The organism is Mycobacterium sp. ENV421, assembly GCF_002887815.1.
Classification (GTDB): domain Bacteria; phylum Actinomycetota; class Actinomycetes; order Mycobacteriales; family Mycobacteriaceae; genus Mycobacterium.
Map to the genome: position 1 here is coordinate 1 of NZ_PDHO01000017.1, position 56,953 is coordinate 56,953.

Below are 56,953 nucleotides of genomic sequence, written 5' to 3' on the forward strand. Positions count from 1 at the left end.
CACACCCTCCTAGAACTGGTCGCGAACTGACTCACAACCAGCCTGGCAAAGAGGGGCGGAGTAACAACGCGCGCTTCACGATTCACGCCGGCGAGGCGTTCGGCCTGCCGTCCATCCACGAGGCGCTGGCCTACTGTGGGGCCGACCGGCTGGGCCACGGTGTGCGCATCGTCGACGACATCGAGGTGGCGCCCGACGGTACGGCGCGGCTGGGACCGCTGGCCGCGATCCTGCGTGACAAGCGCATACCGCTCGAACTGTGCCCGAGTTCCAACGTCCAGACCGGCGCGGTGGCGAGCATTGCCAGCCATCCCTTCGACCTGCTCGCACGGCTGCGGTTTCGGGTCACCGTCAACACCGACAACCGCCTGATGAGCGATACCACGATGAGCCAGGAGATGGCGCGCCTGGTCGATGCGTTCGGCTACGGGTGGAGCGATCTGGAGCGGTTCACCATCAATGCGATGAAATCGGCGTTCATCCACTTCGACGAGCGGCTGGCCATCATCGACGAGGTGATCAAACCGCGCTACGCGGTCCTGATCGGCTGAGGCGCAGTCCCACCCTTTTTGTTTGCTCCGCCCCGGCTTCACAGCGCTCCCACCGCGCGCCGGCAGCTCGGCGGGCGTACGATCCGATTTGCGGACCGGCATCCGCCACGAATTGCGCCGCCACCTCGTGATACGTCTGCGCCTACCAGTGCGATGTAACTTGGTGTGATGTCCAAGCGCGCCGTTTTGAGGGGCGTGTCACCACATAAGCTCCTCACGGGCTTGGGTCGGGTGATCGTTCGCCACCCTCTGCTCGTGATCGCTGCTTGGCTCGTGCTGGCCGGCGCTCTGCTGGCCCTCATCACCCCGCTGGCTGTCGTCGCGGCCCGCAACCCGCCGGATTTCCTGCCCAAAGACGCGCCGGTGCTGCTCTCCGTCAAGAAGATGCAGGACGCCTTCCATGAAGCCGACGCGGGCAATTTCGCCGCGATCATCCTCAGCAACGACAACGGGCTGACCCCGGCCGACGAGGACGCCTACCGGCGGATCGTCGACACGCTCAAGGACGACACCAAGAACGTCTCGTCACTCCAGGATTTCGTGCGCACCCCTGAGCTGAAAGAGGTGATGACCAGCAAGGACGGCAAGGCCTGGAACCTGCCGGTCAGCATGACCGGAACCATGGGCACCCCGGATGGCCAGGAGTCGTATCGCCACGTCATCAACGCCGTCCAGGAGGCGGCGAAGGGCTCGTCGCTGCAGGTCAACGTGGTGGGCGGCGGCGCGACCATCGAGGACATGAACGTCATCGGCGCCCGCGACCAGCACATGATCGAAGTCGCCACGGTGGGCTTGGTGTTCTCGATTCTGCTGTTGGTGTATCGCAGCCTGATCGCGATGCTGATGCCGCTGATCACCATCGGCATATCCCTGGTGGTCGCTCAGCAGGTCGTGGCCGGCCTCGGCGAACTGGGGCTCGGCCTGGGCCCACAGACCATGATGTTGATGGTCGGCATGATCATGGGTGCCGGCATCGACTACGGCGTCTTCCTGTACAGCCGGTATCAGGAACTCACCAAGACCGGGATGGCCTCCGACGACGCCCTGGTCGAAGCCCTGGTGTCCATCGGCGAGGTGATCGCCGGCTCGGCGGGCACCGTGGCGCTGACGTTCCTCGGGATGTCGTTCACCAAACTGGCCATCTTCTCCACCGTCGGGCCCGCGCTGACCGTGACGATCGTGGTGGGCTTCCTGGCCTCGATCACCCTGCTCCCGGCGTTCATCGTGCTGGCCGGTCGGCGGGGATGGATCAAACAGCGGCGCGACATCACCGGCCGCTTCTGGCGCCGCTCCGGTGTGATGGTCGTCCGCCGGCCCGTCGCGTTGCTGGCGACCAGCGTGGTCATCCTGGGGGCGCTGGCCGCCACCACATCGCTGATGAGGTTCAACTACGACGACCGCAAGAACCTGCCGCAGGACTCCGCGAGCAACCGCGCCTACGAGGTGATGGACAAACACTTCCCGATCAGCAGCACGCTGCAGCAGTTCCTGTTCATCCAGTCGCCGAACGATCTGCGCACTCCCAAGGCACTGGCCGACATGGAGCAGATGGCCGCGCGCATCGCGCAGCTGCCGGACATCGATCTGGTGCGCGGAATCACCCGTCCGACCGGGGAGGTGCTCGAGCAGGCCAAGACCACCTACCAGGCCGGTGAAGTCGGCACCAAGCTCGGCGACGCGTCCAACCTGATCCACACTAACGACGACAACCTCAATCTGCTCTCCGGCGGTGCCGGCAAGATGGCCGACGTTCTCGGTCAGATCCGTACCCAGGTGGTGGGATCGATCGCCAGCGTTCGCGGGTTGACCAGCGCGCTGGACGCCATGTCGCAGAAGTACGGCGGGGCCAAGACGCTGGACCAGATCGACAAGACCGCGTCGTTGGTGACCAGCATGCGCTCGCTGGGCGACTCGTTGGGCCTGACCATTCTGCGGGTCACCGGCATCGGCGATTGGGCTGCGCCGATGCTCAACGCGCTCAACGTTTCTCCGGTGTGCGACGCGGATCCCGCCTGTGTCAACTCTCGGTCGGATCTGCAGAAGATCGTCGACGTCGCCAACACCCCGGCCGTCAAGTCCATCGAGGAATTCGCGCGAGAACTCTCCAAGACCGACGGATCGCAACAGCTCGACCAGGCCGTCCACGACCTCAGCCAGAACGTCAAGAAGGTGACCTCCGCCGCGCGCTCACTCGGCGTCGGCCAACCCGGCGGGGTGGAGAAGAAACTCAACGACGCGGTCACCGGCGTCAACACGCTCGCCGACTCGAGCCGTCAACTCGCAGTGGGTGTTCAGACCCTCGTCGACCAGACCCGCAATCTGGGGCAGGGGCTGGACCAGGCGTCGTCGTTCCTGCTGGCGATGAAGCGGGAGGCGGCCGACCCGCCGATGTCGGGGTTCTACATCCCGCCGCAGGTGTTGACGATGGACGAGTTCAAGAAGGCCGCCAAATTGTTCGTCTCCGAGGACGGTCACTCGGCGCGCTACCTGGTCCAGACGGCGCTCAACCCGTTCAGCACCGAGGCGATGGATCAGACCAAGCTGATCGTCAACACCGCGAACGCGGCCACGCCGAACACGCAGCTCGCCGGTTCCGAGATCTCGATGGTGGGCTTCTCCTCGATCAACGCCAACATCCGGGACTTCTACGACTCCGACTTCGTCTACATCCTCTGCATGACCCTGATCGTGGTCTTCCTCATTCTCGTGATGCTGCTGCGCGCGATCGTCGCGCCCCTGTACCTGGTGCTCTCGGTGGTGCTGTCCTACGGCGCGGCGCTGGGCATCGGGGTGGTGCTGTTCCAGTTCATCCTCGGACAGGAATTGGCTTGGGGCGTACCGGGAATCGCGTTCATGGTGCTTGTCGCGGTCGGCGCCGACTACAACCTGCTGTTGATATCCCGCATCCGTGACGAGGCGAAATACGGTGTGCGCTCGGCGGTCATCCGCACTGTCGGCGCAACCGGCGGCGTCATCACCTCGGCGGGCCTGATCTTCGCGGCATCGATGATGGCGCTCACCGTCAGCAGCGTGCTCACCGCCGCGCAGATCGGCTTCGTGATCGGCGTCGGGCTGCTGCTGGACACCTTCCTGGTGCGCACGCTCACGGTGCCGGCCGCCGCCGTGCTGGTCGGTGACGCCAACTGGTGGCCGGCCAAACCGCCGCGCATCAAGTTCGAAGCCGCCAAGCGTGCCGCCGCGAGTGCGGCGGCGACCGCCCCTGTCGCGGTGCTCGACCACGACGAGACGGACGTCCAGGATTTCGACGACACCGAAGGTGAATCCGCCTGGGAGGCGGAAGGCGGAGCGACGCGGGACGACTAGAACCGCGGGGTGGGCACCCAGGGCATGAACCGCGCCGACCAACTCACCAGGTTGTCCGCGACCGCATCTTCGAGCCGATACCGGGTGTTCACCGGGTCATCGGTCCACAGCGACGAAATCACCTGAGCGAGACCGTCTATGCGCAGCAGGTTGAACTCCGAGTCGTCCTCGAGCTTCATCTCGCGCAGCGCCGCCTGGTACGGAAGGTCGATGTGCAGCGGCTTTTCCAGCCCATCGATGGCGAACCCGGAGATGCCGTTGTCGTCCTCGACGCGACGGAGGCTGGCGCCCTTGGGATCTGGGATCGGGTGGCCCATCGGGTCGCCGGTCAGCGTGGTCGTGCTGCCGGTGACGGAGAACGACCCCTCGGACTGCCGGTACGGCTCGTGGACCTCGCCGACCTTTCCGCCGCGGAATCGGTACTCGATGTCCACGCCGCCCGGGACGCGCCGGCTTCGGGCCGACGTCGGCGGCAGCAGTCCCAGCCATGACCGGACCAATGCCAACGCGTGATAGCGATAACCCATCTGCGACATGGCGACTCGGCTCACCTCGCCGAGTGCACCCGACCGGATCGCCTCGCCGACCAGTCGGTACTGCGGCATGTTCATGAAGTCTTCACCGACCCGGATCGGTGACCACCGGCGGAACTGGCCGAGCCGGGCGAGATCGTCGAGACGCCCGACGCCGGGCGTGTCGATGACCAATGCGGCACCGGGAGCCAGGTGGGCCAACGACTTCAGCACGGCGACGTTGTTGGTCACCGTCACCGACACCAGCGCGAGGTCGATGTCGCCGGGGCGCAACGTCCGGGGATCGTCGATAGCCGGCACGCCCCAGCGTTCGGCCGCGCGGGACGCGTTCGCGTAGGTGCGGGAGTGGACCCCGACGACCTCGATGTGGGAGTCGAGCAGGCTCAACGCCGGAAGGAAAGCGTTACGAACGCGGTATCCGGAACCGACGACCAGCGCCCGCAGCCGGCTACTGGGCTGCGTCACACAACGCCCGCGGCGGCCAGTGCACGGAAACCGACGGTCTGAGCGCGAATGTAGGCCGCCTGGGCTCGGGACAGCTCGTTGCGCGTCGTCGGCGGCAGCGGGGTGCCGGCCGGGATCTCACCGCGGTCGGTCAGCGGGGTGGTGCTGCCCACCCGGTTCTCGTCGATCAGGGCCAGCAGTGCTGGATCGCTCAGGTACGCACGGGCGTCGGTGAACTCGGGCAGCCCGATCCGGTCGTTCGGCAGGCCGGCGGGCTGGAACGAGATCTTCAGCACGCGGCGGCGCACCGAACCGCGGTTCGGCGACGCGCGATGGAAGTAGGAGCGGTTCCACATCGCGGCGGTGCCGATCGGGCCGACCAGCTGTACCGCGTCACCGCCGGCGCGCATGCCGTTGTTGGGGCGGTGCGGATAGAACTCGAACGCGCCGTCGTCGGCACCGACCGGCGACAGCAGGATGAAAATGCTGATGAAAGACGGGAAGTCGGGGGTATAGGACCGAATCGTCTCGGTGTCACGGTGCCAGCCCAGCGGTTTGTCCCGGTGGATGTGCGGCCGGCCCTGGTTGGCGGCGATCTCATAGCTGTGGCAGTGGTACAGCAGGGCCGACGGGTGGATCCCGGCGATCAGCTGACGCGCCGGCTCGCTGAACAGTTCGGCGAAGATCCCGGTTTCGGCCAGGGCGTCGGCACTCGCGTACGACCGTCGCTCACCGTCGGTTCCAGCAAAGATCGGATCGAGGCGACGATTCCAGTCCTCGACCATCTCGACGGGCCACAGTCCGGTGACATCGGCGATGCCCTCGTTTGCCAGCAGGTCCGTCACAGTCCGTGTCGACGTCACCAGTGATACCTCCCTCAGCGAAATCCGCGCCCCCACGCTACAGGGTATCGGCGCTGGCTGCGAGGGGTCGGGCCGCCGCTACTGCGTGGCGAAGACGAACAGCCGGTGCTGGTATCCGTCGACGTTTGCCCAGTTCTCCTCGTGCACGCTGATGTAGCCGCGGTCCCGGAACAGCGTGCGGATGTCTTCTTCCAGGTAGCTGTTCAGCCAGCCGCGGCTGATCCGGTCGACCGCTCCGAGCTTGGTGCGACGGAACTGGTCATTGCTGTCCGGGCAGCCGTAGGAAATCACGACCCGCGGCACGAAAGCCGACAGCCAGTCGAGCACCGACGGCACGTCGCGCAGATACTCCAGGACCCCCATGATCACCGCGACGTCGTAGGTGTCCTTGCCCAAGTTGGGCAGTGGGCGTTCGTTCAGATCGCACACCAGCGTTCCCGGGCCCCGATCGACGAGATCGGACGGCGTGTAGGTGCACGACGGATCCAGGTGCTTCTCGAGAGTTCGGGTGCCCGCACCGAATTCGATCACCCGACTGCCTGCCGGAATCAGTTCGGCGGCCCGCTTTGTACGGGGTTCCCAGTCCGAGTAGAGGTTCCGCGTGTCGGCCCATCGCTTGTAGTCGGTCTTCTGCCGCAGTGCGGCGATGATCCCCAACTTCGGGATGTGGACGCGGCTCACTGGATGTTCACCCCAACTGTTGTCGTGCCGTGACAGGTTTTCCGAAGGTTAGCACCCCACTGCACGGTGCCCGGATGTGGTTTGCGGGCGAACCGACGCCGAAGTAAATTATCGGGCGGTCAAATTCCGCAGGTGCGCACGCTGATGCCCATGTCGGCGTTGCGCACGCCAGGAGCCGGGTGCCCAATATGGCGTTTGCTGATAGAGTCTTGCAGGCCTGGTCGGGGGGCGTGGGCGAAAAAACAAGGGGAGTGACCCGTATGCGACTAGCGGCTCGCAGCGCGGCGGTGGCGGCGGCCACCCTGGCAGCATTCTTGTCCTTGGTTCTGCTGTCGACATCGACAGCGGCCCTCAAGCTTCTCGCAAGCGGCGCAACGGTTCTCGTGATGGGCGGAACCGGGCACTCGTTGTCGCCGGACGAGGACTCCGATCAGTTCGTCCAGGACTACCTGGCCGGCGCGATCGGCAACTACGTCGCTCCCGCATCGACGCTGGGCACCGGCGTCCCCGGCAGTCCGTACAACACGGTCGCCGTCATCACCCCGGAACAGTCGACGCCCAACAACGGCACGCTGACGTTCGATCAGTCGGTGGCGCTGGGCAGGCAGAATCTCGACAACTGCATCAAGGCGACGTCATCGTGCAGTTACAACGACCAGGTGGGGTCCGTCGCGCCGGCTCCGGGCGACACCTTCGTCGTCTACGGCTTCTCGCAGAGCTCGACGATCTCGACTCTCGAGAAGCGGGCGTTGGCAGCCGAATACGCACCCGGTGAGGGCCCCGACGTCAGCTTCGTGCTGACCGCCAACGGCAACCGCCCGAACGGTGGATTCCTCGCCCGCGGGCCCGAAGGCGTCACGATCCCGGTGGGCTTGCCGTTCGGCGGGTCGACGTTCAACGGATCGACCCCGACCGACACCCAGTACGACACGACCGACATCGCCGCGCAGTACGACGGCTGGTCGGACTTCCCGGTCAACCCGCTGAACCTGCTGGCCGTCGCCAACGCGATGATGGGCGTCGACTATCTGCATCTCGGCGGCACCTACGACAACACCACGCTCACCGATCCGGGCGTGATCGATCAGGGCCAGTACGGCGACACGCACTACTACCTGATCTCCACCCCGGTGCTTCCGCTGCTGATGCCGCTGGAGAAGCTCGGGCCGCTGGGCCACGCGTTCGCCGACACGCTGGACGCTCCGCTGCGGGTGATCATCGAGTCCTCGTATGACCGCACCACCAGCCCGGGCGTGCCGACGTCATGGAACGTCACGTACTTCCCGAACCCGGTGAAATTCGCCCGCAATCTGCTGGTCTCGATCCCCACCGGCTGGGACAACGGCATCCAGGACCTCACCGGCAAGCGCCCGTTCGGCACGACCCGGCCCGGGCCCTACGGAGTCGGCGGTCCCGACGTCACCTACACCGCCCCGGATACCACCTCGGATTCGTCGAGTGCGGCGGCAAGCACTGAGACGACCGCCGTGGCCGCCTCGGAACCGGCCGTGAAGAAAGCGACGGCGGGCGTCAAGCCGCACACCACGACGGGGACGAAGACCGCAGCCGCGGCCGGAGGTAAGGCCACGTCGTCCAAGGACACGTCGTCGTCGAAGTCGACGACCAAATCCTCGACGTCCTCGCAGTCGTCGCAGTCCACGCACAACAACGGAGTCGGCGGCTCCAAGCGCGCGAAGGCGAGCGCCGGCTCCAGCAGCTAGCTACTCGCGGCGCAGCCGCGACTCGACGAAGCGCTCGATCTCGTCCCACTCCTTGACCGCGGCCGTGTACGGGCCGGCAGGCCGGGAGTTCTCCTCGGGATCAAGCACGTAGTCGACGAGCTTGCCCAGCAGCCGGTCTTCGGCCAGCAGCGTGTCGACGGTGTCCTCCTCGGAGTACTCGCCGACGTCGCGCACCAACTCGACCGCGAGCTCCAGCTGGTCGTGGTCTATCGCGTCGGGGCCGTCGGCGATGTCGTCCGACAGCCCGGTCAGCACGTAGATGTTGTCCTCGGTGACGTCGACCCGGAGCGAACCGTCGGTGGCCGCGGTCCGGATGTCGTCGTAGGTGGTCAAGTCCGACAGGTCATGGTCGTGCTCGTCGGCGAGGTAGCGGGCCAGCGCACGCTCGGAGGTGAAGACGCTGATTCGGCCGTTGCGACCCAGGAAGATCGGCCGGTCATCGAAGTAGCAGCGCAGCGTGTAGAACGTGCCCGAGCTGGCCTGGATGCGCACCGGGTCGATGCCGACCTCGGCCCAGAAGTTCTCCTGGCTGCCGAGCACGACGCCGTCCTGCGGTGCCCGCTCGTCGGTCTCCTCCGCGACCGCGTCGGCGTCGTCGTCGGAATCTTCGGCCGACTCGTCGATCTCCTCCTCGTAGGGCTCCTCGAGCTCGTCGGCGGCCAGCTTGACGGCCCGCTCGTCGACCTCGGGCACGGTGATGACCTCGTCGATCGCTGAGAGCACGCTGTCCCAGCCGCGGGCGACGATGTCACCGACGACGCGCCAGCGCTTGAGCCCCGGCTTGCCGCTGAACTGCTCGTAGCCGCCCGAGAGCAAGCCGAGGTTGGGGTTGCCGTTGAAGAACCGCGTCACGGCGGGCAGCTCACACACCGAACCGATCGAGGACACGACGGCCATCGTGTTGGCCAGTGCGGTCACCGATTCTTCGGTGGGCTTCTCCGCCAACAGCTCCTCGACGACCACGAGGTCGACTTCGCGGTCCGGCACCGGCGTGAGCCTATGGGCGTTGGCCTGGGTCAGGTCCTCCCACGCGGGGTGATCGGTGAGGTCGTTGTCGGTGTTCGTGCGCACGAACGCGGCCAGGTCCGCCACTGACTCGAAGGCGAACAGGTCGTCGTCCTTGCCGAGGAACGCCTCCCACTCGTCACCGCCGTCGCGCCAGCGGGGCGCCCACAGCGTGTACAGGTCACCAGCGGTCACGCCCACGCGCACCGGAACGAGCTCAGCCATGCCGCACAGCCTAACGACGCTTGCTGGCGGGTAGCCTGCCCCCCGTGGGGAGGGTGCGCCGCGCACTGGCGATTATGGCGACGGTCGGGGTGTCTGTCGCCGGCATCCTGGCCGTCACGGGGTACTTCTTGTTCACTCGCCCACACGCGGACCCGCTATCCAAAGCCGACGCGATCGTCGTACTCGGCGGCGACGACGACGGCCGCTGGGAGTACGGCCTGAATCTGGCCAGGCAGGGTTACTCCAGCACGGTGCTGCTGTCCAACGCCTACTCGGACCGGCCGGCCGTGCTGTCCGACTTCCGGCAGGCGTGTGCGGCCAGTACCGGCAGCATCACCGTTCTGTGTTTCATCCCCGACCCGTTCACCACTCGCGGCGAGGCAATGTATGTGGCTCGGCTTGCCGAGCAACACAACTGGAGCCACGTGATCGTGGTGTCGTGGAACTACCACATGGTGCGCGCCCGCTACGTTTTTCATCAGTGCTTCCACGGCGACGTGATCATGCGTCCGGTGCCGCGGTCCTATGACTTCACACCGTGGCAATGGGCGACCGTGTACGCCTACCAGTACGGCGCGTTGGTCAAGGCGTTCGGTGTTGGCTGCGATTCGGCCTGAGACCTCATACAGTCTCTGCGCATGGATGTCTGCGTCATCGATCACCCGCTGGCCAGAGCACGGCTGACCACCCTGCGTGATGAGCGCACCGACAACGCGGCTTTCCGCTCCGCGCTGCGCGACCTGACCCACATGCTGGTCTACGAGGCCACCCGCGATGCGGCGTGCGCCGAGATCGCCGTCCGCACTCCCGTCGCCGAAACGTCCGGCTCACGGCTGGCCTCCCCGCCGCTGCTGGTGCCGGTGCTGCGGGCCGGGCTGGGGATGGTCGACCAGGCGCACGCGCTGATCCCCGAAGCGAAGGTGGGTTTCGTCGGGGTGGCCCGAAACGAGACGACGCATCAGCCGACGCCGTACCTTGAGTCGCTGCCGGACGACCTGAGCGCCCAACCGGTCATGGTGCTCGACCCGATGCTGGCGACCGGTGGCTCGATGGCGCACACCATCGGACTGCTGCACCAGCGCGGCGCGCGTGACGTCACCCTGGTGTGCGTGGTGTGCGCGCCGGAAGGCATTGCGGCGGTGGCGAAAGTCGCGCCATCGGCGCGGCTGTTCACCGCGACCATCGACGACGGCCTCAACGACGTCGCCTACATCGTTCCCGGTCTCGGCGATGCCGGTGACCGCCAGTTCGGCCCGCGCTGACTACCAGCTGCGAGCGCTCGCCAGCAGCTGCTGCTGCACGGCGGCCGCGCGCCCACGGGCCGCGGCCAGATCGGCGCCGACGGCTTCGCCGACTTCGGTGTAGCACTTGACTTTCGGCTCGGTCCCCGAGGGGCGGACCACCACCCGCACCGTGGTCTGCTGATCGCCGCCGGTGAGGAACACCGCGTCGCCGTCCGCCGTGGCTGCGACCGCAAAGCCCGCGAGTTCGGCGGGCGGGTCTCGGCGCAGGCGATTCATCATCGCTGCCGCCTCGTCGGCGTCGGCCACCCGCCGCGACAGGGCTGCGGTGGTGTGTACGCCGTGACGCCGGGCCAGCCGGTCGAGGGCATCGGTGATCGACATGCCCTGAGCGGCAACGTGTGCCACCAGATCGCAGGCCAGCACCGCGGCACCGATGCCGTCCTTATCCCGCACCGCAGCCGGGTCGACGCAATGACCGATGGCTTCCTCGTAGGCGTAGACCAGGCTGCACCCGGTCAGCCCGGCGTCGGCACGGGCAAGCCATTTGAACCCGGTCAGCGTCACGACGTGCCGGGCGCCGTATTCGGCGGCGATCTTGCCGAGCAGTGCAGACGACACCACGCTGCTGGCCACCACACTGGTCGCGGCATCCGCGGCGGCAAGGGTCGATAGGATGTAATCGCCCAGCAGCCAACCCGTTTCGTCGCCGGACAGCATGCGCCACCCGTCGGGAGCGGGGATGCCGACGGCGCAACGGTCGGCATCGGGATCCAGCGCGATGGCGATGTCGGCGCCGATATGATCCGCCAGCTGCAGTAGCGCGTCCGCCGCGCCCGGTTCCTCGGGGTTGGGGAAGGCGACCGTGGGAAAGTCCGGATCCGGGGCGAATTGGCTTGCCACCGTGTGCACATCGTCGAACCCGGCCGCATGCAGGGCCTGCAGGGCGAGCTCGCCGCCGACGCCGTGCATGGCCGTCAGCGCCACTCGTGGATTGCCGCTGGTGCCCCGTCGCACGGTTGCTGCACGGGCTACGTACGCGTCGACCAGCGTGTCGCCGGCAGGGGGCACGGGCCGCCGCGGGATCTCGTCGGCCGCCGGTGCTGTGGTGATCGCCGCTTCGATCTCCCGGTCGACGGGGGAGACGATCTGCAGCCCGCCCTCGAAGTAGACCTTGTAGCCGTTGTCGGTCCGCGGATTGTGTGAGGCCGTGATCTGAACCCCGGCGGCAGCGCCACTGTGCCGGACCGCGAACGCGACGACCGGCGTCGGCACCGGATGCTCCCACGTGATCACCGAAAATCCGTGAGCGGCAAACACTTCCGCGGCAGCGCTGGCGAACTGCGCCGACCCGTGCCGGGCGTCTCGGCCCACCACGACCGTGCAACCGCTGAAGCCGCGCTCGGTCAGCACGCGGCTCACCGCCCAGGTGGCGCGCACCACGACGGCGAGGTTCATCGAGTCCGGGCCGCCGCGCACCGGGCCGCGCAGACCCGCGGTGCCGAACGTCAGCGGCCGGGCGAACCGGGCGGCGCGTTCGCCGGGATCCAGGGCGGCCAGCTCGGCGGCCGTGACCGGATCGGGATCGTGGGCGATCCAGTCCTCTTCAGTCACGAGGCGAGCTTGCGCAGGACCGGTGCGGTGAGCATCAACAGATTGAACTCCAGCTCGGAGAGCTGGCTACGCATCATGTCCTGCAGCCACGCGTCGCGCTGGGCCCGGTCGCGCGACAGCAGCTCCAATCCGTCCCCGGTGAGCTCGACGAGCTGTCGGCGGCGGTCGGCGTCGTCCGGACGGCGGGACAGCAGTCCGCGCGACTCGAGCTCGTTGATGCTGTCGGTCAGTGACTGCACCCGAACCTGCAGGCGGGCGGCGATTTCGGCAGGCGTGGTCACCCCCGCGCGGCTCACGTCGCCGAGAAGCTCGAGCTGGCTGAGCGTCAGCCCGTTGTCGGGGCGATGCCTGCGAAGCTGACGGGCCAGCGCCATCATGGCCTCCCGCAGCTCGGTGGCTGCTTCCGACGGTGCGATGCTTACGGTCATATTACAAGTTATACCTTGCTAATTAGTGAGTGATATCGCGTGAAACGCTGGTGGCATCCGACAATATGCAAGGGCATACTTGTCATTATGCGGTGGATGTTGCTGGTGATCGTCACGATCGGGGTCACCGTGCCATTGGACCGCTTCGGTGTGCCGTCCGCCGCGCTGTTCGCCGCCCTGCTGGTCGGCATCGTGCTGGCGATCGCCCGGTTGGCGCCCACGAGCGTGCCGCGCCGCGCGGGCCTGGCCGCCCAGGGTGTGCTCGGGGTCTACATCGGCACCATGGTGCATTCCGACGCGCTGTCGGCCCTTGGGCCGAACTGGCCTGCGGTCCTCGGGGTCGGCGTGATCACGTTGCTTCTCAGCATCGGCGCCGGCGCACTGCTCGGCCTGCACCGTGACATCAGCGCTCTGACCGGCGCGCTGGCCCTGGTCGCCGGGGGAGCGTCGGGACTTGTGGCGATCGCGCGCGAACTCGGCGGCGACGATCGTGTCGTCGCCGTCGTCCAGTATCTGCGCGTCGCGGTGATCACCGCGTCGATGCCCGTCGTCGTCACCCTCGTCTATCACGCCGAGCGCTCCGCCAACGCCGCGCAGGACAGCCAATCCCATTCAGCACCTTGGTATCTCAGCCTGGGGATGATCCTCGCTCTGGTGGTCGTCGGAGCGCTGGCGGGCCGGTTGGCCCGGCTGCCCGGGTCGGGGCTGCTCGGTCCGATGGCGGTGACGATCGTGGCCGAACTCAGTGGGGTGTCCTTCGGGCTGGCCGTACCGGCGGTGCTGGTGTCGGTGTCCTACATGCTGATCGGCTGGCAGGCCGGGGTGGCGTTCACCCGCGAATCGCTGCGGGCGATCGAACGCCTGCTGCCCACCGCGCTCGGATTGATCGTGCTGCTCAATGTCGCCACCGCGGGCCTCGGCGTGGCACTGTCCACGATCAGCGGCGGCAGCCTGCTCGACGGCTATCTGGCCACCAGCCCGGGCGGTATCTACGCCGTATTGGCCACCGCGGTGGAGACCGGCTCCAACGTCACGTTCATCATCGCCGCGCAGGTGCTGCGGGTCTTGCTGATGTTGTTCGCCGCACCGATGCTGGCCCGCGGATTCGTGCGGCTGGCCTACAGGCGCGCCAGCACCGACGCCAGCAGCGAGCCCATCGCGGTGGCCGACGCTCGGCCGGCGGCCAGAACCTCGTCGTGACTGAGCGGCTCGCCGGTCATCCCGGCGGCCAGGTTCGTCACCAGCGACAACCCCAGCACCTCGGCGCCTGCGGCCCGTGCGGCGATGGTCTCGTGCACCGTCGACATCCCGACCAGGTCGGCGCCCAGCGTCCGGAGCATCCGGATCTCGGCCGGCGTCTCGTAGTGCGGACCGGGCACCCCGGCGTACACGCCCTCGGCCAGGCTCGGGTCGACCCCGCGCGCCAGTGCGCGCAGCCGCGGGGAGTATGCGTCCACCAGGTCGACGAACTGCGCCCCGACCAGCGGTGAGCGGGCGGTGAGGTTCAGATGGTCGGCGATCAGCACCGGCTGGCCGACCTGATACTCGGGTCGCAGGCCGCCCGCGGCGTTGGTCAACACCACGACCTGGGCGCCCGCCGCCCGTGCGGTCCGCACGGGATGGACGATCGTGCGCAGGTCATGACCCTCGTAGGCGTGGATGCGGCCCAGCAGCACCAGCACATTGTGCGAACCGACCGGCACCGACAGCACCCGGCCGCGATGGCCCAGCGCCGACGGCGGCGTGAAGCCGGGGATCGTCGACATCGGGATCTCGGCGACGGGCGTCCCCAGCGCCGCGGCCGCCGGCGCCCACCCCGATCCGAGGACCACGGCGACGTCGTGCCGGGGTACGCCGCTGTGCTCGGCGATCACCGCTGCGGCATGCTCGGCGTCTGGACTCACAGCCAGCGAGCCTAGTCGTGAATGCGATACTGCGTTGATGCCCACAGCCACAGCGTCGACCCGCGTCGAAGACGTGGTCGCGGCTCGTGGTGGCGATTTGATCGCGCTCTCGCACGCCATCCACGCCGAGCCCGAACTCGCCTTCGACGAGCACCGCAGCTGCGCCAAGGCGCAGGCGCTGGTGGCCGAGCGCGGGTTCGAGATCACCCCGGCGGCGGGCGGATTGGACACCGCGTTCCGCGCCGATTTCGGGTCGGGACCACTGGTGATCGGGATCTGCGCCGAGTACGACGCGCTGCCCGGCATCGGCCACGCGTGTGGACACAACATCATCGCGGCGTCCGCGGTCGGCACCGCCCTGGCGCTGGCCGAGGTGGCCGACGAACTCGGGCTCACCGTCGCCCTGATCGGCACCCCCGCCGAGGAGTCCGGCGGGGGCAAGGCCCTGCTGATCGAGGCCGGGGTGTTCGACGACGTCGCCGCGGCCGTCATGTTGCATCCGGGGCCGATCGATATCGCCGCGGCGCGCTCGCTGGCGCTCTCCGAGGTGATTGTCACCTACACCGGCCGGGAGTCGCACGCGGCCGTCGCGCCGCATCTGGGCGTCAACGCCGCCGACGCGGTGACCGTCGCGCAGGTGGCGATCGGCTTGCTGCGCCAGCAGATGGCGCCCGGTCAGCTCACCCATGGCATCGTCACCGAGGGCGGGTCGGCCACGAACATCATCCCCGGCCGGGCCCGGTTGCAGTACACGATGCGGGCTCCCGTCACCGAATCGCTGCAGGAATTGGAGGCCAAGATGCGCGGCTGCTTCGCGGCGGGTGCGGTCGCGACCGGATGCGAACACGAGATTGCCGAAGCCGCGCCGCCGTACGCCGAGCTGACCCCGGATCGCTGGCTGGCCGAGGTGTTCCGCGACGAGATGATCACGATGGGTCGCACACCGGTGCCCGCCGAGGTGGAGGCCGCCATGCCGCTGGGGAGCACCGACATGGGCAATGTGACGCAGCTGCTTCCGGGCATCCACCCGGTGGTCGGCATCGAATCCGGCGGCGCGGTGATCCACCAGCCGGGCTTCACCGTCGCCGCGGCGGGCCCCAGCGGTGACCGTGCCGTCACCGAGGGTGCAATCATGTTGGCGCGCAGCGTCGTTCGGTTGGCGCAGACGACTGCCGAGCGCGATCGGGTGCTGGAGCTGCGGGATCGTCGGGGGGGGCGGGCATGAGTATCGCGGATACGACCGAGTCCTGGTTGGCCAGCCATTTCGACGATCTGGTGCAGTGGCGCCGCCACATCCACCGGTACCCCGAACTCGGTCGCCAGGAGTTCGCCACCACGCAGTTCGTCGCCGACCGGCTGGTCGAGGCCGGGCTCAACCCCAAGGTGCTGCCCGGCGGGACCGGACTGACCTGCGACTTCGGGCCCGAGCATGCGCCGCGGATCGCGTTGCGCGCGGATATGGACGCGCTGCCGATGGCCGAGCGGACCGGCGCGCCGTACAGCTCGACCATGCCGAACATCGCGCACGCGTGCGGGCACGACGCGCACACCGCGATGCTGATCGGCGCCGCGACCGCGCTGGCGTCGGTGCCCGAACTGCCGGTAGGTGTCCGACTGATCTTCCAGGCCGCCGAGGAGCTGATGCCGGGCGGCGCGATCGACGCGATCGCCGCCGGTGCGCTGGTGGGCGTTTCGCGAATCTTCGCGCTGCACTGCGATCCCCGCCTCGCCGTGGGCCGCGTCGCGGTCATCCCGGGACCGATCACGTCGGCGGCGGACTCGATCGAGATCACCCTGACGTCGCCGGGCGGCCACACGTCGCGGCCGCACCTGACCTCGGATCTGGTCTACGGGATGGGCACGCTGATCACCGGGCTGCCCGGGGTGCTGTCCCGGCGCGTCGATCCGCGGCATTCGACCGTCATGGTCTGGGGTGCGGCCAATGCCGGTGTCGCGGCCAACGCGATCCCGCAGTCCGGATCGCTCGCGGGCACGGTGCGGACTGCCAGCCGCGAGACCTGGGTCGGCATGGAAAGCCTTGTGCAGGAGATCGTTTCGGGACTGTTGGCTCCGCTGGGCATCGAGCACACGCTGCATTACCATCGCGGCGTGCCGCCGGTGGTCAACGAAGAGCGCTCGACCCAGATCATGACGCACGCCATCGAGGCGGTGGCTCCCGACGCGCTCGCCGACACCCGTCAGTCCGGCGGCGGCGAGGACTTCTCCTGGTATCTGGAGGAGGTGCCCGGCGCGATGGCACGGCTCGGGGTGTGGAGCGGGCGCGGACCGCAGCTGGACCTGCATCAGCCGACGTTCGACCTCGACGAGCGGGCACTTGCAGTAGGGGTTCGAGTTCTGGTCAACATCGTCGAGCAGTCCGCGGGGTATTGATGAAGCTTTTGGTCACTGGCGGCGCGGGCTACGTCGGCAGCGTATGTGCCCAGGTGCTGGTTGAGCAGGGGCACGAGGTCGTCGTCGTCGACGACCTGTCGACGGGCAACGCCGACGCGGTGCCGTCCGGCGCGCGGTTCGTCGAGGCCGACATGGTCGATGTCGCACCGGAACTGCTCGGCGACGGATCGTTTGACGGCGTTCTGCACTTCGCCGCGAAAATCATGGTGGGCGAGTCGGTCGAGGCGCCGGAGCGGTACTGGGACGGCAATGTCATCAAGACGCTGCACTTGCTGGAGGCGATCCGCCTTGCCGGTGTGCCGCGGTTGGTGTTCTCCTCGACGGCGGCCACCTACGGCGAGCCCGAGTCGGTGCCGATCACCGAGGACGCGGCGACCAAGCCGACCAGTGCCTACGGCGCCACGAAGCTGGCTATCGACCATGCGATCACGTCGTACGCCATCGCGCACGGGCTGGCTGCGACCAGCCTGCGTTACTTCAACATCGCCGGGGCGTACGCCGGACTGGGTGAGCGCCACCCGGTCGAGTCGCACCTGATTCCACTGGTGCTGCAGGTCGCCACCGGGCAGCGCCAGGAGATCCTGGTGTTCGGCAACGACTGGCCGACGCCGGATGGCACCTGCATTCGCGACTACATCCATGTTCGCGATCTGGCCGACGCGCACCTGCTGGCGCTGCAGAACTCGAAGCCCGGCGAACATCAGATCTACAACCTGGGCAACGGCACCGGCTTCTCGGTCCGCGAGGTGATCGCCAGCTGTGAGCGGGTAACCGGCGTCTCGATAGCGGCGCGTGATGTCGAGCGCAGGCCCGGCGACCCGGCCGTGCTGATCGCCTCCAGTGAGAAGGCCATCACCGAACTCGGCTGGAAGCCGCAACACTCGTCGATCGACGAGATCGTTTCCGACGCTTGGGACTTCGTGCGGGGCTAGCCGCTGCCATGCCCCGGGCCGACGTTGCTCGCGGGCCGGGTGCGCAGGTCGTGGACGTACTCGTCCGGCGCGCCGGCGATCTCGGCGGCGTCGGCCATCACACCGATGTAGCGCGCCGACGGTAGCCCGCCCTCCCAGGCGTCCAGCACGTAGAGCCAGGCGAGCACGGGATCGGTTGTGGTGTCCGTCGATTCGCATTCGATGCGACATCTGATCTTCTTGTGGAAGCCGAGCTCGGAGCCTTCCCAGCGGTCCAGGTTCGCCTCGTCGGCCGGGGTCATGTCGTAGAGCACCACGAACACCTTGGAGTCGGGGTCCTCGACCAGGGTCGCCAGCGCGCCCTCCCAGCCGATGTCCTCCCCGGCGAAGGTCAGCCGCCAGCCGTGCAGCCAGCCGGTTCCGGCCATCGGCGAGTGCGGCGCACGCTCCAGCATCTGCTCGGGATGCATGTTGGATCCGTAAGCGGCGTAGAGCGGCACGGGGAAAGCCTAGAGCGTCCGCTCGCCGGGAGCGCAGGGACTGGGTCAACTAGCCTTGTCCGGGTGACGACGCGGATCGTGATCATCGGTGGGGGGCCGGCCGGCTACGAGGCGGCACTGGTCGCCGCGGGTCGCGGCCGGGAGGTTGCCGAGGTCACCGTGGTGGACTCCGACGGCATCGGCGGAGCCTGCGTGCTCTTCGACTGCGTGCCGTCCAAGACGTTCATCGCCTCGACCGGGGTTCGCACCGAACTGCGCCGCGCCTCGGGCCTGGGATTCGAAATCGGCATCGACGATGCCAAGATCTCGCTGCCCGACATCAACAACCGCGTCAAGACCCTGGCCCGCTCGCAGTCCGCCGATATCGGCACCCAGTTGCTGCGCGAGAAGGTCAACGTCGTGCAGGGTCACGGTGAGCTGATCGACGCGGTCCCCGGCATGGCACACCACCGGGTCAAGGTCACCACCACCTCCGGCCAGGTCGGGGTGCTCAAGGCCGACGTCGTGCTGATCGCCACCGGCGCCAGCCCCCGCGTGCTGCCCAACGCGGTGCCCGACGGCAAGCGGATTCTGACCTGGCGCCAGCTCTACGACCTGCCCGAGCTGCCCGAACATCTGGTGATCGTCGGCTCCGGCGTCACCGGTGCCGAGTTCTGCAACGCCTACACCGAGCTCGGCGTCGACGTCACCGTCGTCGCCAGCCGTGACCAGATCCTGCCGCACGAGGACAGCGACGCCGCGGCCGTGCTGGAGGAGACCTTCGCCGAGCGCGGCGTGACGCTGGTCAAGAACGCCAGGGCCGACTCGGTGGTCAGCACCGGCACCGGAGTAACCGTCACAATGGCCGACGGCCGGGTCGTCGAGGGCAGCCACGCCCTGATGACCGTCGGATCGGTGCCGAACACGTCGGGCCTGGGCCTGGAGAGGGTCGGCATCGAACTCGGCCCCGGCAACTACATCCCGGTGGACCGGGTGTCGCGGACCTCGGCGGCCGGGATCTACGCCGCCGGCGACTGCACCGGCCTGCTGCTACTGGCGTCGGTCGCGGCCATGCAGGGCCGGATCGCGATGTACCACGCGCTGGGTGAGGGGGTGGCCCCGATCCGGCTGCGGACGGTCGCCTCGGCCACGTTCACCCGACCCGAGATCGCCGCCGTCGGCGTGCCGCAAACCGCGATCGACAGCGGATCGGTGCCGGCCAGGACCCTGATGTTGCCGCTGACGACCAACGCCCGCGCCAAGATGTCGCTGCTCAAGCGCGGCTTCGTCAAGATCTTCTGCCGGCCTGCCACCGGCGTCGTCATCGGCGGTGTGGTGGTCGCGCCGATCGCCTCCGAACTGATCCTGCCGATCGCCCTGGCGGTGCAAAACCGCATCTCGGTGACCGATCTGGCGCAGACGTTATCGGTGTACCCGTCACTGTCCGGGTCGATCGTCGAGGCTGCGCGCCGACTGATGGCCCACGACGATCTCGACTAGCCTGAGGTCATGAGCGACCCGATCCTTCGACCGGGCACCGGTCAGACCTATCTCGGACCAACCGAGCGTGCGCACGCCTGGGAACGGCTGGGCAGCGAACAGTTCGACGTCGTCGTCATCGGTGGCGGTGTGGTCGGTGCGGGCTGCGCACTGGATGCCGCGACCCGCGGGCTCAAAGTGGCGTTGGTCGAGGCGCGCGATTTCGCCTCGGGCACGTCGAGCCGCAGTTCGAAGATGTTCCACGGCGGTCTGCGCTACCTCGAGCAGCTGGAGTTCGGCCTGGTCCGTGAGGCACTGCACGAGCGTGAACTGTCGCTGACCACGCTGGCGCCGCATCTGGTCAAACCGCTGCCGTTTCTGTTCCCGCTGACCAAGAGGGTCTGGGAGCGGCCGTACATCGCGGCGGGCATTTTCCTCTACGACCAGCTCGGCGGAGCGAAATCCGTTCCGGCGCAAAAGCATTTGACGAAGTCCGGTGCGCTGCGACTGGCGCCGGGCCTCAAACGCAGCTCGCTGATCGGCGGGATCCGCTACTACGACACCGTCGTCGACGACGCCCGGCACACCATGACGGTTGCCCGCACCGCCGCGCACTACGGCGCAGTGGTGCGCACCTCGACCCAGGTGGTCTCGCTGCTCCGCGAGGGGGACCGGGTGGTCGGGGTGACGATCCGGGACTCCGAAGACGGTGCGGTCGAAGACGTCCGCGGTCATGTCGTGATCAACGCCACCGGGGTGTGGACCGACGAGATCCAGGCATTGAGCAAGGAGCGCGGCCGGTTTCGGGTGCGGGCATCCAAGGGCGTGCACGTCGTGGTGCCGCGGGACCGGATCGTGTCCGAGGTGGCGATCATCCTGCGTACCGAGAAGTCGGTGCTGTTCGTGATCCCGTGGGGCACCCACTGGATCATCGGCACCACCGACACCGACTGGAACCTCGACCTGGCGCACCCGGCCGCGACGAAGGCCGACATCGACTACATCCTGGGGCACGTCAACACGGTGCTGGCCACGCCGCTCACGCACGACGACATCGACGGGGTGTACGCCGGGCTGCGGCCGCTGCTGGCCGGGGAGAGCGAAGAGACGTCCAAGCTGTCCCGCGAGCACGCGGTCGCGGTGCCATCACCGGGCCTGGTCGCCATCGCGGGCGGCAAGTACACCACGTATCGGGTAATGGCCGAGGACGCGGTGGACGCCGCCGCCGAGTACATCCCGGCGCGGGTGGCGCCGTCGATCACCGAGAAGGTGCCGTTGATGGGCGCGGACGGGTACTTCGCGCTGGTCAACCAGACCCAGAGCGTGGGCGCCGGTTACGGGCTGCATCCGTACCGGGTGCGGCACCTGCTGGACCGGTACGGCTCGCTGATCGGCGATGTGCTGGCGCTGGCCGCCGACAAGCCGGAGTTGCTCGATCCGATCACCGATGCGCCGGTCTATCTGAAGGTGGAGGCCGCCTACGCGGCGGCCGCCGAAGGGGCATTGCACCTGGAGGACATCCTGGCCCGGCGGATGCGGATCTCGATCGAGTATCCGCACCGCGGCGTGGACTGTGCCCGCGAGGTCGCCGAGGTGGTCGCCCCGATACTCGGCTGGAGTCAGGACGATATCGACCGCGAGGTGGACACCTATCTGGCGCGGGTGGAGGCCGAGGTCCTTTCGCAGGCTCAGCCCGACGACGAGTCCGCCGATGCCCTGCGGGTGTCGGCACCCGAGGCCCGGGCCGAGATCCTCGAGCCGGTGCCCTTGAATTGACCGGGCCTTGAGGCGACCCGCTCCCTTGCCGGTGCGCGACGGACTCGGGCCGGCGCGGCTGCGGTTGCAGGGCGGCAATGTGGCCGACGAATTCGTCCGCCGGTTCGGGCCGGACGGGCTGGCGAAGGTGCGCGACGGCGAGGTGGTCGACGCCTCCGGCGCGGTGATCTCGTTGTCGACGGTGTTACCGCCCGGCGCGCACGTGTACCTGTATCGGGAGCTGCCCGACGAGGTGGTGGTGCCGTTCGACATTCCGGTGCTCTACCGCGATGACGACATTGTGGTGGTCGACAAGCCGCACTTCCTGGCCACCATGCCGCGTGGCGGGCATGTCGCGCAGACGGCGTTGGTGCGGCTGCGTCGTTCGCTCGATCTGCCCGAGTTGAGTCCGGCGCATCGGCTGGACCGGCTGACCGCCGGGGTGTTGCTGTTCACCGTGCGGCGCGAGGTTCGCGGGGCGTATCAGACGTTGTTCGCGCGTGGCGAGGTGTCGAAGACGTACGTGGCGCGCTCCTCGGCGCCAGTGCGTGTGGATCTCCCGGTGATGCTGCGCAGCCGAATCGTCAAGCGGCGCGGTGTGTTACAAGCCGTGGAGGAGCCGGGCGAGCCGAATGCCGAGACGTTGGTGGAGGCGCTGGAGGACGGTTGGTATCGGCTGAGCCCGCGGACCGGGCGCACGCATCAGTTGCGGGTACACATGGCGTCGCTGGGTCTGCCGATCGACAACGACCCGCTCTACCCGCGGATCCTCGAGGTGGCGGCCGACGATTTCTCCGCCCCGCTGCAGCTGGTGGCGCAGCGGCTGGAATTCGTCGATCCGCTGTCCGGCGAGCCGAGGTCTTTCGTGAGCTCAGCGGGCGTGCGCTGAAGGGACCAATGCCCTCGGGGTGGTGACCTTCGGTCCCTGGTGGTTCGCTGTGAACCGCGCGACGCTCGAGGTATGGACGACGATCATGAGTTGGTGCTGGTAGCCGCATACCCTGACGTCGAGCGGGCCGCCACCGACTTCCATGAGCTGGAGAAGCGGATCAAAAACGGCTTGGAATTGCGAGCTGCGGCCTTGGTCACGAAGGACGCCGAAGGACAGCCGCACGTCTTGGAGGCGCACAATCGGCACGGCCGGGTGGCCCTCGGTATGGGCGCCGGGCTGGGGATCCTGTTCGGCCTGTTCCTGCCACCAGTAGGCCTCGCCGTCGTGGTGGGGGGCGCGGCAGGCGCTCTGGTGGGCGCGTTCGCCGAGCATGAGCTGCGCATCGGGTTGCAACGTGAAGTGGGTGGCGCGCTCGATGCCGGTACCGGGGTGGTGGTAGCGCTGGTCTATCCCAACGGCCGCGGACCGGTTGAGTCGACGCTGTACCGCGCCGCCGAGATAAGGTCGATCCGGATGGACCGCGCCACGATCAACAGCCTCGACGAACTGGTCGCCGACGAGATCGCGAAAATCACTCACCCGCCGTCCGACCCCGTCACCGCTGGCACGACGGACACCAGTACGTGATGCGGTCGTCGTCGGAGGACTCCGCGCGGCGGATCGGGGTGCCGCAGCGGCGGCACGGCTCACCGGCCCGACCGTAGACCCAGAGGTCCTGGCCGCCTCGGCGGTTTCCGGTGGTGGTGCGATTCACCCGTGTTCGGTTCGCCCACAACATGTCTCGCGCTCGGGTGACCACCCGCAGCGGGTCGGAGAGGCTGCTGACGGGACTGGTGGGGAGTCGGCCGAACACGAAGCAGAGTTCGTTGGCGTACACGTTGCCGACGCCTGCGAGGTTGCGCTGATCCAGCAGTGCCGGTGCGATGGGACGGTCGGGGTCTTCGGCCAGGTTCGCTGCCGCCACTTTGGGATCCCAGTCGTCGCCGAGCAGGTCAGGGCCCAGGTGGGCGACGGCATCTTCGTCGCGTTCGCGGTCGAGGACCTCCAGGATGCCCAAGTCGATGCCCAGCGCTTGAATGTCGCCGGCTTCCAGGGCGATTCGGATCTTGTAGGCGTTGCGGATGGGTTTACCCGTCGGGCCGACCCGCCATGCGCCGTCCATCTTCAGGTGCGAGTGGATGCTGGCCGGGCCCACCCGGATGAACAGGTGCTTGCCGCGGCTGATCACCTCGTCGACGGTGTGGCCGGCGAGGTCCACGGTGGCGTAGCGCGGCACGCGGATATCGCAACGGGTCAGCGTCTTACCGACCAGCGCCTCGCGCAGGTTGGCCGCGGTGCGGAAGACGGTGTCGCCTTCGGGCATGGTTCCAGCCTAGAAGGGCGGGGGATGGGCGGCGGCTCTCGCCTCGTTGAGTCCGCGTTCCCAGCGGATCCGATCGGCCCGATCCTGGGCGCGGGTCCGGCGGCGGGCCGGCATCATCACACCGCGTCCGGGCTGAGCTTGCGTCGGAGCCTGGGTCAGCTTCAGCTCTGCAGTCGGCGCGAAGAGCTGCGGAAAGAACAGCGCGCCGCCAGGTTTCGTGGTGTAGGTACGGCCCGACGGTGAGGTCCAGATGACCGTGCCGTCGGGCAGCTGACGGTCTGCCCAGCCGCCAGCACCAGCGTAGAAAGTCTTCAACAGATGATGCAGCCGGCACAGTAATTTCAGGTTCGACGGGTGCGTCGGACCAAACGGGTACGGCACGGTGTGATCGATGTCCGTCATCGAGGCCGGACGGTCGCACCCGGGGAATCGGCACGTCAGATCCCGGCAGCGGATGAACTCCGCCAGGGCGGTCGACGGTCGATACCGTGGTTCGGCGCTCAACTCCTTGCCTCCGACGACCGGGCGCAGCTTCGCCCGCTTCGCCAGATTTCGTATGGTCTCGGCCGGAATGCCGCCGTAGCCCGGCAACAGAGCCGGGGTGTCCCCTTCGCCGGTGATCGTCTTGGCGTCGGCCAGCAGGTGAATGACGATTTGCCCCGGTGCGGTGTCGTTGCCCGAGCGAGCTGGGCAATCGTCGCATCCACAATCGCAGAACATCGTCGCGTCGCCGTTTGCCCACGCGCCCAACGCATCTGACCGGCGTTGGCGAGTGGTGCGCGAGTCGTCACGGCACACGGTCGCGGCGAGCTGATTGAGTCGCTGGTCGAATGCCGCCGCGTCCGATGCTCGTACGCGACCATAAATTTCGGCCATTCCGTCTGCGGCGGGAGTGGTTTCGATATGTCGGTCATCGTCGGCTCGTCGTGCGGCGCGCACGGCATGCGGATCAAGTTCTCTGACGAACCAGTCGATCCTCTCTTTGAGTTTCTCCTCAGAGCAGGTGTTCCACCCTGCGGCGTGCTGTGCAAGCCGAGTGTCGACGGCGTCGAGTACGTCCGCATCGTTGATCAGGCCGGTGCGGAAGATTGCGGTGATCACGATGCGATATTCGATTGCGCCCGAGGCGAATAACGCGCCAAGCTTCGGTAGCCGCTCAATGAGCTGCACGCCGTAGTCCATCTGCGACGATGCGCGGCCTTGGCTGATGCCGAGCTCGGCACCCACCTCGGCGGCGACTGCTTCCCAATTGTCGACGCACCACTGGGCGCGCTCAGCTGCCTCGACCGATCGCATCCGGCGCTGACAGAGTAGGCCTGCTGCCAGGATTCGCTCGGCGATCGCGACCCGTTCATTGCGCTGCCCGCGGCGCATCGTCTCGAGGAGATCGGCATCAGTTCGTTCTTCGAACATGTGTTCGAGTATACTCCGGACGGCCGACGCGTTTCAGCTGTTGCAGCCACGCATCTCGATCGTCGCGCCCGGACCGGCGGCGGCCAAGGCAGCCCCGTCTGCCTGGTCTTGAAACAGTGCATTGCCCCCGGTGAAGGACTTCGTATCGGGGCTTACCCCGATCGACAGGCACCCCAGACCGGAAGCTAGCACCACGCAGTCGTTGGTCTGGCCCTTGACGTCACACCACAACTCGGCCGCATCCTCGGCGTCTTGGCGGGTCTCGTAGTTGAGCCGCATCACTTCTTGTCCCGTGGAGATCGAGGCGGCCGCGGCCCCCCAACATCCCGGTCTGCACCTGAACTCGAGATCGGCACTCGCTGCCGGCGCCGTCCACAATGCAGCGACAACCGGTGAGCTACCGATCCCAACAACCTCAGCGCAAGCGCAGCCCGCGGGGTGTGCGGGAGAACCCGGCATCCACCAGTGCGTCGGCGGTGGCTTTCCGGTCGGCGTGTGCACCGGCTTCCAAAACGGGTACACCGTCTAGCTTTTCGACCAGCACACCGCTGATGCGCCCACTGCTGACAAGTTCGGCCAGCGTTCCCGCCGCGGCGCGCTGCGCTTCATCGTCGGTGCTGAAGTTCAACAGCGATCGTCCGCCGCGCTCGAGGAACCACACCAGCGCGCCGTCCACCAGAATGACCAGTGCGCCGGCTTTGCGCCCCGGCCGATGGCTGGCGTCGGCGTCCGGGCGGGCCGGCCACGGCAGTGCCGCGCCGTACGGGTTGGCCGGATCGGCGGCCGCCAGCACGACCGCGCGATAGTCGGGCCGCTCCGGATCCACGCCGTCGAGATAGGTCCGCAGCCGGTCGACCGTCGACGCGACGGCGAACTGCGCTCCGCCGAGCGACTCGACGAAATAGCCGCGCTGGCATCGCCCGGCTTCCTCGAAACCGGTCAGCACCTTGTACATCGTGGCGAACCCGCCTGGCACCCCCTCGGCAGCTGCCGCGCCCTTGGTCAGCACACCGTGGCGGCTCAGCAACAGCTCGGCTGAGAAGTGCGCGCGCACAGTTGAATCCGGCTCGCGAGCCGGCACCGCCGACCACCGACCAGCGACCGTCGAATCCACCGGGCGGGCTTGGACGTGCGCCACCGAGTAGCGGCTCAATCGCGGCGCGCGGCGCTGTCGGTGTGCCGGTGCGGCGGCACGACGCGTGCCGGGCCTACGGCCGCCCGCCAGCATGGCGCGCACCGGCGCGAACGTGTCGCCGGTGACCCAGCCGGCCCAGATCAGATCCCACAGAGCGGCTTTCGCGGTGTCCTCCGAACCGCCGACCAGCTGCCGGAAGAAGAACGCGCCGCGCGCCTCGCCGGGCTCGCCCAGGACCTCGAGGATCGCGCGGTGCGCGTCGGTGAAGTCGATCTCGGCGGGAGTCGCGAGCGTCAGCGGTGCGGTATCCGCGTGGTGGAACGTGATCCAGCCGTCGCTGCCCGATATCGATCCGGCCCCTGACCAGGTGACCTCACCGGAGGCCAGCAGCTCGTCGAGCATCGCCGGCTGGTAGTCGCGCACCCGCGGACCGAACACCAGCGGCTCGACCGCCGATGCGGGGATCGGCACCCCGGCCAGCTGGTCGATGACGCTCGCCAGACCGTCCACGCCGGACGTCGCAGAGCTGCCGACCTGCTGCCACGCGGGCAGGAAGCGGGCATAGGCCGCCGTGCTGACCGGTTCGACCTGCGCCCGCAGCGCCGCCAGTGAGCGGCGCCGCAGAATGCGCAGCACCTCGGCGTCACACCACTGGTCAGCGTCTGGCGCGGCGACGAACTCGCCACGAACCAGCTTGCCGTCCACCGACATCCGGCCCAGCACGTCGGCGGCGACTCGCAGTCCGAGGCCGAATCGGGCCGCGGCCTCGGCGGTGGTGAACGGGCCGCGGGTGCGGGCGAAGCGGCCCATCAACTCCCCGAGTGGGTCGGGCACCGCCTCGGTGAAACTTGTCGGCACTCCGACCGGCACGGCGACGCCGACCGCGTCGCGCAGGCGGCCGATGTCCTCGATGCCTGCCCACCAGGACTGCCCGGCGTACGACAGCGGCAGCGCGCGTCTGGCGGCGTGGAGTCCGTCCAGCCACGCGCCGACATCGCTGGCGGTGCAGCGCTCGGCGACCTCTGCCTCGGTCAGCGGGCCGAGCAGGCGCAGCAGGTCCGCTACTCCTTCGGCGTCCCGGGCCTTGCGGTCTTCGGAAAGATGTTGCAGCTGACGGGATGTCGCGGCAATGACGTCGGGGTCGAGCAGCTCCCGGAGTTCGACGCGGCCGAGCAACTCAGCTAGGAGGGTGCTGTCCAGCGACAGTGCGGCCGCGCGGCGCTCGGCCAGCGGGCTGTCGCCCTCGTACATGAACGCGCCGACGTAGCCGAACATCAGTGACGCCGCGAACGGTGACGGCATCGGAGTTTCGACTTCCACGAGTCGCACCCGGCGCTGGGCGATGCGGCTCATCAGGTCGGTCAGCGTCGGAACGTCATAAACGTCCTGCAGGCATTCGCGCACCGCCTCCAGCACGATCGGGAAGTCGGGGTATTTGCGCGCCACATCGAGCAATTGGGCCGCCCGCTGTCGCTGGTGCCACAGCGGCGAACGCTTACCGGGATGGCGTCGGGGTAGCAGCAGCGCCCGCGCTGCACACTCCCGGAACCGCGACGCGAACAGCGCCGAACCGCCCACCTCGGTGGTGACCAGGGGCTCGATTTCGTCAGGGGCGAAGACGAACAGGTCGGCGCCGGGCGGGGCGTCCTCGGTGTCCGGCAACCGCACCACGATGCCGTCGTCGGAGGCGGTGGGTTTCTCGTCGATGCCGTACCGCTCCAGCAGCCGGCGGCTGACCGCCAGCGCCAGCGGACCGTGCACCTTCAGGCCGTAGGGGGAGTGCAGCACCACCCGCCAGTCGCCGAGCTCGTCGCGGAAGCGCTCGACCAAAAGGGTGGTGTCGCTGGGTACGGTGGCGGTGGCGTTGCGCTGATCGTCGAGCAGCTGCCACAGGTTGTCGGTGGCATAGTCGGCGAAACCCAATTCATTGCATCGTTTTTCGAAATCGACACGGCCCATCCCGGCCAGCTCGCCGGTGAATTTGCCGATCGCCTGGCCGAGTTCGGCGGGCCGGCCCGCGTCGTCGCCGCGCCAGAACGGCAACCGCGCCGGTTGGCCCGGTGCCGGGATGACCAGCACCCGGTCGTGGGTGATCTCGGTGATCCGCCAGCTGGTCGCGCCCAGCGAGATGACATCGCCGGGGCGCGACTCGTACACCATCTCTTCATCGAGTTCACCGACCCGCGAGGGCTTTTCGGAATCAGAGGCCAGATACACGGTGAACATTCCGCGGTCCGGGATGGCGCCCCCGGAGGTGACCGCGAGCCGTTGGGCGCCGGGACGAGCGGTCAGTGTGCCGTTGTCGCGGTCGTAGATCAGTCGCGGACGCAGCTCGGCGAAATCCGTCGAGGGATACTTGCCCGACAGCAGATCCAGGGTTGCCTCGAAAGCGCTGCGCGGCAACGTGGCAAACGGTGCACTGCGCCGGACGACGTCGAACCACTCGTCGGCACTGACCGGCTCCAGGGCGCATGCGGCCACGGTGTGCTGGGCCAGTACGTCAAGCGGATTGGTGGGTACCCGCATGGTTTCGATCTGGCCGGCGAGCATGCGCTGCACGCTGACCGCGCAGCCGATCAGGTCGGTCCGGTGCTTGGGGAACAGTACACCGCGGGAGATCTCACCGACCTGGTGTCCGGCCCGCCCGACGCGCTGCAATCCGCTGGCCACTGACGGTGGGGCTTCCACCTGGATCACCAGATCGACTGCACCCATGTCTATTCCGAGTTCCAGGCTCGACGTCGCCACAACGGACTTGAGTCGTCCGCTCTTGAGGTCGTCCTCGACCGCGGCGCGCTGCTCTTTGGATACCGAGCCGTGGTGTGCGCGGGCCAGCAGCGGCTCTGCTCCGTAGGTCTGGCCGCTGCCCATGATGTGCGCCGGTGGTCCGCCGGGCACCTGGCGGTTGGGCGGCGCATCCAGTTCGACGCCGGAGCGTTCAGCATGAATCTCGTTGATACGTGCGGTGAGCCGCTCGGCGAGACGGCGGGAGTTGGCGAACACGATGGTCGAGTTGTGGCCCTCGATGAGGTCGACGATGCGCGCCTCGACATCGGGCCAGATGGTGTTGTTCTCCAGGTTGGCCATGTCGGGCACCGGCACCTGCACGGTCAACTCGAACGTCTTGGCGGCCGGCGGCGCGACGATGGTCGTCGGCCTGGCACCGGACAGGAACCGGGCCACTTCCTCCGGCGGACTGACCGTCGCCGAGAGCCCGATACGCTGGGCCGGTTTCTCCAGCAGCGCATCAAGGCGCTCCAGGGACACCGCCAGGTGCGCGCCGCGCTTGGTGGCGGCCACCGCGTGCACCTCGTCGATGATCACCGTCTCGATACCGGTCAGCGTCTCCCGAGCCGCCGAAGTCAGCATCAGGAACAGCGATTCCGGGGTGGTGATCAAGATGTCGGGAGGCTTGGTGATGAGCTCGCGTCGGCGGGCGGGCGTGGTGTCGCCGGAGCGGACGCCGACGCTGATCTGCGGGGCGGGCACGCCGTCGCGTTCGGCGATCCGGGTGATACCGGTCAGCGGGGTGCGCAGGTTGCGTTCGACGTCGACGGCCAGGGCTTTGAGTGGGGAGACATACAGCACCCGGGTGCCGTCCCGCTCCGGCGCCTGGGCCAGCTGGTCGATCGCCCACAGAAACGCCGCCAGCGTCTTTCCGGACCCGGTCGGGGCGATGACCAGGGTGTTGTCCCCGTCGGCGATCGCTGACCAGGCCCGCGCCTGCGCTGCGGTCGGCTCGGCGAACGTGCCCGTGAACCAGCGCCGCGTCAGCGGGCTGAACCGGCTCATCGGATCGGGGGAACTCACGACTCCAGGGTGCCAGGGGGTACCGACAGATCGAAGGGGCGTTCCCCTCTCCCGACGGACGAAACGACTCCGGCCTGTCCCCGCCGCAGGCCGGAGTCATTCGTCCGGCCAGTGTTCAGCCGGTAGGACGATCATCGACCGGGTACCTGCGCCGTGCTGCAGTAGTTCACTACTGCAATCGGCTCACCGCAGCAGGGCTGCCAGCTCGTCCCGGGTCTTGGTGCCGGTCTTGGCCATCGCCCGGTGGACATGGCTTTCGACGGTGCGCACCGACAGACAGAGCCGATCGGCGATCGCGCGGTTCGACAATTGCTGCCCGACGAGCATGACGATCTCCCGCTCGCGTCCGGTGAACGGCAGCCGTTGGGACGCCTGTCGGACAGCCGGGGTGACCAATCCACCGCACCGTTGCGCCAGCGCCGCGACCCGAGTCGAACAACTCAGTGCGGACCCGCGCTGCTCCTGACGGCGGTGGATCACCGCGGCGTGTGCTGCGGAGTCGGCTGCCGCGATCCGATCACCCAGGTCCTCGAACACCTCTGAAACCGCCGTGAGCTCGTGGGCATCACCGTCGTGCAACGCCGCGGCGAAGCGGGCCGCCGCAGCGGCCCGGGGACCTTCGACGATCGTCGCCAGCTCGGTCAACCGGGCCGTGCAGGTACGGTCGCCGAACTGGGTGACCGTCTGCCAGCACAGCGCCTCCGCCCCGAACTGACCTTTCGCGCAGGCTCTCTCGGCGGCGGCGGAGGCCATCGCGATTGCCTCGCTGACGGCACCCTGGTTCGCGGCCACCCAGGCGCGGGCCAGGCTCACCTCGTAGTCCAGTGATCGGAACGGGCGTCGGATGGTGTCGAGGGTGGCGAGCAGCGCGGCCGCCTCGACGACGTCGCCGTGCAGGGCGAGTGCGGTCACGCGCACGACGCTGTAGCGGTAGCCCCAGCCCATCCCGTGGCCGGCGGCCGACAAACCCAGCGCGGCCTGTCCCAGCAGTCGGCACGCCACGTCGACGTCGCCGGCGCCCAGTGCGGCCCGTCCGGCGACCGCCGCTCCGAGTAGCTGAGCTTCTCCCGGCAGATCGGCGGCTTGCCTGCCGACGCCGTCGGCGACCTCGCCGGCATCGGCGACCCGCCCGGCAAGCAGGAGCGCGGTGAGATGGGCGTCCGCGATGTTGAAGCGCATCTGCGGTGCATCGAATCGGCGCGTCGCGGCCTGATACCCCGACTCGGCGTGGGCCTCGGCTTCGGTGACCTTGCCGGCCTCGCCCGACACCACCGTCAACGCCCACGCGATCTCGGCACCGACGACCGGCGGCAGATCACCGAGGACGAGCGGGTGCGCGGCGTCTCGCGCGGACCGTGGGTCATCGGTGGCGAACCGGTGCACGACGCGGAACGCATCGAGGTAGGTGCGCGCCTCCGCAGACTCGACGCCGGACTCCCGGTCCACGATCTCGATCGCACGCGCCGGGTCGCCGAGCACCCACAACATGTTGCTGGCTCGGTGGAACGCGAGCCGGGCCCGATCGATGTCGGTCAGATCGCCGGCAGCCATCGCTGTCAACACGGCGTCGGCTTCGGCGCCGCGCGATAGCCACGAAAGTGCGTGCGCGCGGACGAAGTTGGGTTCGTGTCCCGCACCGGCGGCGACCGCCGCCGCGGCCAGCCGATCGGCGAGTGACAGGTCGGCCAGCCAGACCGCACCGTGGGCGGCGCGCACCAGAAGGTCCGGGTCGGGTGCGAGATCGGATTCGATGCTCAAAGTGGCTCGCTTCACCACCACCCGGATATCGTCGGCGTCGTTCGAGCGGGCCAGTCCGGCAGCGACCAGTCCGCGCAATCGCCGCAACCGGGTGACGGATGCCCGGCGGCGACGCACTTCGCCATAGATCGGATGGGCAACTCGCGCATGGACACCGCTTCCGGTCGCCTCCAACGAGATCAGGCCGCGGGTTTCGGCCTCCTCGATCGCAGCGGGATCGGCGATGCGCGCCAGGACGGGTAACTCCATCGGCTCGGCGACGGCCAGGAGGTCGATCACATCGCCGACTGCGCCGGGCAATGTGCCGATCCGGGATTCGATCAAGCCGACCAGGTCGGGCGGCAGGACGGGATCGCCGGCCCACACCCATGTGTCACGATGCTGCACGAGTCGCCCGTCGGCGACCTCCTGCTCGACGATGTTGCGCAAGTAGAGCGGATTGCCGTGCGTGAGCTGCCAAATCCGTTGTGCGCACCAGTGTTCCACGGGTCCCTTCAGGGTCGCCGCGAGCAGGGCGGTGGTGTCGTCGAGTGACAACGGCGCAACCGCAATCCGGTCGAATCGGCCGGCCACCGAAATCTCCTGCAGTGCGGCCGGAACGGTCTCGTCGTCACGAATGGTCAGGATGACCTTCGCGGCGCGGCGCTGAACCAGCTGATGCAGGACGAAGATCGACAGGTCATCGAGCAGCTGCGCGTCATCGACCGCGACGACCACATCTGCGGACGACGTTGCGGCAACCAATGACTCGATCACACCCCGGACCAGCTGAACGGTTTCAGACGCGCCACGCCGCGTCCACGCGGCGAACGCACCCAGCGGAATGGACCGGGCCGAGGATGCGCCCACCACCCACCGGCCCTGGAAACCCTGCGCCTCAGCGGCGCTCAGCGCCTCGCGGGCGATCCTGCTTTTTCCGACCCCGGCCCCGCCGGACACGACAACGCCCGCCACCCCCGGCGCCGCGATCGCTGACTCGATGGATCGCATCTGCCCGGTGCGGCCGATCAGCGGCCACGACAAGCGCACGCACCAAAGCCTAACGGCGTCAATCGTCGATCGACGCGAAATCCACCCATAGATGCCGTGGTCCGCGGAACACCTGGTTGCGCCGGTAGGGCGGCGGGTCGACGACGAGCCGCGGTGATCGCACCCGCTTGAGGAATATCTCCAGAGCGACGTTGATCTCCAGGCGCGCCAGCGGTCCGCCGAAACACGTATGGATGCCGCTGCCGAAGCCGAGGTGCTCGTTGTCCGTGCGCATCGGATCGAACCGGTCCGGGTGGGCGAACCGGCGCGGATCGCGGTTGGCGGCCGCCCAGACCAGGAACACCGCCGACCCGGCCGGAATTCGCGTTCCACCGATCTCGATGTCGGCGGTGGCCCAGCGGCTCGGGAAGAACTGCACCGCGCCCTGGAGGCGTTGCACCTCTTCGACCGTGCCCGGGATCAATTCGGGGTTGTTGCGGACCAGTTCCCACGAGCCCTGATTGCGCAGCAGCGTCATCACGCAGTTGCTGATGGTGTTGACGGTGGAGTCATGCCCGGCGACCAGAAGCAGCTGCGCGTTGGATTCGGCTTCGGCTCGAGATACCGGACCGTCCGGGCCGTCGTCGTGCAGGGCGGCCGACAGCAGCCCCGGTGCCGGTTCGCGGGACAGGCGCTCGACCAGATCATGGACGTAGGAATTCAGTTCGGCCATACTCGCCGCGGCTTTCGCCGTCGCCGCACGGCCTTCCTCGGTATCGCGCTCCGGCCCGACGTCGGCGCCCTGCATGAAATCGGTTACCCACCCGTGGAACTGGGGCTCGTCGGCCATCGGGACGCCCAGCACCCGGAAGATCACCGACACCGGGATCGGGTAGGAGAAGTCGTCGACGACGTCCATTCGGGTACCGCCGCGTGCCTTTACTTTGTCCAGCAGTTCGTTGGCCAGATCGGCGACCATCGACTCCATGCCCGGGATCAGATCCGGGGTGTGCGGCGGCCCGAAGTGCCGCATGAACTGCCTGCGCATCCTGTCGTGCTGGGGTGGATCGGCAACCAGCATGCTGGAATCGCGTGTCTGCGCGGCCTCCTGGGGCTCGAGGTGGGCCTGCTTCTCGCCGAACAGGCCCGACGGGCTGCGGCCGATGTCGGAGCTGACCCGCGGATCATGGGCCAGCGCAACGGCTTCGGCATAGCCGGTCACCACGTAGGTCTTCTCCGACACCTTGGCCACGGGATTCTGGCGCAGCTCTTCGAAATACGGATAGGGGTTGGCGCGGTTCTCGAACTTCATCGCCTCGGCCCAGGCGGTTGCGGCATCCATGACGGTCTCCTTACGCCCGCGGACGGAACTGGGCGCTGCGTTCGGTCGGGTCATGTCCGGTCAGCACCACATCGGGATTGCCCGCGGGCTCACGCGGATCGGGGAAGCGGGCCGGCATCGGTTCGGCATCCACCGGCCGGTCGTAGCCGGGCGGTGGGGGAGGGAACGGTGCAGACTTCTCGATCAGCGAGGCGTAGTAGGGCAGCCACTTGCCGTGATTGAAGGTCACCGCGCCGACGATCCGGCCACGCTTGCCATAGGCGGCCGCGAACCGGCGCTCCGACGGCGAACCCTGGGTGAACACGATCTCGTCGCCGAACGAGCACACCCCGACGCTCTTGATGTTGACGCCGAACTGGCCCGACCAGAACGACGGCAGCGGCAGGTGCGGACGCCGGCCGACCTCGAGATGAATCATGTTGTTGGCGGCCACTTCCGCGCCGAACACGGCGTTGTCCCAGTGCTCCTGGGAGAGGAACTCGTAGCCGTAGAGCACGTGCGGGGCGCGCGCGACGTCGCCGGCGACGAAGATGTGGTCGGTCACCACACCGTTGATGTCGAAGGCCCGGCAACCGGCGTCACATGCCAATCCCCACTGGCCCGCGGCCAGGCCCGCCCCGTCGAGCCACTCCACGTTGCGGATCGAGCCGAGCGATGCCACCACCACGTCGACGTCGAGTTCGGTGCCGTCGGAGAAGTGGGCCGACCGCACTTGTCCGGTGCTGTCACCGGACAGGCCCGTCACCCCAACGCCGGTGCGCAGGTCCACGCCGGCGTCGCGCATCATGGCGGCGGCGATGTCGCTGATGACTCCGCCCAGCGCACCCCGCAACGGGCCCTTGCCCCGCTCGGCCACCGTCACGGCCAGGCCGAGATCACGGCAGACCGAGGCTATTTCGGATCCGACGAACCCGGAGCCGACGATCAGTACCCGCTTGGGGCGGTCCTTCAAGGCGGCGGCCAGACCGGCGGCATCCTCCACGGTGCGGACGGTGAAGACACCCCGCAAGGCGCCTTCGGCGGGGTTGGGCCAGGGGCGCGCCCGGGTTCCGGTCGCGATCAGTAGCCGGTCGTAGCCGACGTCCTCGCCGTTGGCCAGTGTGACCACGTGGTTGGGCCGGTCCAGGCCGACCGCCGCGACGCCCAGCTTCCAGTCGGCGTCCACCCGGCGCAGTCGCGGGAGCTTGGTGTGGTCGGCCGGAACCCAGCCCTTGAGTACCTGCTTCGACAGCGGCGGCCGATCGTAGGGTTCGTGCGGTTCGTCACCGACGATGGTCAGTGAACCGTTGAACCCTCTCTCCCGCAACGCCTCTGCCGCGCGCAGTCCCGCCAGTGAGGCGCCCACGATCGCGATGCGACCCTCTGCCCTGAACTTCGCGACCACCTCGTCCAGGTTGTAGGTGCCGATCATGGCGTCTCGCGATCGGCGGGCGGATCCACTTCGACGATGATCGCCTGAACCGGGCACGATGCCGCCGCCCGCAACACCCGCTGCCGTTGCGAATCGTCCGGGTTGGGGTCGTATGCCAAGGCCTCTTCCCCGACCAGTTCGAGCACCTCAGGCGCCAGCGGCACACACTGCGCGTAGCCCTGGCACTTGTTCAGATCGACCACCAACCGCATGAGCGCAGACATTAGACCGGCACATGTCCTGGCTGGCTAGGATTGCGCCAACTTCTCCATGACAGGGCAGCGACAGTGACCGATATCCGTCCATTCCGCATCGCCATACCCGACGACGTACTCGCTGACCTGCGGGATCGGCTGAAGCGCACCCGCTGGCCCGAGCAGGAATGCGTCGACGACTGGAGCCAGGGCATACCGCTGGCCTACACCCGGGAGTTGGCCTCCTACTGGGCCGAGGACTACGACTGGCGGCAGCGGGAGGCCGCGCTGAACCGGTTCGACCACTACCTCACGGAGATCGACGGATTGGAGCTGCATTTCATCCATCAGCGGTCATCGAATCCCGATGCGCTGCCGCTGATCATCACGCACGGCTGGCCCGGCTCGGTGGTCGAATTCACCAAGGTGATCGAACCGCTGACCGCGGACTTCCACGTGGTGTGCCCGTCCCTGCCGGGCTACGGGTTTTCGGGCAAGCCGACGACGACCGGCTGGGGCATCGAGAAGATCGCCACGACGTGGGACGCGCTGATGGCGAGGTTGGGTTATCAGCGCTACGTGGCGCAGGGTGGCGACTGGGGTGCGGCGGTGACCACGCAGATCGGGCGCAACGGTGGCAACTGCATCGCGATCCACACGAACATGCCGATGGCCTTCCCGAGCGGCGCGCTGACGGACCCCACCGACGAGGAGAAGGACGCCCTGGCAGCGGGGGAGTACTACGCCAGATGGGATTCCGGCTACTCCAAGCAGCAGTCCACCCGTCCGCAGACGCTCGGCTACGGATTGGCCGACTCCCCGGTCGGTCAGCTGGCGTGGATCGTCGAGAAGTTCTGGGCGTGGACCGACTGCGACGGCCATCCCGAGAACGCGCTCAGCAGAGACGAGATCCTCGACAACGTGATGCTGTACTGGGTGAACAATGCCGCCGCGTCGTCAGCCCGGCTGTATTGGGAGAGCTTCCGGTCCTTCGGTGCGCAGGGCAAAGTCGAGGTGCCCACCGGGATTGCCCGGTTCCCGAAGGAGATCATGCGGCCCCCGCGCAGCTGGTGTGAGAACACCTACAACATCACCCGCTGGACCGATATGCCGCGCGGCGGCCACTTCGGCGCCTTCGAGCAGCCCGAGCTGTTCGTCGACGACGTGCGGGCGTTCTTCGCGACCGTGCGCTGACTCAGCGGCGGTCGGCCGCCTCGGCCAGCGCCGTCGGGATGCCAGGCACCCGCACGATCGCGTCGAGCAGTGCGTGCGCGCCGGAATCCGCGAGATGGTCGGCGTCGATCGAGGGGTCGAGGACACGCTGGCGGCACAGTTCGAAGGTGAACGCCAGCCACGCGTAGACGATCGCCCGCAGATCACGCTCGACCTTCGAGTCCAGATCGCCGTGGACCACGTCGGTGATCGCGGCCATGATGCGCTGCATCTGCCGCTCGTTGTCGGTGTCGTCGATGCCGCGCAGGACGGGGTCGGTGCGCCCCATCCCGATGTAGGCCGCCCATGCGCCGTGCGGATGCTGTTCGTCGTAGCGGATGTAGGCCACGACGCCGGCCCGCAACCGCTCGAAGAGCGTCTCGCCCTGGGCGGCCAGGGTGTTGGTGGCCTCGAACAGTCGCTCGGTCTCGGCCCGCACCACCGCGGCGAAGAACGCGCGTTTGTCGGGGAAGTAGTGGTACATCAGCGCGCGCGAGACCCCGGCACGCTCGGCTATCTCGTCGATGCGGACCTCGTCGTACGGACGCTGGCCGAACACCTCGGCGCCCAACGCGAGGAGTTCGCTGCGCCGGTCTTGCGGAGACAGACGGCGGCGGGCGGGTGATTCCGGCATGCGGACATACTGACACAAGTACAACAGCCCCAGCTGCCCGGAGGAACACGATGATCAGCGACGATATGCGTCGGCGTCGGCTCGACGTCATCACCGAACACATGGACACCGAGGTGACCAAGGAGTTCGACCGCACCCTGGCAACCTTCAACGGACACCCGCGCTACGAGATCATCCCGACCAAACAGGTCTTCGACGGCGACGACGAAGTGATGACCTATTACCGCACCACGCGCACCGCGTTCCCCGACCAGCGCCACGAGAACGCCAGCTTCCACGTCACCGACGACGGCGTGATCGTCGAGTTCGACCTGCTGGGAACGAATCTCGGTGAGTTCTACGGGCTGCCGCCGACGGGCAAGGCCTTCCGGGTGCCGGTGATCGCGGTGTTCTCCTTCGACGGCGACCGCATCACCAACGAACGGATCTATTTCGACGCCGCCACTCTGGTCAACCAGATCGGCCGCGGTGAGTTGCTCAGCCTGCTGGGCGGTTAGCCGAAGTGCACGCCCTGGGCCAGCGGTAGCTCCGAGGAGTAGTTGACGGTGTTGGTGGCGCGGCGCATATAGGCCTTCCACGAATCCGATCCCGACTCGCGACCACCGCCGGTCTGCTTCTCGCCGCCGAACGCCCCGCCGATCTCGGCTCCGGAGGTTCCGATGTTCACGTTGGCGATCCCGCAGTCCGAGCCGTCGGCCGCCAGGAAACGTTCGGCCTCGCGGACGTCGGTGGTGAAAATCGCCGACGAGAGCCCCTGTGGGACAGCATTGTTGAGCTCGATCGCCTGATCGAGGGTGTCGTAGGTCAGCACGTAGAGAATCGGCGCGAACGTCTCGTTGTGCACGATCTCGGTCTGGGCGGGCATCCGCACCACCGCAGGCGTGACGTAGAACGCCTCCGTCGCCTCACCGCCGACGTGCACCCGCTCGCCACCGATCACCTCGCCGCCGTCGGTGCGCGCCTGCTCCAGCGCGCGGACCATGTCGCGATAGGCGGTCTCGTGGATCAGCGGTCCGACGAGTGTTCCCTCGGCTGCCGGGTCCCCGATCGGGAGGCTGCGATAGGCGGCGGTGATCCGCTCGACGAGAGTGTCGGCCACCGAGGTGTGCGCGATGAGCCTGCGCAACGTCGTGCACCGTTGTCCGGCGGTGCCGGCCGCGGAGAACACGATGCCGCGCACCGCCAAATCCAGATCGGCGGAGGGGGTTACGACGGCGGCGTTGTTGCCGCCGAGTTCCAGCAGCACCCGGCCGAAGCGTTCGGCGACCCGCGGACCGACCTGCCTGCCCATCCGCACCGAACCGGTCGCCGACACCAGTGCCACCCGGGGGTCGTCGACCAGTGCCTCGCCGACCTCGCGGCCACCGAGGACCAGGCGGCTGAGATGAGCCGGCGCTCCGACATCTGCGGCCGCCCGCTCGATGAGCGCCTGACAGGCGATCGCGGTCAGCGGGGTGAGCTCCGAGGGCTTCCACACCACGGTGTCGCCGCAGACCAGCGCCACCGCGGTGTTCCACGCCCACACCGCGACCGGGAAGTTGAACGCGGTGATCACCCCGACCACGCCGAGCGGATGCCAGTTCTCCATCAGCCGGTGCCCCGGTCGTTCCGAGGCGATGGTCCGCCCGTACAGCTGACGGGACAGCCCGACAGCGAAGTCGCAGATGTCGATCATCTCCTGGACCTCGCCGAGGGCTTCGGAGGTGATCTTGCCCGCCTCGATGGTCACCAGGGTGGCCACGTCCGTCTTGTGCTCGCGCAGCAATTCGCCGAGCCGCGCGACCAGCTGGCCGCGAACCGGGGCGGGTGTGGTACGCCAGGACGTAAACGCTTGCGCCGCATCTGCGATCGCGGTGTGGGTCTGCTCGGGTGTGGTCTCGGCGACGGCGAACAAGACCTCCCCGGTCACCGGAGTGCTCGCCGGCAGGCCGGGTGCGCCCGGCTCGGTGAGGTCGATCTTTGCGCCGATGGCATCGAAGGCGGCGCGCACGGATGCGCGCAGATCGTGGGCGGTTCTCATACGGGGGCCTCCTGGGCGGTCGCGTCGTACAGGTCGTAGGGGTCGTGGATGGGGCGGCCGATCGTGCCGGCCATCCAGTCGATGTCGTAACCGGATTCGTCTGCCACTGCGGCGGCTTCGGTGTCGGCGTCCAGATTGGACCGGAAGATCCCGGCGGCTGAGGCGGGCAGGAAATCCTCGTAGACCACCGGCGCTTCGGGGTCCCCGCGGTGGTAGTAGGCCAGGCCCGCAGAGGCCATCTCGCCGTCGGAGGCGGGAAAGAAGTCACCCCATACCGCGGCCGGGTCTGTGTGCGACATCGCGGCGTCATACCGTTCGCGGCCCTTGCGGGTCAGGGCGACACCGCGGGCCTCCACCTCACCGAAGCGCACCCGCAGCGTGCCGTCGGTGACGAGGCCGTCGGGTTCACGGAAACGGCGCGGCTCGGCCAGCGCGCGAAACGACGTCTGCCGCAACAGCACTGCGGGGCCGTCCCAGTGTGGCGGTCCCTGAATGGCATCGATCATCGCGATCCCGCGCTCGTTCATCCGGGCGTACAGGTCGTCGATGTCGAGCACCCGCGGCGTCAGATGATTGATGTGGGTGGTGGGCACCCCGGCGATGTCGGCGGCGACGGCCGAGACGGCGGTCAGTTCGGCGTACCAGGACCGGTCGACCGGCTCGCGCGACAGCGCGAATGCTGCCACCGCACGTGGCACGAAATCCTCGGCCGCTGCCTCGGGACAACCGCCGGCGGCCGCGATGCGGCGGGCATCGGCGATCAGCTGCGGATCGAACAGTTGGCGCCGGTCCAGGAATTCGTCGACGCGCCGGCGCAGGTCGGTATCGAAGAACCGGCCGTCGCGGGTCGCCAGCATCGAGGTGAACACCCGGAACGGGTTGCGCGCCAGCTCGGAAGCGTCCAGCGGGCGAAATGCCGTGGACACCACCGGCACGGGTGATGCGGCTTCGCGTAGATCGTAGTAGCCCACCGGATACATCCCGAATGCCCCGAAAAGTTCTGCCACATCGGATAATTCGGCCGGGGTGCCGACGCGGATCGCGCCGTGGCGCTCCGCGGTGACGCGTTCGATGGAACCCAGCCGCTCGGCGTGCGGATGCCGGGCGGCGTAATCGCGGTTGACGGCCTCGCTGACCTCGACCAGCGTTGTGTAGGCGGGGACTTCGGCGCCGTACATCGTCGACAGTGCCGCGGCGAAGCGTGCTCGCAGCTGCCAGATTTCGACATGACTCACGCAACACCACCGCTGGGATAGTGTGCGGCCATGGCGGAGAGCGCAGACGCGACACCCGGTCTCGACGAGGTCGATCGCACGCTGGTTCGTGAACTCGTCGCCGACGGCAGGGCCACCCTGGCCGAGCTGGCCGCGGCCACCGGCCTGTCGGTGTCAGCGGTCCAGTCGCGGGTGCGTCGTCTGGAGTCCCGGGGGGTCGTCACCGGATACAGCGCTCGGGTGAATCCCGACGCGTTCGGGCCCATGCTGTCGGCGTTCGTGGCAATCACCCCTCTCGATCCTTCCCAACCCGATGATGCCCCCGCGCGGCTGGAACACATCGCCGAGATCGAGGCGTGCTATTCGGTGGCCGGCGAGGAGAGCTACGTCCTGTTCGTGCGCGTCGCGTCGCCGCCCGCGCTGGAGGTACTGCTGCAACAGATCCGTACCGCCGCGAACGTACGAACCCGAAGCACCGTCATTCTAAACACATTTTACAGGGAAAGGGTCTCGCTGCCGAAATAGTTACGGCTAGAGGCGTCGAAAGTGTAAAAATTGCGTTAGTATCGCGTCATGACGGAACTCTTGTCGCGTGACGATCTCCATGTCGTCGACCCTGGAAATGTCCGTACGGTGTTGGCCCGCAGCATCCTGGCCGACGGCCTGGACCTCGTGCTGGACCTGGAGCGGTCGTCGGGGTCGTGGCTGGTCGATGCCCGCGACGGCGCCGAGTACCTCGACATGTTCACGTTCTTCGCGTCGTCAGCGCTGGGTATGAATCACCCCGCACTGGCCGACGACGCGGCGTTCCGTGCCGAGCTGGCGCGCGCCGCGATCAATAAGCCGTCGAACTCCGACGTCTACACGGTCCCGATGGCGCGCTTCGTCGACACGTTCTCCCGGGTGCTGGGCGATCCCGAGCTGCCGCACCTGTTCTTCGTCGACGGCGGTGCCCTGGCCGTGGAGAACGCGCTGAAGGTGGCGTTCGACTGGAAAAGCCGGCACAACGAGGCGCGGGGGATCGATCCCGCGCTCGGCACCCGAGTCCTGCACCTGCGGGGCGCCTTTCACGGTCGCAGCGGCTACACCCTGTCGCTCACGAACACCGATCCGGTGAAAGTGGCGCGCTTCCCGAAATTCGACTGGCCGCGTATCGACGCCCCCTACGTGCGGCCCGGCGCCGATATGGATGCTCTGGAGGCAGAGTCGCTCCGACAGGCCCGCGCGGCCTTCGAGGCGCATCCGCACGACATCGCCTGCTTCATCGTCGAACCGATCCAGGGCGAGGGCGGCGACCGGCACTTCCGGCCGCAGTTCTTGGCCGCGATGCGCCGACTCTGCGATTCGCACGACGCGCTGATGATCGCTGACGAAGTGCAGACCGGATGTGGCATCACCGGCACCGCGTGGGCCTACCAACAGCTCGGATTCACCCCGGACGTCGTCGCGTTCGGCAAGAAGACCCAGGTGTGCGGGATCATGGCCGGCCGGCGGGTCGACGAAGTATCCGACAACGTCTTCGCCGTCAGCTCCCGGATCAACTCGACGTGGGGCGGCAACCTCGTCGACATGGTCCGTTCGCGGCGGATCCTGGAGGTCATCGAGGCCGACGGCCTGTTCGCGCGGGCCGCCGACCTGGGTGCCTACCTGCTTGCCGGACTCGAGGATCTCGCCGGGCAGCTGCCGGAGGTCGGCGATGTGCGCGGGCGCGGATTGATGTGTGCGTTCAGTCTTCCCAGTCCCGAGCGCCGCGATGCCGTGCTGGCCGAGCTGTGGAAGCGCGGCGTCATCATGCTCGGCAGCGGCGGAGACAGCGTGCGGTTCCGCCCGGCGCTGACCGTGTCACGCGCCGAGATCGACCGCGCGCTGGCTGCCCTGGGAGAGGTATTGCGCGCGGCGGTCTAGCATTGGCGACCTATGCGGCTGGCTGCGATTCTCGGTGCGGCGGCGGTCCTGCTCGCCGGGTGCGCGCAGACCGTCGCAGGAAGTGCAGTGTCCAATCCCGCTCAAGGCATCACGCCGCTGCGTGCGGGTGACACCGACCAGGTGCTGATCGGACCGGCGCAGCTGCGCGACATCATCGGCGTGAAACTGCAGACCGATGCCGACCAGACCCGGCCCATTCCCGGGTCCTCGGCCGTCCCCGCATGTTCGGCGCTTGACGCGGCAGGGATGGCTGCGTTCCTCGGCGACAACTCGCTGGGAATGCATGTGATGTTGTTCACCGATGGCGACAAGCACGACCATGTGGTCGCCGAGGCGGTCGCGATCTATGCCGACGCGGCCGCGGCGGCGGCGCAGTTCGCCACCGGAACCAAGAACGCGAAGGCCTGCGACGGTCAGCGCGCGCTGAGCAGCGGCGGCGATGCCGCGTGGAAGTTCACCGTGCCCGACATCAATGCCGACACCGTGCGATGGAGCAAGCAGCAGATCGGCATCCCGTTCGACTGGACGTGCTACGCGGAGGCGCGACTGCGCAACAACGCGATCGTCCAGGCGATGGCGTGTCAGGGTGACGACGGTGGCCAGGTCGCGGTGACCACGATGACCGACCGGATGTCGGCGAGTGTGTGGGAACTGTCCGGGCACTGACTCGGTGGCGGCATTGGTTCACCAATGACGAGAAAGGTCCAGCAACTCGGCTGGACCTTTATCGAAGTTCGGCGTCAATAACTGCGGATGAGCGAGATCAGCTTTTCTTTGCTCAGGCCCGAATAGCCTGAGATCCCAAGTTGCTTCGCCCTTTTCTTGAGCTCAGCGACGGTCCAGCCTTCATAGGCGCAGGACCGACTGGGCCGAAAAAAACGGATGTCGTCGACATCCGATCTCGCCGCAGAGGCGCTCGACATCTCCTACCCCCTTTGCTGAGGTTGCTATTCCCCGGAGAAACTTGTACCCAGAGCCCCCGCTGGGCCAAACATTTCCCTAACTAACGAATCTCGTCCGGGTCCGGATCCTCGACGACCTCGCGTTGGTCCTGCCAATCCAATTCGTTGCTCTCCAGTGGAGGGGCGCCGTCATCGACCGGCACGCGCTCGTCGATATCGAGACTCTCCAGGTCGGCGGACTCTGTCGCGGGCCGGATTTGCTCGATGGCATCGGGAACAGGGACGTCGTCGGGTATGGGGTCGTGCTCGATCATTCGGAACAATTTACCCCTTTGGGCCGCTGCGGTTTCGGTCAGCCAACTGCGGGTACCGGCTTGCCATGACATCCCTGTGGCTCGACGGCGCCGGCGTGCACCAACCCCAAATTGACGGCGACGCAACAAAAGACGCTCCCAACGCGGAGGTCATCGTGGTCGGGGCCGGTATCACCGGACTGGTGGTGGCGGTGCTGCTGGCCCGGGCGGGCAAGCGGGTTCTTGTGGTCGAGGCGCGTAGCGCGGGTGCGGTCGCCACCGGTAACACCACGGCCAAAGTCAGTCTCCTGCAAGGAAGCCGACTCTCGACCATCTCGCAACTCGATGGACCTGGTTCGGCAGTATGTCGAAGGCAACCGGGAAGGCCAGGCCTGGCTGGCACAGTACTGCACAGAGCGCGGGATCGAGCTGCAGTACGAAGATGCCTACAGCTACGCCCAATTCGAGCGCGGACGGCCCACCGCTCGTGCGGAATTCGAGGCCGCCGAGGCTGCGGGTCTCGGCGTGCGCTGGGTCGATCACATGGACGTCCCGTTCGAGTTCCGCGGTGGCGTCCGACTGGCCGAACAGATTCAGTTCGACCCGATGCCCTTCCTGGGTGCGCTGATCGCCGAGTTGCATGAGCGCGGCGGTCGGCTGATGACCGGTCATCGGGTCTACGCCGCATTCCACGTCGGACGGCCGGGTGAGCGTGAAGCTGCGCAGTGCGCAGGGCCGTGAGCAGATCGCCCACGCCGACCACTGTGTACTGGCAACCGGCACAACCATCCTGGACCGCGGCGGCTTCTTCGCCCGACTGCATCCGAGCCGCTCCTATTGTGTGGCCTTCGACGTGCCCGGGACACTTCCGCGACCGATGATGCTCTCCGTCGACCAGCCCACCCGGTCGGTGCGCTATGCCCCGACGGCCGGGGGTGAGCGTTGATCGTCGGCGGCGGCGGGCACACCGTCGGGCGCAAAGACAGCGCACGCACGTCCTACGACGAACTCGTCGGCTGGACCCGACGACACTTTCCCGGCGCGCAACCGACTCACTACTGGTCGGCGCAGGACTACGTGCCCGTCGACGAACTTCCCTATGTCGGGCCGCTGCTTCCCGGTGTTGACCGCTTTCTGGTGGCGACGGGCTTCGCGAAGTGGAGGATGACCAACGGCGTGGCCGCCGCGCTGCTGTTGGCCAAGCGTCTCCTCGGTGGCGAACAGGCACGCTGGGCGCCGGCCTTCGCCAGCTGGAGCCCGCACGAACTCACGGGTCTCACCACGGCGCTGAAGAACAACCTCGAGGTCGGTTGGCACATGGCGGCCGGTTGGGTGACTCCGATCGCCCATCGGAAAGCAGCGCTGCGCGAGGGGGCAGGTTCGGTTAGTGGACCGCCGTGGAACATGGTGGCCCGCAGCGTGGTCGACGCAGATGAACGGTGCGTCTCGCCGGTGTGCACCCATCTCGGTGGCGTGCTCTCCTGGAACGACGCCGAAAAGTCATGGGATTGCCCGTTGCACGGTTCGCGATTCGGACCGGACGGAACCGTACTGGAGGGGCCGGCTACGCGCGACCTGTCGCGCTAACCGATTGCGGCTCAACGTTTGACGGGCACCTGCCCGGGTATGCCAACGCAGTGGTTGCGGCGATGTGCAGCCGCGCTGTGCCGGCCTCAATAGCCCCTCAATAGCCCGTTGTCCCGGTACAGCGGGACTGGACAGTCCGGTTCCCCATCACATGGGAGAAGCTCATGAAAATCGCGATGGTTTCTGAGTGCGCAAATCCGGTGGCGCCATGGGATGACACCGACGGGCAGGGCGTCCACGTCGCGGGACTGTCGGCAGCCCTGGCCCGGTGCGGCCACGACGTCACCGTGTACACCCGGCGTCGGGACGCCAAGAGCGCCGAGCGAATACTCGCGCCCGCAGGGTATGCGGTGGTGGACGTGCCCGCCGGCCTGGCAGAGCTCGCGGAGTACCTGGATGCGCAGTGGGCCGTCGACCGGCCCGATGTCGCCCATGCGTTTTTCTGGACATCAGGCCTGAGCACCCAACTGGCGGCGCGCGCCCACGGCGTGCCGACGGTACAGACCTTTCGCTCACTGGCCATCACCGAACACGGTCATGGCATGGGCGCCAACCTATTCGATGCGCGATCGAAGATGGAACGGCTTCTGGCCAGACAAGCTGACCGGGTCGTCGCTTCGTGCGCAGACGAGCTCGTCGATCTGATGCGGCTCGGCCGACCGCGCGGACAGATCTCCACGGTGCCGTCCGGCGTGGACGTCGATGCGTTCTCCACCGAGGGACCGATTGCCGATCGCGGTGCAGGCCCTCGTCTCGTCGCCGTCGGAAAGCTGTTACCGCACAACGGATTCAGTACCGTGATCGAAGCCCTTCCCGGCATCCCAGGCGCAGAGTTCGTGGTGGCCGGAAGTATCGACGGAGCGGCGGGTGCCGAGGAGCATCAGCGGTTGAGCGAGCTGGCAGCCGACCGAGGAGTGTCTGACAGGGTGCGATTCGTCGGCCCCGTGGCGCAGAGCGACATGCCCGCATTGTTGCGGTCGGCCGACGTGGTGACCTGCACCCCGTGGTACGACGCCTTCGGTCTGGTGTCGCTCGAAGCGATGGCCTGCGGCGTGCCCGTGGTGGCATCCGCCGTCGGGGGGATGCTGGACGCCGTCGTGGACGACGTCACCGGGCGGCTCGTGACGCCGCGTCGGCCCAGGGAGTGCGCGGTTCACCTGGGACCGCGCGGCAGGCCGACACCGCACGGGTGTACGAGCGGCTGGCCTCAGCCGTCACCGGCGCTTGGCAACCCGCCTGATCATCGTCGCGGTGGCCTTCTCGAGGATGGCCTGCCCACGGTCGGCGTTCTTCTGCTTGCGGGCTCTTCGCGCCGCGGCGGCGATCGTCGTGCCGCTCTCGTAGGCGGTGACCACCCGCGGGTCGACATACGAGCTGCGGGCGACGGCCGGGGTGTTGCCGAGTTCCTCGGACACCTCGCGCATCACCGCGGCCTCCACCCGCTTGCGGACCGTCTTGTTGACCGCCGGGTCGGCGTCGACGAAAGCGGCCGCGGCGAGGACGGTGCCGTGCCAGGTGCGCAAGTCCTTCACGCTGTAGTCCTCGCCCAGGTGTTCCTTGAACTTCGCGTTGAGGTCGTCGGAATGAATGTCCACCCAACCGGAGTCGGTCTGGCACACCAGGAGCCGTCCGCTGGGGCTGCAGCGGCGTAACTCGCGAACAACGCCGACCACGTCGGGGTCCTCGATGGTCCAATTCCGCTGGACCCCACTCTTGGCCGGATAGTCGAACACCACGGCGCCGCCCCTGACGGTCACGTGCTCACACAGCAGCGTGGCGATCCCGTAGGAGTTGTTCTCCTCGGCGTAGGCCTCGCCGCCGGCACGGAAATACCCACGGTCGAGTAGATGCAGGGCCAGCGCCAGAACCCGGTCCTTGGCGAGGCCGTGGCCCCGCAGATCCTCGGCGATGCGGGAACGCCACTGCGGCAGTCCCGATGACATCTGCAGCACCCGGTCGAACTTCTCCTCGCTGCGCTCCTCCTGCCACTTCTGGTGGTAGAGGTATTGGCGACGGCCGGCCGCATCGGTGCCCACGGCCTGGATGTGTCCGCTGGGATGAGGTGATATCCACACCTTGCGCCAGGCCGGCGGGATCACCAGATCCTTGATCCGCTGCACCGTCTTGTCGTCGGTCAGCAATTCGCCGTCGGGGGTGTAATAGGAGAAACCCTTGCCTCGTCGAACGCGACGGAAACCGGGTCCGTCGACCGAACTGCGCCGAAGTCTCATCGCTGGACGAACAAGAATTTGCGGCGCGCAGGTTTGAACAGTACGGCCGGGTGGGTACGAGGGGGCCACCATGACGACGACTTCCTGGGTTGTGCTGCGCTCGCTTCCGGCCTCATGCGCACCGGTTACCCGGCCGACTCGGTCATCACACGACCGTGGTTAGCACGCCCGTGGGCTGGAGTAGTGTCGGGTCGACATTGCCAGGAGGCCAGATGACGGACGGCGGAAGCCAAGGCGGCGCGCACCAGCGGGGTGAGAGCGCGGTCGAATTGAGGGTTGCTGCCAGGTTGGAGAACTTGGCCGTACTGCGCACCGTGGTCGGCGCGGTCGGCACGTTCGAGGACCTGGATTTCGATGCGGTCGCGGATTTGCGGCTGGCCGTCGACGAGGCCTGCACCCGGCTGATTCGTTCAGCGTCGCCCGACGCGACGCTCGTCGTCGTCGTCGACGCGCATGACGACGTGGTGGTGGTGGAAGCGTCGACGACATGCGATACCAACGACGTGGTCACCCCCGGAAGCTTCAGCTGGCATGTGCTGAGTTCGCTGACCGATGATGTGCAGACATTCCACAACGGTCACGAGTCCAGCAGCGATGGGCAGGTCTTCGGTATCACCCTGACCACGAGGCGGGCGGGCTCCGGGCGGTGAATTCCCGAGCTACGGATAGTTCGCCCAGGCGGACGAACTCGGAGTACGCCGACGTTCCGGACATGTTCCGGGAGTTGGCGAAGGTGGATCCTGACTCCGCCCAGTTCCAGCGACAGCGCGACCGCATCGTCGAGCGCTGCCTGCCGCTGGCCGACCACATCGCCCGCCGCTTCGACGGTCGCGGCGAACCCCGGGACGACCTCGTTCAGGTGGCCCGCGTCGGCTTGGTGAACGCGGTCATCCGCTACGACGTCGAGACCGGTTCAGACTTCGTGTCCTTCGCGGTCCCCACCATCATGGGTGAGGTCCGGCGCCACTTCCGGGACAACAGCTGGTCGGTGAAAGTGCCTCGCCGGCTCAAGGAACTGCACCTGCGGCTGGGCGCGGCGACCTCGGAACTGTCCCAGCGGCTCGGGCGCGCACCGACCGCCTCCGAACTCGCCGAAGAACTCGGCATGGAGCGCGAAGAGGTCGTCGAGGGCCTGGTCGCGGGCAGTTCGTACAACACCCTGTCGATCGACAGTGGCGGCAGCGGCAGCGACGAGGACGCGCCGGCGATCGTCGACACCCTGGGTGACGTCGACTTGAGCCTCGATCAGATCGAGAATCGGGAGGCGTTGCGTCCGCTGCTCGCGCAGTTGCCCGAGCGCGAACGCACCGTCCTGTTGCTCCGGTTCTTCGAGTCGCTCACCCAGACTCAGATCGCCGAGCGCGTCGGCATCTCACAGATGCACGTCTCGCGCCTGCTCGCGAAGTCGCTAACTCGGCTCCGGGACCAGTTGGAGTAGCCGACGGGGTTCACCGTCGAGCAGTTCGACGGCCTCCCGGACGGAGTCGGCGACCGGCAGCGTGTGGTCGGGATCGCAGACCCGCAACAGCCGCGACACCGCCTCGCCGGTCACCATCACCCATCGTGCCGAGGCGTTGGCGCATCGGACGTTGATGGTGTGCAGCGCCGAGAACCCCGCGGTTCCGAAGAAGCTGAGCGGGCTCAGGTCCAGGACCAGACGGTCGCCCACGCCCGCGCACGCGTCGACATGGTCGGCGAAGGCGATGGCATTGGAGGCGTCGAGCTCGCCCTGGACGGTGATGATCCCGACGGTCTCGTCGGGCCAGATAGTAGTGAAGCGAGCGGTGTGGCAATCATGTGAATGCGACACAGCCGAACGCTCGGGTTGATCTGTACTGAAGACAGACATAGTGACTCCATCAGCGAACGAATATTCGTACTGTGGATCACGCCAGAGTGGGTAGGCCCGTGTAGTGCGGGAGTTCGCACGCCTCGCACGTCTTTGACGTTTTTCCGGGCGGCTGTGAACTCAACCTGACTTGAACTGTACGCCACTAGTCAGACCAGCGAACAGCAATAACAGCGGGTTCTCATGATCTTCTTGCAGTTGGGGTCACACTGTCTACATGTCGAAGCCGGGCCGGTCAGCCGGCATCCTCCTGGCGGCCGGTGCGGGTACCCGTTACGGCATGCCCAAAGTGCTTGCCGCCCAGGGTGAATGGCTGCGCTCGGCGGTCGAGGCCCTGGCCGCCGGCGGCTGCGACGACGTGGTGGTGGTGCTCGGCGCGGCGATTGTCGACGTTCCGGCAGGCACCCGCTCGGTGGTCGCAGAACAGTGGCGGCGCGGGATGGGAGCTTCCCTGCTAACCGGACTGGCGGCGGTATCGGACGCCGATCACGCCGTGATCCTGACCGTCGACACCCCCGACATCGGCGCCGACGTCGTCGCTCGGGTACTCGGGGCCGCACGCGAGTCGCCGTCCGGCCTGGCCCGTGCCAGCTATCACGGGCGGCCCGGCCATCCGGTCGTCATCGCCCGCGAGCACTGGCCGGCACTGCGGGCCACCCTGGACGGCGACGAGGGCGCACGACGCTTTCTGGCGTCCCGCACCGATGTGGTGGCGGTGGACTGTGCGGACCTGGCCACCGGGCGCGACATCGACGAGCGCTAACCGATGCCGATCGACTCGGCGAAGCGGCGCACCGAGTCGGCCGCGGTCTGGGTCGCTTCGGCATGACCGCGGCGAGCCCGCAGCTGGATCATCCCGGTGCGTACGTCGAGCACCACTTCGCCGAGTAGTTCACCGGTGGTCGGCTCGCAGACCGCCCAGGAGTAGACCCGGTCCTGCTCCCAGCCGGCAAGACTTCTCGTCACGTATTCCGGATCGTTCTCGCCCAGGTCGGCGAGCGCGGGGCGGTCGTCGATTCTCTCGTCGGCCCGCAAGGCGCGCAAATACCAAGCGCCCGCGTTGATTTCGACGGGATCCATATCAGCGGCGAGCGCCTTACTTGATCTCCGCCAACACAGTGCCCTGGGTGATCGCGGCACCCGGCTCGACGGCCAGACCGGTGATGACACCGTCCTTGTGCGCGGTCACCGGGTTCTCCATCTTCATGGCCTCGAGCACCACGACGAGGTCACCTGCGGCCACGGTCTGGCCTTCTTCGACGGCGACCTTGACCACGGTGCCCTGCATCGGCGCGGTCACCGCATCACCCGAGGCGGCGGCGCCGGCCTGGGAGCCGCGCTTGCGCGCCTTCGGCTTCTTGCGGATGGCGCCGGATTCGGCGTGGCCGCCGCCGCTGCCCAACGCCAGGTCGCCGGGCAGTGAGACCTCGACCCGACGGCCGCCGACCTCGACGACCACCTTCTGGCGCTGCTGAACTTCTTCTTCGTCGACCTGGCCACCACCGGTGAACGGCTCGACGGTGTTGTCCCACTCGGTCTCGATCCAGCGGGTGTGGACGGTGAATCCGTTGCCGTCACCGATGAACGCCGGATCGCTGACGACCGCGCGGTGGAACGGGATGACGGTGGCCAGACCTTCGACCTGGAATTCGTCCAGCGCCCGACGGGAACGCGCCAGCGCCTCCTCGCGGGTGGCGCCGTACACGATCAGCTTGGACAGCATCGAGTCGAACTGGCCGCCGATCACCGAACCGGCCTCGACGCCCGAATCCAGGCGCACGCCGGGGCCGGTGGGGATGTCGTAGCGGGTGACGGGCCCGGGCGCGGGCAGGAAGCCGCGGCCGGCGTCCTCGCCGTTGATCCGGAACTCGATCGCGTGGCCGCGGGGAGTCGGGTCCTCGGTGAGTTCGAGCTTCTCGCCGTTGGCGATCTTGAACTGCTGCAGTACCAGGTCGATGCCCGCGGTCTCCTCGGTGACCGGGTGTTCGACCTGCAGGCGGGTGTTGACCTCGAGGAAGGAGATGAGGCCGTCCTGGCCGACCAGGTACTCGACGGTTCCGGCGCCGTAGTAGCCGGCCTCCTTGCAGATGCGCTTGGCCGACTCGTGGATCTCCTTGCGCTGCGCGTCGGTCAAGAAGGGCGCGGGGGCTTCCTCGACGAGCTTCTGGAAGCGGCGCTGCAGCGAGCAGTCGCGGGTACCGGCGACGATGACGTTGCCGTGGGTGTCGGCGATGACCTGAGCCTCGACGTGACGCGGCTTGTCCAGGTAGCGCTCGACGAAGCACTCGCCGCGGCCGAACGCCGCGATCGCCTCGCGGGTGGCCGACTCGAACAGCTCGGGTATCTCCTCGATGGTGCGGGCCACCTTCATGCCGCGGCCGCCGCCACCGAAGGCCGCCTTGATCGCCACCGGCACGCCGTACTCCTTGGCGAAGGCCACCACCTCGTCGGCGTCTTTGACCGGGTCGGGGGTGCCGGGTACCAGCGGCGCCTGGGCGCGGGCCGCGATATGGCGGGCGGTCACCTTGTCGCCGAGGTCGCGGATGGACTGCGGGCTCGGGCCGATCCAGATCAGACCGGCGTCGAGCACGGCCTGGGCGAAGTCGGCGTTCTCACTCAAGAAGCCGTAGCCGGGGTGGATGGCGTTGGCGCCGGACTTGGCCGCGGCGTCGAGGATCTTGCCGAAGTCCAGGTAGGACTCTGCCGACGTCTGGCCGCCCAGCGCGAACGCCTCGTCGGCGAGTCGCACGTGCGGTGCATCGGCATCGGGCTCGGCGTAGACCGCCACGCTGGCCAGTCCGGCATCCCTTGCCGCTCGGATCACCCGGACCGCGATCTCACCACGGTTGGCTACGAGGACTTTGGAGATGGTCTGACTGGGCACCGCGCCTCCTGCTTTGCGTGACTCTAAGAACGTTCTTTAAAAATAGGTTCGCACGGCAGTGTAAGCGCCGCTGCTTAGACACGAATCAGCTGGTACCCCTACCAATGAGTAAGTTCAGCATCCGGCGAGCAATCCGATCGGATCCGTCCCGATCGCCTCGGCCGCTTTGCGCAGTAAACGACGGTCGTGGACGTTGTCGTGGTACGAGACGGTGATGCTGCGCTCGTGGCCGATCTTGCCGCTGAAGACCGAGATGTCCGACGGCGCCCACGGCTGCAGTGCCGCGTTGATCGACCGGGGGCGGCCCGGCAGCCAGGGCAGCGCCTCGAACGGGGACAGCCGGCCGACGTCGGAGTAGCCCAGCTGAACCGCTGATCGGGCCGCCGGGCGCTTGCCCCGGGTGGCGCGCAGCGGGACGGCGAGCGTGTGCGCTGACGTGGCGGCCAGAGCCAGCAACGGCAACGCCGCCTCCAGGTCCTGCTTCACCGCGGCGTCGATCGCGCCGAGGCGCCCGTCGACGGGTGCCGCGACGCTGAGCCCGGAAATGAAGTTGGCGTTGACCCGGTCATCGGACGGCAGATACCGGCGGCAGTCCACGACCAGCCGGGCGGCGTCGGTCAGCGGCAGCCCCGCTCGGGCGAGTGCCGTGCGGACGATCATCAGCCACGTGACCGCTCTGCTGGCACCCGGGGCGTCGGCTGTCCGCCAGCTGTCGACTTCGCGTTCGAGTGTGGCGTCGACGTGGATCACCTCGACCGCAGGTGAGGGCAGCCCGGTCGGCGCCGGGGGCGGGGCCGCGCGGTGCCAGACGGGTCGGGGACGTTGCCGCGCTTCGGTCCATGTGTTGAGCAGCCGTCGTGGACTGGCGGCGAACGTGTGCAGCAGCGTGTGCGCGATCGGGTTGGCGGTGTCGCGGTCGCGCAGCCAGCTCGTGTCGACACCGTCGATCAAGCCGAAAATCGTTGTGACGCAATCGACGTAGAGGCGGGCATCGCCGAGTCCGTGATCGATGTCGAACGCGATGTGGCGGTCGGACAGGTAGACGTCCACCGGGCCCCGCGGGCCGGCGGCCTTGTTGATGTACTCGAGCACCGCGCTGGATCCACGGTCCGCGATGTCGGCGGGCAGCTCGCGGACCTCGGGGGCGGACTCGGCCTGCCAGCCCCACATCAGCGCCCGCGGATCGGGACGCAGCCCGAGCCGGGTGTGCGGTCCGCATCGCGTGATGGTGTCCAGCGCCCCGGCCACCAGTTCGCGCGGCGGCACCACGACGTTCTCGAGGCAGCCCACATACCGAGTGCCCGCCATCAACCGGTCGAGACCACTGGCGTTGGTTCGGCGAAGCAATGGTGGCCCTGCGCTACGTTGTCGCGCGCAGTCGGCGTTTGATCCTGGCCAGCATCGCCGACATTCCCCGCAGCCGAAGCGGACTGATCAACGCGGCCAACCCCAGCTCGGAGTAGAAATCGTCCGGTACGGCCAAGATGTCGTCTTTCGGCTGGCCGTCGAGACCGGCCGCCAGGATCGACGCGAAGCCGCGGGTGGTCGGGGCCTCCGCGGGGGCGCTGAAGAACAGCCGGACATGTTCGGCGTCGGAGGCGTCGACATGCAGGAACAGCGGCGACTGACACTCCGGCACCGGTTCCATGGCCGCCTCCTCGAGGTCGGCGGGCAGATCGGGAAGGTCGTCGGCGAACTCCAGCAGCAGCTTGAGCTTGTCCTGGCCCTGCACGTCGGCGAAGTCGGATACGACCTCGGCGAGCGCAGCGGGCATGCTCACGATGCCCCGGGCGCTGATCCTGGTTCAGCACCGGCCACGATCGGCACCCGTACGGTGTTGCCCCACTCGGTCCACGACCCGTCGTAATTGCGGACGCCGGGGATGCCCAACAGGTAGGTGAGCACGAACCAGGTGTGGCTGGACCGCTCGCCGATGCGGCAGTAGGCGATGATGTCGTCGCCCGGCTCGACGAATGAATACACATCCTCGAGTTCGGCACGGTTGCGGAAGCGGCCGCTGTCCTCGGCGGCCTTGGCCCACGGCACCGACACGGCGGTCGGGATGTGGCCGCCGCGCAGCGCACCCTCTTCGGGATAGTCGGGCATGTGGGTGCGTTCGCCGGTGTACTCCTGGGGCGAACGCACGTCGATCAGCGTCGAATGGCCCAGGGACGCAAGCACATCGTCCTTGTAGGCGCGGATCGCGGCATCGTTGCGCTCGACCACCGGGTAGCCCGATCCGGCCTTGCTCGGGACATCGAGAGTGGTGTCACGGCCGTCGGAGATCCACAGGTCGCGGCCGCCGTTGAGCAGTCGCACGTCCTGGTGGCCGAACAGGGTGAAGACCCACAGCGCGTATGCGGCCCACCAGTTGCTCTTGTCGCCGTAGATGACGACGGTGTCGTCGCGGGAGATGCCCTTGCGATCCATCAGCTCGGCGAATTGCGCGCCGCTGACGTAGTCGCGCACCTGCGGATCGTTGAGATCGGTGTGCCAGTCGATCTTGACCGCGCCGGGGATGTGGCCTATGTCGTAGAGCAACACGTCTTCGTCGGACTCCACGATGGCCAGCCCGGGGGTGCCGAGGTGCGCCGACAGCCAGTCGGCGGTGACCAGGCGCTCCGGGTGGGCGTAGTCCTTCAGGGTGGGGCTGGGATCTGCGGGAAGCGGCACGACGTCGAGCCTACCGCTGATCAGCGGACCGGATTAGCCGCCCACAGATCGCCGATCGGCAGTCCGACGTCGCTCAGCAGCCGACGCGTCACCGACAGGCCCAGGCCGACGACGTTCGACGGATCGCCCTCGATGCCGTCGACGAACCAGCCGCCGAGGCCGTCGAGCGTGAACGCGCCAGCAACACCTAGCGGTTCACCACTGGCCACATAGGCCGCCAAGTCGGCCGCCGCCGGACTGGCGAACCTGACCCGGGTCACCTCCGCCTTCGTCGCGGTGTGCGCCGCAGCGCCGTGCAGTACCCGGATCACGCAGTGCCCGGTATAAAGCAGCCCGACCCGGCCGGCCATCGAATCCCATTGCAGCGCAGCCTGTTCGGCGGTACCCGGCTTGCCGCGGAGTTCGCCGTCGAGGTATAACATCGAATCACAGCCGATGACAACGCAATCCGATGCGACGCCGGGATCCAGCACCGTGTGCACGGCAGCGGCTTTGGCCTGAGCCAGCGCGGTAACCACATCGCCGGGCTCGGCATCGGCGCCCAGGTTCGCCACGATCGCGTCCTCGTCGACGCCGGAGACGACGACAAGCGGATCGATGCCTGCGTTGCGCAGCACCCGCAGACGACCAGATGAGGCCGAGCCGAGAACTACTCGGGTCACGGTGCGCTCATCGGCGCATGTGGGTCCGCTCCAGCAAGGTCACCTGGTTCCAGCTGTGGATCGAGTAGCGCAGCTTGTCGACCGGATGGCCCCACAGGTTGAGCTCCTGCGGACCCGGGCCGGCATTGCCGCCGCTGGCCGCGGCCAGCACGGTCACCAGAGCGGCGATGTCCTCGTCGCTGGGGTTGCCCTTCTCGATGCGGATCTCGGGAGTCAGCGGCTCCGGGTTGTCGAGCGTGATGTCCCGGGGGTCACTGAGTTCGGTGATGTCCTCGTGCTTGGTCATCGGCGGTAGCCCCTTGTCACTGGAGTCCGATCGTTCGCTCGTTCGCTGCGCTCACTCGACTCACAGTGGAATGTTCCCGTGCTTCTTCGGCGGCACCTGGGCGATCTTGCGCTCCAGCAGTCGCAGGGCGGTCGAGATGTACCCGCGGGTGTGCGACGGCGGGATCACCGCGTCGACGTAGCCGCGCTCGGCGGCGATGTACGGGTTCACCAGGGTGTCCTCGTAGGTCTGCTGCAGCTCGAGGCGCAGGGCGTCCACGTCCTTGCCTTCGGCCGCCGCTTCCTTGAGGTCCTTGCGGTAGACGAAACCGACCGCGCCCGAGGCGCCCATGACCGCGATCTGCGCCGTCGGCCAGGCGATGTTGACATCGCAGCCCATGTCCTTGGAACCCATGACGCAGTAGGCGCCGCCGTAAGCCTTGCGGGTGATGACGGTGATCTTGGCGACGGTGGCCTCGCCGTAGGCGTAGAGCAGCTTGGCGCCGCGACGGATGATGCCGTTGTACTCCTGCTCGGTGCCCGGCAGGAAGCCTGGCACGTCGACCAGCATCACGATCGGGATGTTGAAGCAGTCGCAGGTGCGCACGAAGCGGGCGGCCTTCTCGGAGGCGTTGATGTCCAGGCAGCCGGCGAACTGGGTGGGCTGGTTGGCCACGATGCCGACCGGGCGGCCGTCGATCCGCCCGAAGCCGACGACGATGTT

53 protein-coding genes and 2 pseudogenes (1 of these 55 cut by a window edge) are annotated in these 56,953 nt (G+C 67.8%); 25 read left to right on the top strand and 30 right to left on the bottom strand.

Annotation, left to right across the window (positions count from 1 at the left end):
• Positions 1 to 551, top strand: a 551-nt coding sequence (locus CRM90_RS19150; RefSeq protein ID WP_502693293.1) for an amidohydrolase family protein, incomplete at its 5' end; no start/stop codon positions are given.
• 168 nt (positions 552 to 719) lie between these two features.
• Positions 720 to 3,875 (top strand): MMPL/RND family transporter, encoded by a 3,156-nt coding sequence (locus CRM90_RS19155; protein ID WP_102808530.1) that lies wholly within the window; start codon positions 720 to 722, stop codon positions 3,873 to 3,875.
• Here CRM90_RS19155 and CRM90_RS19160 read toward each other — a convergent pair.
• From CRM90_RS19160 to CRM90_RS19170, 3 genes are all read right to left on the bottom strand, one after another.
• Positions 3,872 to 4,873 (bottom strand): Gfo/Idh/MocA family oxidoreductase, encoded by a 1,002-nt coding sequence (locus CRM90_RS19160; protein ID WP_102808531.1) that lies wholly within the window; start codon positions 4,871 to 4,873, stop codon positions 3,872 to 3,874. The genes CRM90_RS19155 and CRM90_RS19160 overlap by 4 nt on opposite strands.
• Positions 4,870 to 5,715 carry a phytanoyl-CoA dioxygenase family protein gene (locus CRM90_RS19165; RefSeq protein WP_142391401.1) on the bottom strand — a complete coding sequence of 282 codons (846 nt, stop codon included), beginning with the start codon at positions 5,713 to 5,715 and terminating at the stop codon, positions 4,870 to 4,872. Before CRM90_RS19165 ends, CRM90_RS19160 begins: the two co-directional genes overlap by 4 nt.
• Before the next feature lie 78 nt (positions 5,716 to 5,793).
• On the bottom strand, positions 5,794 to 6,396 hold the full coding sequence (locus tag CRM90_RS19170) for a class I SAM-dependent methyltransferase (protein WP_102808533.1): 603 nt from the start codon (positions 6,394 to 6,396) through the stop codon (positions 5,794 to 5,796).
• Positions 6,397 to 6,656: 260 nt separating this feature from the next.
• Here CRM90_RS19170 and CRM90_RS19175 point away from each other — a divergent pair, with 260 nt between their 5' ends.
• The gene (locus CRM90_RS19175; protein ID WP_102808534.1) at positions 6,657 to 8,117 is read left to right on the top strand and encodes a PE-PPE domain-containing protein; all 1,461 of its coding nucleotides are present in this window, start codon (positions 6,657 to 6,659) and stop codon (positions 8,115 to 8,117) included.
• Here CRM90_RS19175 and satS read toward each other — a convergent pair whose 3' ends face one another.
• On the bottom strand, positions 8,118 to 9,368 hold the full coding sequence (satS, locus tag CRM90_RS19180) for a protein export chaperone SatS (protein WP_102808535.1): 1,251 nt from the start codon (positions 9,366 to 9,368) through the stop codon (positions 8,118 to 8,120).
• 44 nt (positions 9,369 to 9,412) lie between these two features.
• On the opposite strand from satS, the gene CRM90_RS19185 reads away from it, so the two are divergent.
• Both CRM90_RS19185 and upp read left to right on the top strand, forming a co-directional pair.
• Positions 9,413 to 9,985, top strand: a complete 573-nt coding sequence (locus CRM90_RS19185; protein WP_102808536.1) for a YdcF family protein — start codon at positions 9,413 to 9,415, stop codon at positions 9,983 to 9,985.
• A 21-nt stretch (positions 9,986 to 10,006) separates the two neighbouring features.
• On the top strand, positions 10,007 to 10,630 hold the full coding sequence (upp, locus tag CRM90_RS19190; RefSeq protein WP_102808537.1) for a uracil phosphoribosyltransferase: 624 nt from the start codon (positions 10,007 to 10,009) through the stop codon (positions 10,628 to 10,630).
• Here the strand turns inward: upp and CRM90_RS19195 are convergent, their stop codons facing one another.
• Both CRM90_RS19195 and CRM90_RS19200 read right to left on the bottom strand, forming a co-directional pair.
• On the bottom strand, positions 10,631 to 12,223 hold the full coding sequence (locus CRM90_RS19195; RefSeq protein ID WP_102808538.1) for a phospho-sugar mutase: 1,593 nt from the start codon (positions 12,221 to 12,223) through the stop codon (positions 10,631 to 10,633).
• Positions 12,220 to 12,651: a MarR family winged helix-turn-helix transcriptional regulator gene (locus tag CRM90_RS19200; RefSeq protein ID WP_102808539.1), complete on the bottom strand. Its 432-nt coding sequence runs from the start codon at positions 12,649 to 12,651 to the stop codon at positions 12,220 to 12,222. Before CRM90_RS19200 ends, CRM90_RS19195 begins: the two co-directional genes overlap by 4 nt.
• Positions 12,652 to 12,738: 87 nt before the next feature.
• Here CRM90_RS19200 and CRM90_RS19205 point away from each other — a divergent pair, with 87 nt between their 5' ends.
• Positions 12,739 to 13,851 carry an AbrB family transcriptional regulator gene (locus tag CRM90_RS19205; RefSeq protein WP_102808540.1) on the top strand — a complete coding sequence of 371 codons (1,113 nt, stop codon included), beginning with the start codon at positions 12,739 to 12,741 and terminating at the stop codon, positions 13,849 to 13,851.
• Here CRM90_RS19205 and CRM90_RS19210 read toward each other — a convergent pair.
• Positions 13,770 to 14,555, bottom strand: a complete 786-nt coding sequence (locus CRM90_RS19210; protein WP_233209397.1) for a purine-nucleoside phosphorylase — start codon at positions 14,553 to 14,555, stop codon at positions 13,770 to 13,772. The two genes, CRM90_RS19205 and CRM90_RS19210, sit on opposite strands and share 82 nt — an antisense overlap.
• A gap of 37 nt (positions 14,556 to 14,592) precedes the next feature.
• On the opposite strand from CRM90_RS19210, the gene CRM90_RS19215 reads away from it, so the two are divergent.
• Genes CRM90_RS19215 through galE form a run of 3 tightly spaced genes read left to right on the top strand, consistent with a single transcriptional unit; the run spans position 14,593 to position 17,899 of the window.
• Entirely contained in the window at positions 14,593 to 15,780 is a 1,188-nt protein-coding gene (locus CRM90_RS19215) for a M20 family metallopeptidase (RefSeq protein WP_102808541.1), read from the top strand.
• Entirely contained in the window at positions 15,777 to 16,946 is a 1,170-nt protein-coding gene (locus tag CRM90_RS19220; protein ID WP_102808542.1) for an amidohydrolase, read from the top strand. The genes CRM90_RS19215 and CRM90_RS19220 overlap by 4 nt, the downstream gene beginning before the upstream one ends.
• Complete coding sequence (galE, locus tag CRM90_RS19225) at positions 16,946 to 17,899, top strand: UDP-glucose 4-epimerase GalE (protein ID WP_102808543.1); 954 nt, start codon at positions 16,946 to 16,948, stop codon at positions 17,897 to 17,899. Before CRM90_RS19220 ends, galE begins: the two co-directional genes overlap by 1 nt.
• Here galE and CRM90_RS19230 read toward each other — a convergent pair.
• The gene (locus CRM90_RS19230) at positions 17,896 to 18,378 is read right to left on the bottom strand and encodes a gamma-glutamylcyclotransferase family protein (protein WP_102808544.1); all 483 of its coding nucleotides are present in this window, start codon (positions 18,376 to 18,378) and stop codon (positions 17,896 to 17,898) included. The genes galE and CRM90_RS19230 overlap by 4 nt on opposite strands.
• Before the next feature lie 63 nt (positions 18,379 to 18,441).
• On the opposite strand from CRM90_RS19230, the gene CRM90_RS19235 reads away from it, so the two are divergent.
• The 4 genes from CRM90_RS19235 (at position 18,442) to CRM90_RS19250 (ending at position 23,110) form a co-directional block, all read left to right on the top strand.
• Complete coding sequence (locus CRM90_RS19235) at positions 18,442 to 19,857, top strand: NAD(P)H-quinone dehydrogenase (protein ID WP_102808545.1); 1,416 nt, start codon at positions 18,442 to 18,444, stop codon at positions 19,855 to 19,857.
• A 9-nt stretch (positions 19,858 to 19,866) separates the two neighbouring features.
• On the top strand, positions 19,867 to 21,612 hold the full coding sequence (locus CRM90_RS19240; protein WP_102808546.1) for a glycerol-3-phosphate dehydrogenase/oxidase: 1,746 nt from the start codon (positions 19,867 to 19,869) through the stop codon (positions 21,610 to 21,612).
• Between the two features lie 7 nt (positions 21,613 to 21,619).
• Positions 21,620 to 22,480 (top strand): pseudouridine synthase, encoded by an 861-nt coding sequence (locus tag CRM90_RS19245; protein WP_102808547.1) that lies wholly within the window; start codon positions 21,620 to 21,622, stop codon positions 22,478 to 22,480.
• A gap of 72 nt (positions 22,481 to 22,552) precedes the next feature.
• Positions 22,553 to 23,110, top strand: coding sequence for a DUF1269 domain-containing protein (locus CRM90_RS19250; protein WP_102808548.1), 558 nt, complete (start codon positions 22,553 to 22,555; stop codon positions 23,108 to 23,110).
• Here the strand turns inward: CRM90_RS19250 and nei2 are convergent.
• The 8 genes from nei2 to CRM90_RS19290 all read right to left on the bottom strand — a co-directional run bounded on the left by nei2 (position 23,079) and on the right by CRM90_RS19290 (position 35,896).
• A complete protein-coding gene (gene nei2 / locus CRM90_RS19255; RefSeq protein ID WP_102808549.1) occupies positions 23,079 to 23,846 on the bottom strand; it encodes an endonuclease VIII Nei2 in 768 nt (255 codons plus the stop codon). The two genes, CRM90_RS19250 and nei2, sit on opposite strands and share 32 nt — an antisense overlap.
• A gap of 9 nt (positions 23,847 to 23,855) precedes the next feature.
• On the bottom strand, positions 23,856 to 25,259 hold the full coding sequence (locus tag CRM90_RS19260; protein WP_102808550.1) for an HNH endonuclease signature motif containing protein: 1,404 nt from the start codon (positions 25,257 to 25,259) through the stop codon (positions 23,856 to 23,858).
• Between the two features lie 33 nt (positions 25,260 to 25,292).
• Complete coding sequence (locus CRM90_RS31340) at positions 25,293 to 25,718, bottom strand: DUF4189 domain-containing protein (protein WP_142391402.1); 426 nt, start codon at positions 25,716 to 25,718, stop codon at positions 25,293 to 25,295.
• Complete coding sequence (locus tag CRM90_RS19270; RefSeq protein ID WP_102808616.1) at positions 25,675 to 30,186, bottom strand: ATP-dependent helicase; 4,512 nt, start codon at positions 30,184 to 30,186, stop codon at positions 25,675 to 25,677. Before CRM90_RS19270 ends, CRM90_RS31340 begins: the two co-directional genes overlap by 44 nt.
• 201 nt (positions 30,187 to 30,387) lie before the next feature.
• Positions 30,388 to 32,991, bottom strand: a complete 2,604-nt coding sequence (locus CRM90_RS19275) for a helix-turn-helix transcriptional regulator (protein ID WP_102808552.1) — start codon at positions 32,989 to 32,991, stop codon at positions 30,388 to 30,390.
• Between the two features lie 19 nt (positions 32,992 to 33,010).
• The gene (locus CRM90_RS19280) at positions 33,011 to 34,273 is read right to left on the bottom strand and encodes a cytochrome P450 (RefSeq protein WP_102808617.1); all 1,263 of its coding nucleotides are present in this window, start codon (positions 34,271 to 34,273) and stop codon (positions 33,011 to 33,013) included.
• 10 nt (positions 34,274 to 34,283) lie between these two features.
• Positions 34,284 to 35,684, bottom strand: coding sequence for an NAD(P)/FAD-dependent oxidoreductase (locus CRM90_RS19285; protein ID WP_102808553.1), 1,401 nt, complete (start codon positions 35,682 to 35,684; stop codon positions 34,284 to 34,286).
• Positions 35,681 to 35,896, bottom strand: coding sequence for a ferredoxin (locus tag CRM90_RS19290; RefSeq protein ID WP_102808618.1), 216 nt, complete (start codon positions 35,894 to 35,896; stop codon positions 35,681 to 35,683). Before CRM90_RS19290 ends, CRM90_RS19285 begins: the two co-directional genes overlap by 4 nt.
• An 84-nt stretch (positions 35,897 to 35,980) precedes the next feature.
• Here CRM90_RS19290 and CRM90_RS19295 point away from each other — a divergent pair, with 84 nt between their 5' ends.
• On the top strand, positions 35,981 to 37,072 hold the full coding sequence (locus CRM90_RS19295) for an epoxide hydrolase family protein (RefSeq protein ID WP_102808619.1): 1,092 nt from the start codon (positions 35,981 to 35,983) through the stop codon (positions 37,070 to 37,072).
• Position 37,073: 1 nt separating this feature from the next.
• On the opposite strand, the gene CRM90_RS19300 is transcribed toward CRM90_RS19295, so the two are convergent.
• Positions 37,074 to 37,724 (bottom strand): TetR/AcrR family transcriptional regulator, encoded by a 651-nt coding sequence (locus CRM90_RS19300; RefSeq protein ID WP_102808554.1) that lies wholly within the window; start codon positions 37,722 to 37,724, stop codon positions 37,074 to 37,076.
• A gap of 50 nt (positions 37,725 to 37,774) precedes the next feature.
• Here CRM90_RS19300 and CRM90_RS19305 point away from each other — a divergent pair, with 50 nt between their 5' ends.
• Positions 37,775 to 38,221: an ester cyclase gene (locus CRM90_RS19305; RefSeq protein ID WP_102808555.1), complete on the top strand. Its 447-nt coding sequence runs from the start codon at positions 37,775 to 37,777 to the stop codon at positions 38,219 to 38,221.
• Here the strand turns inward: CRM90_RS19305 and amaB are convergent.
• The gene (amaB, locus tag CRM90_RS19310; RefSeq protein WP_102808556.1) at positions 38,218 to 39,744 is read right to left on the bottom strand and encodes an L-piperidine-6-carboxylate dehydrogenase; all 1,527 of its coding nucleotides are present in this window, start codon (positions 39,742 to 39,744) and stop codon (positions 38,218 to 38,220) included. The two genes, CRM90_RS19305 and amaB, sit on opposite strands and share 4 nt — an antisense overlap.
• Positions 39,741 to 40,979: a 2-oxoadipate dioxygenase/decarboxylase gene (hglS, locus tag CRM90_RS19315; protein ID WP_102808557.1), complete on the bottom strand. Its 1,239-nt coding sequence runs from the start codon at positions 40,977 to 40,979 to the stop codon at positions 39,741 to 39,743. The genes amaB and hglS overlap by 4 nt, the downstream gene beginning before the upstream one ends.
• A 30-nt stretch (positions 40,980 to 41,009) precedes the next feature.
• Between hglS and CRM90_RS19320 the strand changes: the two genes are divergently transcribed.
• Genes CRM90_RS19320 through CRM90_RS19330 form a run of 3 tightly spaced genes read left to right on the top strand, consistent with a single transcriptional unit; the run spans position 41,010 to position 43,550 of the window.
• Positions 41,010 to 41,483, top strand: a complete 474-nt coding sequence (locus tag CRM90_RS19320; protein ID WP_102808558.1) for an Lrp/AsnC family transcriptional regulator — start codon at positions 41,010 to 41,012, stop codon at positions 41,481 to 41,483.
• Positions 41,484 to 41,531: 48 nt separating this feature from the next.
• The gene (gene lat, locus CRM90_RS19325; RefSeq protein WP_102808559.1) at positions 41,532 to 42,863 is read left to right on the top strand and encodes an L-lysine 6-transaminase; all 1,332 of its coding nucleotides are present in this window, start codon (positions 41,532 to 41,534) and stop codon (positions 42,861 to 42,863) included.
• Between the two features lie 12 nt (positions 42,864 to 42,875).
• Positions 42,876 to 43,550, top strand: coding sequence for a sensor domain-containing protein (locus CRM90_RS19330; RefSeq protein ID WP_102808560.1), 675 nt, complete (start codon positions 42,876 to 42,878; stop codon positions 43,548 to 43,550).
• Between the two features lie 337 nt (positions 43,551 to 43,887).
• Here the strand turns inward: CRM90_RS19330 and CRM90_RS19335 are convergent, their stop codons facing one another.
• Positions 43,888 to 44,100, bottom strand: coding sequence for a hypothetical protein (locus CRM90_RS19335; RefSeq protein ID WP_102808561.1), 213 nt, complete (start codon positions 44,098 to 44,100; stop codon positions 43,888 to 43,890).
• Between the two features lie 65 nt (positions 44,101 to 44,165).
• On the opposite strand from CRM90_RS19335, the pseudogene CRM90_RS30280 reads away from it, so the two are divergent.
• The 4 genes and pseudogenes from CRM90_RS30280 to CRM90_RS19345 form a co-directional block, all read left to right on the top strand.
• Positions 44,166 to 44,820 (top strand): annotated as a pseudogene (locus CRM90_RS30280) (FAD-dependent oxidoreductase).
• The gene (locus CRM90_RS30285) at positions 44,786 to 45,025 is read left to right on the top strand and encodes a hypothetical protein (RefSeq protein WP_142391404.1); all 240 of its coding nucleotides are present in this window, start codon (positions 44,786 to 44,788) and stop codon (positions 45,023 to 45,025) included. Before CRM90_RS30280 ends, CRM90_RS30285 begins: the two are co-directional and overlap by 35 nt.
• Positions 45,022 to 45,666, top strand: a complete 645-nt coding sequence (locus tag CRM90_RS30290) for an FAD-dependent oxidoreductase (protein WP_142391405.1) — start codon at positions 45,022 to 45,024, stop codon at positions 45,664 to 45,666. The genes CRM90_RS30285 and CRM90_RS30290 overlap by 4 nt, the downstream gene beginning before the upstream one ends.
• Positions 45,667 to 45,842: 176 nt before the next feature.
• Positions 45,843 to 46,757: pseudogene (locus CRM90_RS19345) on the top strand (glycosyltransferase); the annotation flags it as partial.
• A 123-nt stretch (positions 46,758 to 46,880) separates the two neighbouring features.
• On the opposite strand, the gene CRM90_RS19350 reads toward CRM90_RS19345, so the two are convergent.
• Positions 46,881 to 47,897 carry a DNA topoisomerase IB gene (locus CRM90_RS19350; RefSeq protein ID WP_102808562.1) on the bottom strand — a complete coding sequence of 339 codons (1,017 nt, stop codon included), beginning with the start codon at positions 47,895 to 47,897 and terminating at the stop codon, positions 46,881 to 46,883.
• Between the two features lie 212 nt (positions 47,898 to 48,109).
• Between CRM90_RS19350 and CRM90_RS19355 the strand changes: the two genes are divergently transcribed.
• Together CRM90_RS19355 and CRM90_RS19360 are read left to right on the top strand one after the other, a co-directional pair.
• A complete protein-coding gene (locus tag CRM90_RS19355; RefSeq protein WP_102808563.1) occupies positions 48,110 to 48,547 on the top strand; it encodes an ATP-binding protein in 438 nt (145 codons plus the stop codon).
• A 62-nt stretch (positions 48,548 to 48,609) separates the two neighbouring features.
• On the top strand, positions 48,610 to 49,335 hold the full coding sequence (locus CRM90_RS19360; protein ID WP_036340373.1) for an RNA polymerase sigma factor SigF: 726 nt from the start codon (positions 48,610 to 48,612) through the stop codon (positions 49,333 to 49,335).
• Here the strand turns inward: CRM90_RS19360 and CRM90_RS19365 are convergent.
• Positions 49,306 to 49,707: an STAS domain-containing protein gene (locus CRM90_RS19365; RefSeq protein ID WP_233209398.1), complete on the bottom strand. Its 402-nt coding sequence runs from the start codon at positions 49,705 to 49,707 to the stop codon at positions 49,306 to 49,308. The genes CRM90_RS19360 and CRM90_RS19365 overlap by 30 nt on opposite strands.
• Positions 49,708 to 49,963: 256 nt before the next feature.
• Here CRM90_RS19365 and CRM90_RS19370 point away from each other — a divergent pair, with 256 nt between their 5' ends.
• Entirely contained in the window at positions 49,964 to 50,509 is a 546-nt protein-coding gene (locus tag CRM90_RS19370) for a nucleotidyltransferase family protein (protein WP_102808565.1), read from the top strand.
• Here CRM90_RS19370 and CRM90_RS19375 read toward each other — a convergent pair.
• From CRM90_RS19375 to CRM90_RS19410, 8 genes are all read right to left on the bottom strand, one after another.
• Entirely contained in the window at positions 50,506 to 50,826 is a 321-nt protein-coding gene (locus CRM90_RS19375) for a hypothetical protein (protein WP_102808566.1), read from the bottom strand. The genes CRM90_RS19370 and CRM90_RS19375 overlap by 4 nt on opposite strands.
• A gap of 16 nt (positions 50,827 to 50,842) precedes the next feature.
• Entirely contained in the window at positions 50,843 to 52,630 is a 1,788-nt protein-coding gene (locus CRM90_RS19380) for an acetyl/propionyl/methylcrotonyl-CoA carboxylase subunit alpha (RefSeq protein ID WP_102808567.1), read from the bottom strand.
• Between the two features lie 114 nt (positions 52,631 to 52,744).
• Complete coding sequence (locus tag CRM90_RS19385) at positions 52,745 to 53,938, bottom strand: hypothetical protein (protein ID WP_142391406.1); 1,194 nt, start codon at positions 53,936 to 53,938, stop codon at positions 52,745 to 52,747.
• Between the two features lie 52 nt (positions 53,939 to 53,990).
• Complete coding sequence (locus CRM90_RS19390; protein ID WP_199189958.1) at positions 53,991 to 54,404, bottom strand: SufE family protein; 414 nt, start codon at positions 54,402 to 54,404, stop codon at positions 53,991 to 53,993.
• Between the two features lie 2 nt (positions 54,405 to 54,406).
• Entirely contained in the window at positions 54,407 to 55,303 is an 897-nt protein-coding gene (locus CRM90_RS19395) for a sulfurtransferase (RefSeq protein ID WP_102808570.1), read from the bottom strand.
• A 20-nt stretch (positions 55,304 to 55,323) separates the two neighbouring features.
• Positions 55,324 to 55,965 carry a Maf family nucleotide pyrophosphatase gene (locus CRM90_RS19400; RefSeq protein WP_102808571.1) on the bottom strand — a complete coding sequence of 214 codons (642 nt, stop codon included), beginning with the start codon at positions 55,963 to 55,965 and terminating at the stop codon, positions 55,324 to 55,326.
• A gap of 7 nt (positions 55,966 to 55,972) precedes the next feature.
• Entirely contained in the window at positions 55,973 to 56,251 is a 279-nt protein-coding gene (locus tag CRM90_RS19405; protein ID WP_102808572.1) for an acyl-CoA carboxylase subunit epsilon, read from the bottom strand.
• Between the two features lie 60 nt (positions 56,252 to 56,311).
• Positions 56,312 to 56,953 carry the 3' portion of an acyl-CoA carboxylase subunit beta gene (locus tag CRM90_RS19410; protein WP_102808573.1) on the bottom strand. It continues 987 nt past the right edge of the window, so the window shows 642 of its 1,629 coding nt (coding positions 988-1,629); the start codon falls outside the window, past its right edge — the gene reads right to left on this strand; it ends in the stop codon at positions 56,312 to 56,314.

Excerpts from the sequence above, each read along its gene's own strand:
- CRM90_RS19285 (WP_102808553.1), bottom strand. The coding sequence starts at position 35,684 with ATGATCGGCACCTACAACCTGGACGAGGTGGTCGCGAAGTTCAGGGCA.
- CRM90_RS19155 (WP_102808530.1), top strand. The coding sequence starts at position 720 with ATGTCCAAGCGCGCCGTTTTGAGGGGCGTGTCACCACATAAGCTCCTC.
- CRM90_RS19390 (WP_199189958.1), bottom strand. The coding sequence starts at position 54,404 with ATGCCCGCTGCGCTCGCCGAGGTCGTATCCGACTTCGCCGACGTGCAG.
- CRM90_RS31340 (WP_142391402.1), bottom strand. The coding sequence starts at position 25,718 with ATGCCGGGTTCTCCCGCACACCCCGCGGGCTGCGCTTGCGCTGAGGTT.
- CRM90_RS19220 (WP_102808542.1), top strand. The coding sequence starts at position 15,777 with ATGAGTATCGCGGATACGACCGAGTCCTGGTTGGCCAGCCATTTCGAC.
- CRM90_RS19290 (WP_102808618.1), bottom strand. The coding sequence starts at position 35,896 with ATGCGGTTGGTGGTCGATCTGAACAAGTGCCAGGGCTACGCGCAGTGT.
- CRM90_RS19260 (WP_102808550.1), bottom strand. The coding sequence starts at position 25,259 with ATGTTCGAAGAACGAACTGATGCCGATCTCCTCGAGACGATGCGCCGC.
- CRM90_RS19305 (WP_102808555.1), top strand. The coding sequence starts at position 37,775 with ATGATCAGCGACGATATGCGTCGGCGTCGGCTCGACGTCATCACCGAA.
- lat (WP_102808559.1), top strand. The coding sequence starts at position 41,532 with ATGACGGAACTCTTGTCGCGTGACGATCTCCATGTCGTCGACCCTGGA.
- CRM90_RS19350 (WP_102808562.1), bottom strand. The coding sequence starts at position 47,897 with ATGAGACTTCGGCGCAGTTCGGTCGACGGACCCGGTTTCCGTCGCGTT.
- galE (WP_102808543.1), top strand. The coding sequence starts at position 16,946 with ATGAAGCTTTTGGTCACTGGCGGCGCGGGCTACGTCGGCAGCGTATGT.
- CRM90_RS19320 (WP_102808558.1), top strand. The coding sequence starts at position 41,010 with ATGGCGGAGAGCGCAGACGCGACACCCGGTCTCGACGAGGTCGATCGC.
- CRM90_RS19175 (WP_102808534.1), top strand. The coding sequence starts at position 6,657 with ATGCGACTAGCGGCTCGCAGCGCGGCGGTGGCGGCGGCCACCCTGGCA.
- CRM90_RS19370 (WP_102808565.1), top strand. The coding sequence starts at position 49,964 with ATGTCGAAGCCGGGCCGGTCAGCCGGCATCCTCCTGGCGGCCGGTGCG.
- amaB (WP_102808556.1), bottom strand. The coding sequence starts at position 39,744 with ATGAGAACCGCCCACGATCTGCGCGCATCCGTGCGCGCCGCCTTCGAT.
- CRM90_RS19200 (WP_102808539.1), bottom strand. The coding sequence starts at position 12,651 with ATGACCGTAAGCATCGCACCGTCGGAAGCAGCCACCGAGCTGCGGGAG.
- CRM90_RS19335 (WP_102808561.1), bottom strand. The coding sequence starts at position 44,100 with ATGATCGAGCACGACCCCATACCCGACGACGTCCCTGTTCCCGATGCC.
- CRM90_RS19215 (WP_102808541.1), top strand. The coding sequence starts at position 14,593 with ATGCCCACAGCCACAGCGTCGACCCGCGTCGAAGACGTGGTCGCGGCT.
- CRM90_RS19385 (WP_142391406.1), bottom strand. The coding sequence starts at position 53,938 with ATGGCGGGCACTCGGTATGTGGGCTGCCTCGAGAACGTCGTGGTGCCG.
- nei2 (WP_102808549.1), bottom strand. The coding sequence starts at position 23,846 with ATGCCCGAAGGCGACACCGTCTTCCGCACCGCGGCCAACCTGCGCGAG.
- CRM90_RS19240 (WP_102808546.1), top strand. The coding sequence starts at position 19,867 with ATGAGCGACCCGATCCTTCGACCGGGCACCGGTCAGACCTATCTCGGA.
- CRM90_RS19270 (WP_102808616.1), bottom strand. The coding sequence starts at position 30,186 with ATGAGCCGGTTCAGCCCGCTGACGCGGCGCTGGTTCACGGGCACGTTC.
- CRM90_RS19330 (WP_102808560.1), top strand. The coding sequence starts at position 42,876 with ATGCGGCTGGCTGCGATTCTCGGTGCGGCGGCGGTCCTGCTCGCCGGG.
- CRM90_RS19280 (WP_102808617.1), bottom strand. The coding sequence starts at position 34,273 with ATGGATGCCGCAACCGCCTGGGCCGAGGCGATGAAGTTCGAGAACCGC.
- CRM90_RS19405 (WP_102808572.1), bottom strand. The coding sequence starts at position 56,251 with ATGACCAAGCACGAGGACATCACCGAACTCAGTGACCCCCGGGACATC.
- CRM90_RS19355 (WP_102808563.1), top strand. The coding sequence starts at position 48,110 with ATGACGGACGGCGGAAGCCAAGGCGGCGCGCACCAGCGGGGTGAGAGC.
- CRM90_RS19250 (WP_102808548.1), top strand. The coding sequence starts at position 22,553 with ATGGACGACGATCATGAGTTGGTGCTGGTAGCCGCATACCCTGACGTC.
- CRM90_RS19300 (WP_102808554.1), bottom strand. The coding sequence starts at position 37,724 with ATGCCGGAATCACCCGCCCGCCGCCGTCTGTCTCCGCAAGACCGGCGC.
- CRM90_RS19360 (WP_036340373.1), top strand. The coding sequence starts at position 48,610 with ATGTTCCGGGAGTTGGCGAAGGTGGATCCTGACTCCGCCCAGTTCCAG.
- satS (WP_102808535.1), bottom strand. The coding sequence starts at position 9,368 with ATGGCTGAGCTCGTTCCGGTGCGCGTGGGCGTGACCGCTGGTGACCTG.
- CRM90_RS19205 (WP_102808540.1), top strand. The coding sequence starts at position 12,739 with ATGCGGTGGATGTTGCTGGTGATCGTCACGATCGGGGTCACCGTGCCA.
- upp (WP_102808537.1), top strand. The coding sequence starts at position 10,007 with ATGGATGTCTGCGTCATCGATCACCCGCTGGCCAGAGCACGGCTGACC.
- CRM90_RS19375 (WP_102808566.1), bottom strand. The coding sequence starts at position 50,826 with ATGGATCCCGTCGAAATCAACGCGGGCGCTTGGTATTTGCGCGCCTTG.